We start from the raw sequence: 57,671 nt of genomic DNA, 5'->3' as shown, positions 1-57,671 counted from the left end.
AACAAATGCTATTTAAGTTAGGCGAATGGTTCTTAGCGACCACTGCGAAGCTAACTGATGAACAAGTTCAACAAATGCTGTATTCAGAGCATGGTGGCTTAAATGATGTGTTTGCAGATATGTACTTTATTAGTGACGATGAGCGTTACTTAAAACTAGCGCGTCAGTTCTCTCATAACATCATTATTGAACCCTTATTACACAAAGAAGATAAGTTAACTGGCCTGCATGCCAATACGCAAATTCCAAAAATTATTGGCATGTTGAAAGTGGCTAATGCCAGCGATGATAAAGCATGGCAGCAAGGTGCAGACTTTTTCTGGAAAACAGTCAGCCAAGAGCGCTCAGTATCAATTGGCGGTAACTCGGTACGTGAGCATTTCCATGATAAAAGTGACTTTACGCCTATGGTTGAAGATGTTGAAGGCCCTGAAACCTGCAACACTTACAACATGATGAAACTTAGTAAGTTATTATTCTTAAAAACCGGTGATACGCGCTATTTAGACTATTATGAGCGCGCCACATATAACCATATTTTATCGTCACAACACCCAGAGCATGGCGGTCTTGTTTACTTTACCTCAATGCGCCCGGGGCATTACCGCATGTATTCGTCAGTGCAAGATTCAATGTGGTGTTGCGTAGGCTCAGGTATTGAGAATCACAGCAAATATGGTGAGCTGATTTATAGCAATACCGGTAAAGAGCTATGGGTGAACTTGTTTATTCCTAGCACGTTAAATTGGCAACAGCAGGGTTTACAGATCACGCAAGACAGCCAATTTCCAGATGATAACAAGGTTTCACTGACCGTGAATCGTTTGTCTGAAGGGCAAAGCACTGAGTCGGTAATTCATATTCGTAAACCGTCTTGGCAGCAAGGTGAGCTGAGCTTTACTTTAAATGGACAAGCTGTAAGCGCAACCGAAAAAGACGGTTATTACAGTATCAGCCATGCATGGCAGAGCGGTGATAAGCTTGCCTTTGAGCTTAGTCCTAAGCTTTATACTGAGCAGCTACCTGATGGCCAGCATTATTACTCTGTGATGTATGGGCCTGTTGTAATGGCTACCAAAGTACAAGCATTTGCAAATGAGCAGCTTAACTTTGTTGCCGATAATAGCCGCATGGGCCACATCGCTGCAGGGCCGACCTGTCCGCCAGAGGCTCTACCAATCATGCTGAGTGAGCCAGAAGAATTTATTGCTGATCTTACTCGTAAACCGGGCCAAGAGCTTGCATTTATCGCCGATAAAAATGTGGCGATTGCCAAGCAAGGTATCGATAACACTAAGAGCACAGAGCTAATTCCATTCTTCCGCTTACACGATAGTCGCTATCAAGTGTATTGGCCGCAGCAAAGCGAAGCAGAGTTCACGCAATTTGTTGCCGATGCAAAAGCGGCTGAGCAAGCGAAAGAACAGCTTCGTTTATTAACCGTTGACCAAATTACGCCGGGTGAGCAACAACCTGAAGTCGAACACGACTTTAAAGGTGAGGGAACCCGTGCAGGTGTTAATAATGGTCATCACTGGCGCGATGCGACAGGTTGGTTTGAGTATCAGCTTAGTAACCCAGAACAAAAAGCGGTTGCTTTGCGTGTTCGCTATTTTATTGGCGATGTAGATCGTCATTTCTCAATTAATTTAAATGGTGAGCAATTAGCTGCAGTTAGTTTGCCTGTAGGTAAACCAACGGATGAGTTCTACACCATTGATTACCCATTAACAGAAGCAATGAAAAAGTCGAAAACGCTTACCTTACGTTTTGCTGCCGACAAAGATTCTGTTGCCGGTGGTATCTATGGTATTCGTTTAATCAACGCACAATAAAGAGTTGGCTATGTTAAGCAACAATGTGTTTGCGACGGCTAAAGAGCATGTTTTACCGTCGCTTTTAGATAACAGCGCTGAGCAACACAGTTTTTACCAAACGCCGACAGGGCTCGGTTATAGAGTGATTGAGCAGGGTCAGGGGGATAAACCTAGTTGGGATGCCACAGTGACTGTGCATCAACGCGTTACCCTTACAAATGGTCGGGTGTTATTTGATACTCGCAAGCAAGGTGCTGCTGTAGAGTACGAAATTGCAGAGGCGATAGTAGGCTTGCAAGAAGCATTGCAATTAATGAATAAAGGTAGTCGCTTTGAGGTGCTAATACCTGCGCATCTTGCGCGCGATGTGTACAGCGCATTTATTGAAGAAAAGCATCAGCAAGGCTGCCAAAGCCCCATGCTCGTTGATATTACCTTGGTTGATTTTAGTTAATAACACCTACTTTCAACCTCAAACTAGGTCATTAAAGCAAATAAAAAACCTGCAATTTTGCAGGTTTTTTTGTGTGTTGGATAATTACTTCTTAAGCTTGGTTTTAAGCTTATTCAGGTCGGCTGGGTTAACAACCGGCCAATCGTTTTTCCAACTCATTGGTAAAATACGTAGCTTTTGCACGCCGTTATCGGCTGTTTCGTAGGCGTGTAATACTAAATAGTCTTTGCCATCAAAGGTGTACGCAGCATTATGACCAAGAGCTGCCCAGTCTTTATTACCTTCAATAACTAAACTGCCACCGCCATCAACCATAGAGCGACCTTGTTGATCTAAGTATGGGCCTTCGATGTTTTTACTGCGACCTACGCGTACGTTGTAAGTACTCTCTACGCCACGGCAGCATTTATCAAACGAAACAAATAGGTAGTAATAGCCGTTCTTTTTAAAGATATAAGGTGCTTCAATTGGGCCATGCTCCGTGTTTGGGCGACTCGCAATGTGATGCCACTTTTCAGGTTTTGCTAAGCGCACCATGTCATCATCAAGTTTTACTAGTTTAAGACCACCCCAGAACGAACCAAAGCTCATCCATGGTGTGCCATTGTCATCTTCGATTATTGCAGGGTCGATAGCGTTCCAATCGTCACGTTCAGGCACTGATTCAACCACTATGCCATAGTCAATCCACTTGTAGTCAGGTGATGATGGGTCAAGTGTTTCATTAACCGTCACACCAATTGCCGAAGTGTTTTTGCCAAATGCAGAGACTGAGTAATAAAGGTAAAACTTACCATTTTTCTCATACACATCAGGTGCCCATAAGTGGCCATCAAAGCTTGGTGAAATACGCTTTGCCCAACTCGGCTCATCTTTAAAAACGCGGCCTGTGAGTTTCCAGTTGGTTAAATCTTTCGATTCATAATAGGTAATGCCTGGGCCTGTGCTAAATACATAGTACGTGTCGCCTTCTTTGGTCATTACCGGATCGTGTACTTCAACTTGCTTTGCAGATACGGCTGCGGCAGAAAAAAGTAGCCCTGTTGAAAGCCATTTCATTGCGTGTGTCACCTTACTTACGGGTCTCATGCTTGAATACCTTTTGTTGTTTTAACTCTTGTGTTCATTCAGCTACTATATAATATGTAATACAATATTAACAATAAAATCGAGACGAAATACAGGACACATTATGCTCAAAAAATTATCTCGGCTAACGCTTCTTAGTGCGTTAAGCGCCTCGTCAGTGTCAGCCCTTGCTGATGCTAATAGTAGCAAGACTTTAGCGCCAATTGATAACCCCATTGTACTCAAACGTGCTGATCCTTGGTTAGTTCGTGATGATAAAAGTGGCTGTTACACGTTTATAGGTAGTTCGCCGAAATTTGATGAAATTGAGCTGCGCCAAGCTTGTCGTTTAAACGATTTAAAATTAGCTGAGCCGAAGGCTATTTGGCGAAAGCGCGATAAAGGCCCAATGAGTGTCAATATTTGGGCCCCTGAGCTGCATCAGATTGATGGCAGTTGGTATATCTACTTCGCCGCAGGTGATATCGAAAAGCCGTTCAGTATTCGCATGTATGCACTTAAAAACGACAGTGCTAATCCGATGCAAGGTGAGTGGCAAGAAATGGGGCAAGTAACTAGCCACCTTGATAGTTTTTCGCTTGATGCCACAAGCTTTACGCACAAGGGTAAGCGTTACATGATTTGGGCGCAGCAGAACCAGCCTGCAACTTATAACTCAGCTTTATGGTTAGCTGAAATGGACTCACCAACATCAATTAAAGAACCCATTATCGCGATTACAGAGCCAACCCTTGATTGGGAAGTGCAAGGCTACAAGGTGAACGAAGGTGCTGCAGTCATCACTCATGGCGATAAAATATTTGTCACTTATTCAGCCAGTGCCACCGATCATCGATATGCGATGGGCTTGCTATGGGCAGATGTGAATGCTGATTTGCTTGATCCTGCTAGTTGGCATAAAAAGGCTGAGCCGGTGTTCACCACCAATGCTGAGCTAGGTCGTTTTGGCCCTGGGCACAACAGTTTTGTAAAAGCTGAAGATGGTGTAACCGATTTAATGATTTATCACAGTCGTGACTATAAAGAGCTGAAAGGCACACCGCTTACAGACCCAAATCGCCATGCGCGTGCACGCATTATTACGTGGGATAAAAACGGTTTTCCTGTGTTTTCACCAGAACTCGCTGATTAAAAAAGGGCGCCAATTGGCGCCCTACAACTTTGGGAACGAACGATTACCAGAAGCGGTAGTAAATAAAGGCAGTAATACCAATAATACCCGCGGTATGAATGTAATCCCACTTATCTAAGCCGGCAGCCACTTCTTTCATAGTTGCTTTATCTAGGCTTGAGAAAGTAAGACCTTTCAATTGTTCTTCGTCTGCTTGTTTGGTGAAAATACTCACCACAATCATAATCGCAACGACCACGACAAATAGCAGAATACAGTAATATAACCAGTTCATTGTGGTGATCCACGCAAATGATGAACCTGTTAAATCATCTTTAAATGGCAGTAACACTAAGCGGATCATACCAAGCACAAAACCTGATACTAAGCCCACAAAACCCGCTGTTGGAGTGATGCGTTTACTACATAAACCTAGTAAAAATACCGCAGCAATACCTGGTGCAATAAGAGACTGCACACTTTGCAGATATTCATAAAGCACATCGGCAATTAAGCTCATGACGGGTATCCACAGAAGACCTAATACAACAATCACGATAGTGGCAATACGGCCTACTTTCAGAAGGTGCTTCTCAGATGATTCTGGTTTAAATTTCTTATAGAAATCAATGGTAAATAAGGTTGCTGATGAGTTAAATAATGATGCTAAAGAGCTCATAAGAGCCGCTACTAAACCACCGATTACAATCCCCTTTACGCCGGCTGGTAATAGCTCAGCAACTAAAGTTGGGAAAGCTTGGTCAGCACTTTCATAGCTAATAATACCTTTAACATTCAATGCGTATGCAATCATGCCTGGTACTAAGAAGATAAATACAGGAAGTAATTTTAAGTAACCAGCAAACATGGTACCGCGACGGGCTTCTTTAATGCCTTTTGCAGATAAAACACGTTGTACGATGTATTGGTCGGTACACCAATACCAAAAACCAATAATGAATGAACCAAATACAATGCCAGGCCAAGGGAATTCAGCATCTGAAGCACTACGAATAAGGTGCATATTAGCATCGTTGATACGCTCAACTTCTGCCCAGCCACCTACTTTATCTAGTCCAACAACTAATATGACTAAGGAGCCAATAATGAGTACAGGGGTCTGCAACACCGAGGTCCACATAATGGCTTTCATACCGCCAAGCACCGTATAAATACCGGTGATAACCACTAGACCAATAGCTGAAATCCAGAAGAAATCGATGCCCCAAATGCTCTCAATACCTAATATTGTTTTAAATGCGATGCCGCCAGCATAAACCGTTACCGCAACCTTGGTTAATACATAACTAATCAATGAGATAACAGATAAGAAGGTACGTGATTTAGAGTTAAAGCGGCGCTCTAAGAATTCAGGCATGGTGTAGACTTTACTACTCCAATAGAAAGGCACGAAAATCCAACCGAGCAGTAGAATGATCCACGATTGCATCTCCCAGTGAGCCAGTGCCATACCCGATTGTGCACCTGAACCTGAAAGGCCCACTAAATGTTCCGAGCCAATGTTCGATGCGAAAATAGAGGCACCAATCACTAACCAACTTGCATTACGACCCGCTAAAAAGTAATCAGCGGTGTCTTCTTCTTTTTGTCGCATAGACATCACGACAACGCCTAGTAACAGGACGAAAAATCCTGCTAGCACTGCCCAGTCTAAGGTACTTAGTTCGACCATCGTGTGTTCCACCTAATTTTGAAAGAAAATTTTGCTTTTTTAGTTGTGAATAAAAATATTATATTATAAATAAGCTAAGTGAAAGAGATTTGTTAAAATAAGGTGACAGTCTGTAGGTGAAATGGTGACTGTATTGTTCAAAATACAGACACTTGTATTAGGCCGTTTTTTACTTGTTATTGATTTTAATCAATTATTTCCAGGATGACGGAATTGCTTTATAGATGTATCATATTACTCAGATCTTTTGAGGAACACACATGGCGCGCTTAGAAAATTTAAACCTATCACAACAAGTTACCAATGAGCTTGGTAAAGCAATTATTGTTGGAGATTATAACTCTGAAACGGGGCTACCAACCGAAGCACAACTTTGCGAAGTGTATGGTATTAGCCGCACAGCTGTTCGTGAAGCAGTGAAAATGCTTGCTGCAAAAGGACTGATTTCTTCTCGTCCACGACAAGGTATTCGTGTTGAGTCGGCGGAGAACTGGAACTTATACGACACAAGCGTATTAAAATGGTTGTTAGAAAGCAGCCCATCACTTTACGTACTTAAAGAATTTCTACAAGTGCGTTTGGCAATTGAGCCACAAGCAGCAGCACTTGCAGCAAGAAAAGGCGACCAAGCAGCCATTGCAGAAATTAAAATGGCACTTGATAAAATGCAAGCGGCAGCAGAAGAGCCAGAAGGCGTAATGCATGAGCCAGACCTTGCTTTCCATACGGCCATTTTGCATGCCAGTGGTAACCGTTTTTTCTATCAGTTACGTGATTTTATTAGCACGGCTCTGCATGTAAGTATTCAGCATACTACACCTGCTAAGGGTAATAAAAAGGCTATCGCGGAAGAGCACTTTAAAGTGTATAACGCGATTGCGAGCGGCGACCCTGAGCGTGCTAAAAACATGATGACGTACATGATTGATGAAGCAATGGCGTTTATTGAAAAAGAAATCGCCGAAAAAGAAGCGGCTCAATAACTTCGCTTTTTGACGTTGTAATTACTTTAAAACAAAAGGTTATCATGCCAAATTCAAACGAGCTAAAAACTGTTTACCCAAGCCTTGCTGGTAAGAGTGTGTTTATAACTGGCGGCGCATCGGGAATTGGTGAAGTAATGGTAATGCGGTTCTGCGAGCAGGGCGCAAAAGTCACCTTTGTTGATATTGCAACTGAGCAAAGCGATGCGTTATGCGCGAAATTAGCTGGCAAATATGAGTTTGACCCACAATTTATCCGTTGCGATATACGTGATGTAGAAGCCTTAAAAGCGGCCATTGAGCAAACTCGTCAGCAACAGGGTGACATTGGTGTGTTAATTAATAACGCAGCCGATGACACCCGCCATGCCGCTGAAAATATGGATGTGAAATATTGGGAAGATAAGTTTGCAGTTAACTTGCGCCCGTGTTTCTTTTCATCGCAAGCTGTGGTTGAACAGATGCAGCGTTTAGGCGGTGGTAGCATTATCAATATGGGGTCGGTAAGCTGGCGCATTAAGCAAACAGGCATGCCAGCCTATACAACCGCAAAAGCAGGGATTGAAGGTTTAACCCGCTCATTGGCTGCTTCATATGGTAAAGACAATATTCGTGTGAATTCACTGGTTCCGGGTTGGGTTATGACAGAGCGCCAAATTACTCATTGGCTGACCCCAGAAATGATTGAAAATGTTCGTTTAAGTCAGTGTATTAACGAAACAATTCAACCAGACCATGTGGTAAACGCGGCATTGTTTTTGGCTGCTGATGACAGCCGAATGATGACAGCACAATCATTGATAGTGGATGCAGGTTGGACATAATTTTGCGAAACAATCGTAAGATAACTAGCTTGCAATAAAAATTTTTACATAATTCAAATGATACTATAATAATAAAATATGGGTTATAGAATCAACAGAGCTCATACTTAGGAAGGTGGTAAGAAAGTTTGACCGACTTTGTACTTGTTTATTTAATTCTGATTATTGGCGCTTGCCTGCAAAGTGTTATTGGCTTTGGTTTAGGCATGCTATGTGTGCCTGTGCTTTACTGGCTGATGCCAGAGCTGGTGCCTGGGCCAATGATTCTGAATGCGCTGTTTTTAACGTCGGTGTTAATGATTAAACACCGCGGCGCGATAGACATGAAACAAACAGGCATTTCCATTATTGGTGGTGCAGTAGGAGTTATTCTTGCTGCTGTGGTGATGTGGTATGTCAATGCGAAGCAGTATCAACTCTTGCTAGGAGTGAGTATTTTGGTAGTGGTGGCATTGTCTATCATAGGTATGAAACCGAAAATTTCCACCATTACAAGCTTACTTGCGTCAATGTCGTCGGGCTTTTTAGGTACCACAACGTCAGCCGGTGGCGCGCCAATGGGGCTACTCTATCAAGCTGAAGATAAAGATAAAATTAAAGCAAACCTGAGTGCCTTTTTTGTATTTATAAACTTGTTTGGCATTATTGTATTGATGCTGACAGGCTCTGCCGATATGGCTGATGTAAAGCTGTTCTTTTTCTGCTTACCCGCTATTTTAATTGGCTGGGGCTTGTCGTTTGTGATCAACAATAACCTCAATGAAAAGGCCATTCGCGGCATCATCTTGCTGGTTGCGGGCTTATCTGGTCTAGCACTTATTTTCATACACAGATAGAATGAGAATAGTTCAGCTGTTTGTGTAATGAAGCCTATGCTCGATGACACCATTAAAGTAATCATTTCTAGCCAATGCCAATTGGGCGAAGGTGCCTATTTTGCTAAGGCACATAACTGTTTATTTTGGGTCGATATTTTAGGGCAGCGTTTGTTTCGTTTGCAGTGTCAATCGATGCGAGTTAGCCAGTTTACTATGCCAGAACCGATTTGCTGGGTGATGGAAACCGAGCAAGCAGAGCTAGTTGCAGGCTTTGCGAAAGGCGTTTATAAACTAAATAGTGAAGACTTTAGCCGCGAGCTTCTTTACTCAATCGATCACGAACCCTCACAAAACCGCTTAAACGATGGTAAAACGTCTCGCCAAGGCTTTGGCTTTTTTGGCTCAATGGACTCTCAAGAGCAAACCAATAGTGGCAAGTTATACCGTTTTGGTCATGGTCAGGCTCCGAAAGCAGTTGATCATGATTACACCATTAGCAATGGCCCTGCGGTAAGTAAAAATGGCCAGTTTCTATATTCTACAGACTCAGATAAACAAACAATCTACCGCTTTACTCTGAATGAGCATGGCGAGCTTGCTGATAAACAAGAGTTTATTCGCTTTACTGACAATATGGGTTTTCCTGATGGCATGACAGTTGATAGCGAAGATCATCTGTGGGTTGCTGCATGGAATGGTTATGGCGTGTATCGTTTTGCTCCAAACGGTGAGCAAGTGCAGTTTATTCGCTTACCCGCACCGCGTGTTACGAGTGTCGCATTTGTAGGTGAAGAGCTCACGCACCTGGCGGTGACAACTGCGTCAGTAGGGCTAGAAGACTCAGTACTCGCTGATTACCCTCACAGTGGTGGCGTGTTTATTCTTGAGCCGGGCGTTAAAGGTATTGCTGAAACGCCCTTGAAGCTATAGGTTTTCCATTACTTGATAACGCAACTCGCCAATAAACGAGCGTGCTGCAGGACCCAGTTTGTCACCATCTTTAAAGAGTAAATGTAACTTAGCGCTGCGACTGCTGTTATGGGTTAAATTAAGTGCTTTCATTTGCCCTGCCGCAAGTTGTTTTTCTATCGCGACTTTTGGTAACCACGCAAAGCCCAGTCCATTACTGATCATATCAATTGAAGTGCGTAAATGAGTAACAGTCCAGCGTTGATCGGCACCTAACCAGCCACCATCTTGTTTGTGCTTATTCGCTGAATCGCGAACTACAATTTGGCGGTGTGATTTTAAATCTTCGAGGGTGATTTCACGCTCTATCTCATGCAAGGGGTGATCTGGGTGTGCTACAGCAATAAACTCGATATCACATAACTCTTCGTGAAAGTTTGCTGCAATTGGAAAGCCGGTAATGGCAATATCAACCTGATCGTTTTCGAGCAGCTCATTGCCCCCCATTAGCACAGATTCATGCAGCTCAATACGCAGTTGCGGGTATTGCGATGACGTGTCGTTAAGTACTTTATAAAGCAGTTGTTGTGGGAAAATAGCATCAACAGCAATGCGTAACTTACTTTCGATACCTTCACCCAAGGTTTGCCCAATGGCCTCAACTTTAGCTGCTTCATCAAGTAAGTAATTAGCACGGCGCAGCATCATTTCGCCGGCTTCAGTGAGCACGGTTTTACGGCCTTGAATGCTGAATAACTTTACATCGAGTGCAGATTCAATTTTGCCAACTGCATTATGAATACTCGATTGGCTTTTATGAATACCTTGTGAGGCTTGGTTAAAGCCTCCAAATTCAACAACAGCACGAAACATGCGCCACTGTTCTAGCGTAATTCTTAGCATGATGTTCCTTTGCTTACTTAACTACCTAATAGTACCTGTAAATGCTGAAAAAGTTTACTTTTTAGGTGAGGGCAACTCAATATACTCAAGCTCATCACCGGGAATTTTAGCAAACCGCTGTGCTTGCCAATCTTGTTTTGCTTGCTCGATGCGCTCTTTGCTGTAAGCAACAAAATTCCAGTGTAAATACGGGACTTTATTGAATTTACTGCCACCGAGTAAAATAAAGCGGCTGTGCACCAGAGTCGTTATTTCGTGTTCACTGTCATCAAGTAGTACAAAGTCGCCTTGGGTATAGCGAGTATCACCCACACTAATTTCACCGTAAATAACATACACAGCGGTTTCATGGTGAGGATACGGCTTAGTTATATGGCTACCTTGCTCTGCTACCGTATCTACATAAAACATCGGTGAGTAGCTTTTCACAGGGGAGCTTAAGCCATAGGCATCACCGACAATGAGTCGCATCAGCACGCCTTTTTCGATTTTCTCAGGCAATTGCTGTTTTTTGATATGTTCAAAACGCGGTGCTATTTCGGTCATACTTTCAGGTAAAGCAACCCAGCATTGCAGACCATTAATGTCGTGCTCGCCCGCCCGCACTTCAAGGCTTTCTCTTTCTGAGTGAACTATACCGCGACCTGCGGTCATCCAGTTAACATCGCCGGGTTCTATTTGTAGGCTATTACCTAGCGAATCGCGATGGTAAATACTGCCAGTAAATAAATAAGTGAGCGTTGATAAGCCAATATGAGGGTGAGGCCTCACATTTATGCCTTCACCGCGAGGAAAGTGATTTGGCCCCATGTGGTCAAAAAAGATAAATGGGCCAACCATTTTTTTGTCAAAATGAGGCAAGATGCGTTTTACATCGAGCCCACCAATATCATGGCTGGTTGCTGTTAATAACGTTGCCATATTCGCGCCCTCTTAAAAACAAATTCAGCCAATAACCTAGGTTATTGGCTGGGATAAATATTATGCCTGACTACGTTTTAACACTAGTTGATCTAGGCTGATTTTGCCTGCACCAACACTGGCTAATGCTAAAAAGCCGCCTGCCATTGCAATGTTTTTGTAGAACATTAAAAATTGCATTTGATCATCAAGCTGAAAGTGGAATAACAAAGCACTAACTAGGCTGAAACCAGCAAAAGCGACAGCGGTTAGTTGTGTTAAAAAGCCTAGTAAAATAAATAATCCGCCAACAATTTCAAAGGCAATCACAAACGGCAGTAAGAACTCTGGTAAACCTACTGATGCCATGTACTGTGCTGTTGCATCAAAAAATTCTATTTTGCTAAATCCGGTCAGTAAAAAGATGGCCGATAAACCAATACGTGCCAATAAAGTGCTAATATTTTGTAAGTGTGGTTGAGCTGAGATTAAAGTAAAAAGTTTCATAGTAGGTATCCTGTTTAGTTAAGCAGTGTGTCTGCGATGGAGTAACTATAAGTTCACTTTAAAAGAATTAAAAATTGTAAAATTAGTGTTTATCATTCTTTAAAAAAGAACATAAAAGGAGGTTGAATATGAAGTTGTTGTTATTAATAGGGTTTTGTTTTTCGGTGGCTACAAGTAGCTTGGTGTTTGCCGAACAAAATTTACCAAATAGTCGTCATTATGAGTTGCTAGCTTCAGATATTGCGGTGCAGCAAAGCTGGCAAGTTAAAGACACAATTAAAGGTTATGAGATGCTGGAATATCAAATTAACCTTAATAAAGGCACTACTTTAAAGGTTGATTTTGCTCCATCAAATTCAAGCAACTACTTTAATATTTTACCAAAAGGCAACCCAACTGCTTTGTTTGTTGGCCCGGCAAAAGGTGATCATGCCGAGATTAAAATTCCTGATAATGGCGATTATGTGATTCGGGTGTTTCTCATGCGCAATGCTGCGCGCCGTGATGAGCAAAGTGAATTTACAGCAGATATTAGCGTCGTAAAAAGTACATTAAAAGGCATGCACCCAAGCTGGGATGTCGATGGTGATGGGGTAAATGATTGCGAGAAAGACGGTAGCTGCGATCACACGGTTGACTACAGCCTTCCTCGAAAGTCGAATTAGGCCTTTGCTAAGGCCTAATCAGCATATTATTCAGGCGCTACTTCAAGCGTTGTGAACAATGAATAGCGTACGTTATCGATATCAGCCTCTGTTGGCTTTTGATTTACAGATGCTTCAATCAAATACATATCAGCGTGAGCGAATGTCACAGTAAAGAAACCTTTCTTGTCGGTTGTTACTTTAACTTCGTCACGCTCATTACGGTAGCGAGTACTACCACGAACAATAGCAAGCTCAACGTCAGCTGCTGGTTTGCCATCCATTAGTAATTGGAACTTAGCTTCTTCACCAGCAAATAGATCGTTCGGGTGAGTAGGGCCTGAAATTTCTAAGCCCTGACCAAGCAATGTTGGCTTAGAAGTACCATTACGGCTAACAAAAGTATCAACAGTTGCAATTGATTTTACAGTGCGCACGTCGGTTGCGCCTGCTGGTAGGTCTGCTTCTTTTTTACCTGCGAAAACACGGCCGCGATTGCCGTCTTTATCTTTATAGAAAGTCATTAGCATTGGCTTTTGCTGCATAGCAATATGGTAAGTACCATCTTGCGTTAAGCTCACTGCCGCTGAGTTTTTGCGTTTTAAATAGTATGCACGAATCGTTTCTTCAACCGGCTTACCATTTGGAGCAAGGGCAATTAATAAGTTGTCATCATACTCTGCGCCTTTTTGTTTTGGGCGGTATGCTTTATCTGGGCTAAACAACTCATTAGAAATACTGGCATCGATCATCACATAGTGAGTTTTCTCACCAGATAAAGAAGTGTGAGATGGCATTAACCAACGGGCATGTGCTTGTGCATAGCCAGATGCAATTGCTGTGAAGGTCACGGCGCCGATCAGCGCCGTTTTTAATAATTTTAATTTCATTGTTTGTCCTTAATTACTGGTAATGGTAACAAAGCTAGTCGCGAACTCTTTTTCGCCTTTAATTGTGACTTTGCCGTCTTTCGTTAAGTCGATTTCAACGCGGGTGTAATCTCGGCCACCTTCTTCACGTACAACTTCAACATTTAGTAGGTAGCTACCAGGTTTAACTGGATTACCTTTTAAATCTTTACCTTGCCACTCAATGGTGTAAGTGCCTGGGCGTTTTGTTGCACCTGTTACACCATCAAAGCTGTCGTTGCTACGACCTGCTTTTCGCCACCACTGACGTAAGTCTTTAAACCATTCAGCTTTTTCGACCCAAAGTGCAATAGTGGTAACGTGTTTACGTTCAGGTGTTTCTAGCCATAACGCCACGTAAGGGCGATGATATGGGGAAACATCTAGCTCAGGTAAGGTAAATTCAACGGTTAGGTTGGGATCTTTTGCAAAGCTCAGTGGGCTGAACAAACAGCCAATTAGTAGAGCAACGAGTAAGTGGGCTTTTTTCATTAAGATACTCCTTTAAGTTGAGGCACCCAAACTAGATAAATAACCAAAGGCGTGGCAACACCAAGCAGCGTTAACCAAAGGCCTGCGGCACGTTTTTTACGGTTTTGAAAGAGAATAAATAATCCGGTAATAGCAAACAGAATCATCAAAACAGCTGAGATATCAATCACCCAGCTCCATGCTTCGCCTGTATGGCGGCCTTTGTGTAAGTCACCAATCAGACTCATAAAGCCACCAGTTTGATAATCAATATTAAGTTCACCGGTTTGAAAATCGATTTCGGCATAGGCAAAGCCAGCCGGAAGCGGGTAGTCGAGCATTACCAAGGCATCTTCTTTTTCCCACTCAATACTTTTTACATTGCTGAGTGAAAACTGCTGTTGCATGTATTGCTCTATTTCAGGGTAAAGGCTTGGTAATGTGTCGAGGTTTGCTTGTGCTTTTTCGAATAGCTCTGCAGAAACAAGTAGTTGGTTCTGACCATTATGTTTATCATTTTCGAGCCAACTAACGTGGTTAAGAATGATGCCACTGACACAAAATAAAATAAGCAAAAAGAATAAGGCCGTTGAAAGGTATATGTGTAAGGCGCGGCTAACGCTATAAAAGCTGCGTTTGTTAAATGAGAACATAATGCGGTTTATTCGTTAAAGATACAAATATGATAATGATTTGTATTACTGATAACAAGCAGGTTTACGTTCTTTACATTTCTTTGTGCTAGAAATGAATAGCGAGGTAAGCCATAACAGCTAGTTGCGAACTGAGAAAACAAGCAAGCAACATCAAGCGCATCTGTGTGGTTATATTAACTTGAATTAGGGTTGGTTTATTTGGCTCAGATGGGCGGTTAATTAAATAGGCTAATACGCTCAATTCAATCACTGCTACTAAATACATCACCCAAATTGGCGCGGCACTTTGTAGTAAAAAAGCATATCCGATAGCCATACCAAAACCTGCTAATAACTTAGCACGGGTAGGGACAACCTTATGCTCTTGCCAAAACCTTAACGGTTGGCCGTATCTGGGGTGGTTTAGCAGCCAGGCAGAAAGCTTGGGTGATGAGCGGGTAAAGCACGCCAATGCTAGTATAAAAAAGATAGTCGTCGGCATCACAGGTAATGCAATACCTATGATACCTAAACCCACCATCAATAACCCGAGTAATTGATAGCAGCCATTTTTATAGGCGGTAAACGCCGCTCTCACATTCATCAATAAAGTTGAGCCTGATAAAACTTAAATCGTTGTAGTGCTTGCTCGGCACCCTCTATCAAGGTGGCTTGTTGCTGTTCACAGAGCTCAAGGTTATCAATAAGATGACTTAGTTGACAGCCTTTAGAGTATTCACTGGCTTTAGCAAGGTAGCGTGCACCACGTTGATTATTTAACTTTAGCTCAGCTTCTACCTGTTTGCCTAATGTAGCTGCAGAAAATTGCGCTCCTTCAATTACATACAGCCAACCAAGTACATAGGCAAAGTCGGCATTTTGAAAGCGGCAGGGGTGCTGTTGATGATTTGGTAATGGGTGCTTTAAATCATCTAAGTCCTGCTCAATTAAAGATAATCGGGTACGATCATGTAAGTTATCTATATATTGATGTAAACCAGCATGCTCGTAGAGGCCTTTTAATTCTAACTGGTAGACATACTGTAAGGTTAAAAACTTTTTATAGTTATCTAAATCAGCACTAGGCGCTAACTCTAATAAATGATGATCAATATCATCGGTTATGATGCTTATCGCTTGTTTTAGCTTTTCAGCTCGAGAAAGTAGCTCGAGTATTGGCATGAATATGTTCCTCAGCAACGTCTATAGAGTAAATGCACGGGGTATTTGATGTTGTCATAGGGTTATACCCATAATTTCTAAGTGATAATCAGACAAAGCTTCTGTACAGCTTTTAACAATAAATCGGGCTTAGAATAGCGCTATATAATAATGATTTTCATTTGTATAGCCAGAAAATGTTTTTACTAAAGGTACAGATCGGACCTTAGCCTTAAGCATAGTGGACTACTTGGGAGTGAAGTAAGAAGTTTGCTAGTAATGAATGAACGTTAAGAGTAGCGTGAGGTTGTTGTGTGGTTTCGAGTAAATAAAAAAGCAAGGAGGCCAGCTCCTTGCTTTCACTTAATTAAGCGTATCTTAGAAGTAATAACCTATATTGATATTGAAGCGGGTTTCAGTCTCGTCGCTGTCGCCAGCAATTGAACCACCAACAAATGGTTGGTTTTTCGCTTGTACAAAATCAAAGTAAGTGAATAAGCCACCTGCGGCAACAGATACACCGGTTACATTCATCCATGTATCTTCGCTGTTATCTGACTTGTCATAAATGATGCCGTAGTCATTATAAAACTGCAGGTTTGTTACCGGACCCCACTCTACAGGCAGGCTGTAAGCGATATTAGCATTAGTCATGGTCGCTTCTGCGGCAATACTATCGTAAAACGCATAAGCACCCACAGCCATACGGTCGACGTTGTCGATATCGTAGTTATATTCACCGTGCTGGAGCTGGAAATTCCATGGGCCAATTGTGCTATTTAAGTGCACCGCCCAGGCGTAGTAATCGCCGGCTTTATCTTCACCATCATGCAAGCCACCCGATAATGCAGAAACACCTAGCTCGGTGGTGCCGCCGTCATGCTCAAAGTGATAACCATAACGACCAGAGAAGGTGTTGTATTCTCCAATCGCATTGGTTGGTTCGGCATAAACACCTTCATCAGCAGAGCGGAAACCCACAACATCATATGAATAGCGGTCGCTTCTGTCGCTTACATAACCGTCAACGCCACCTAGCTCATCATTTTTGAAAAAGCCCAGATCAATTTGCCAGTTATCAGCAATTTTGCGTTTAAATAGCACACCTAGATCATGATCATCTTCAAGACCAATATAGTAGGTAGTACCAAAGAAGTAGTTGTGTGAATTATAAGGCCAGTTACCAAAAGGCACTTTGGTAATACCTGCCTGGACTTGCCAGTCTTCGGCAAAATCATAGGCGGCATAAGCATACTTAACTGCAGTCATATAATCGAAAAAGCGAATCTCGGCGTTAAGTTGTACATCACCGACATCACCAGCAAAGTTTAATCTAAAGATGTCAAAATCGAAGTCGCCGCCACGGTTTTTATTACCATCGTTATATGATGTATGGCTGAAGTTGGTACGTACTGCACCGCCGACTTTAATGCCAGATTCTTTTTTAGGTGCTTCAACAGCCGCCGTTTGCTGCTCAAGTTGCTTTTGTTGTTTTGCTACTTGTGCGTCAATCTGTGCTTGTTTCTCGGCTTGTTGCTGCGATTGCTCTTCCGCAGCATCCAGCTTACTTTGCAGTTGCTGCATTTGCTGTTTCAGTAATTGCAGTTGCTTTTGAAGGTCATCAATTTCAGATGCCTGACTCAGACTTGAAGTTGTACCCAAGGCTATTGCAAGGGCTAACTTTGATAGTTTAAGCATGTATTTTCACTAGTGTTGGAATGGGTACTATCAAGCATAGTTGATATTTAAGCTGAACCCAAGACTAGCCACAGAAAATTAATATTAATCAACCAGTTTTAATTTCTACTGTGGTTCTAATGTCTTGGTGATTGCGCCAACCTCAAGCAGTGGTGAAGCATCGAGTTGATCAGCATCCATCATTGCGGCAATACGTTGCATTGATGACAGCAGCAAACTTTGCTCCCACTCATCGAGTGCTGAGAACTTTTCAATGAAGTGTTCTTGCAAGGGTTGAGGTGCTTGATCTAATAGCTGTTTACCCGCTTCTGTTAGGTGCAAACTAACTCGGCGTTTATCTAATTGGCTACGCACGCGGGTGATCAGGTTACGGTTTTCTATACGGTCTAAGATATTGGTAACCGTAGCCGGGCTTAGATTTACATTTTGTGCAATTCGACTAGCGGTGATGCCATCGGTTTGTGCAACCTCATTCATAATAAGTAATTGTGGGCTCGTTAAGCCTGAGGTTTTGTTGAGCTGTTTTGAATGAAGGTCGATGGCTCTGATCACTTTGCGCAGCGACACTAATAGCTCGTCATACTTTTGCATGTTTCTGTCTCTTAAATAAGGCGGTGTGGAGCAACCGCAATCAAAAAATTTTACACATCTAATAAATTGAGTTCAAATAAATAATGACTATATTGCTTATAATTTATGGCCATAAAGGTTGTTTTTGTGCTTTTAAAATAATTAGAGCAGAAATTAAAAAGCAAAAGTTAAAATTTAGATGGAGTAATTGTTGTTAACACTTAAAATGCAATTACGAGGTGACACCATCACTTTGTAGTAAAACAATTTATACAAATAACTAAATATTATTTACTAAAAGCCACTGCATTGGGTAAGGTGGATTTTTCTTTCATTAAATGGGACGAATTATGAAGTTATCGCCATCAGTAACGATTGAGCAAAGTGAAACCGGGCTTGAATTTATTAAAGTTGCTAGTGAGTTTTGTAGCGCAACTATTTTTCTGCAAGGTTCGCAGATCACTGAGTTCACGCCAACCGATAAAAAGCCACTATTATGGGTCTCAGAATTAGAAGATTACCAAGAAGGCAAAGGTGTGCGAGGCGGTATTCCGATTTGTTGGCCATGGTTCGGAGTAAGCCAACATGAAGGCTGGCCAGCTCATGGTGTTGCTCGCACAAGTTTATGGCGCGCAGAAGAAGTGAAAGAACAAGACGATTCTATTTATATCAGCTTGTCATTGCCGATGACGCAAGTTGATGAAAAGTATTGGCCTTATAAAACTAAGTTATTGGCTGAGTTTATTTTAACCTCTAGCTTAGAGATGCGTTTAACAACCACGAACTTAGATAACCAAACTGTACAGTTTACTCAAGCACTGCACACGTACTTCCCAACACCAGCAATTGAAGAAACAAAAGTAGATGGTCTGCAAGGTGCGAAATACATTGAATTTGCTGAAGGTCCATTTGAGCAAAATGAGTTAGTGTCGTTTGCACGTGAAACAGACATGGTTTACACCGAAGCAAAAGACACTCAGCGTATCATTACACCTGATGGCATTATTGAAGTAGGTCGCGAAAATTCAACATCGTGTGTTCTTTGGAATCCATGGATTGATAAATCAAAACGCCTTTCTAATTTTGCTGATGACGAATACCACGTTATGCTGTGCTTAGAAGCGGCTAATGTCCTTGATGATAGTGTTGAACTTGCACCAGGAGCAAGCCACACACTTGCAACAAAACTACGCTGGGTATAATTTATAACATATAAAAACTCAGTGTTAGCACGTAAGGCCGGCACAGCTGGCCTTTACAAGGAATTACCGTGTTTAGTAATCAACAAATAGAAACCCTTCCAAAGCATCAAACGATTCAATTCCAACCACTTGCTGATAATGCGATATGGCATGTACAACTAAATTGGTTGTTGTTTTATGTGCCTCTGATGGCCGTGATCATTGCGGTACGGCACTTTAATCCTGCCGTTAGCGAAGTTATTGCTACACCTTGGCTTTTGGTTTTGCCATTGTTGGTAATACTGTCGATGGTTTACAACCTTTACAGCGTTCGCGCTAAAGGGGTGGCAGTAAGAGAGCATGATATTGCCTTTAAGCGAGGTTTAATTTGGCAACAAATCACTTTATTGCCTATTTCTCGCGTGCAACACACCGAAATTCATCGCGGCCCGATTGAGCGAAAGTTAGGACTCGCAACACTCAGGCTTTACAGTGCGGGTGGCATGAGTGCTGATTTACATATCAGTGGGTTAACTGACAAGCAATGCAATGATGTTCGCCAGTTCGTGCAAAGTTATGGTGATAATGCAGCAACTCAAGAAAATGAGCTTGCCGATGAGTGATCAACAATGGCAACGCGTGTCGCCATGGGCGCTACTGTATTTTATTGTGCACTTTGCACTGCGCTTCATAAAAGATGGGCTACTTAATTTACTGCCAATTTTGGTGTTATTTGTTACGCAAGTTGAGCAAAAGCTGTTTTGGGGGCAAATAGCTGTTGCCGTAGCCTCTTTAGTTTTAGTGCTGTATGCCTTTGCTTATTATCGTAATTTTAAATACCGCATAACAGATGGTCACGAAATACTGCTCAATAAAGGGGTATTTAAAAAAGAGCGGCTAACCCTAAAATTTGCTCGAGTACAGAACGTAAACATTGCCGAGCCTTTTTATTTTCAGCCAGTTAATTTAGTTAATTGTATTTTCGATGCCGCCGGTAGTAGTGCTCAAGAAGCTGTTATCCCAGGAGTTAAGCTTAGCTATGCCGAGCAAGTTCGTGAACAAGTTATGGAATTTAAAGCTCAGTTACAACAGCAAGAGCAGCTACCTGTTGAGCAGAGCGAAGCAACAGATAAACCGAAAACCTTAACGATCAGCAATGCTGAAATTGCTAAATTTGGTTTGATGTCGAACATGGCAATTTTAGCATTGGCTGCGCTTGCCCCATTTATGAATGTGATTTTTGAGTACCTCGAAAAAACCATCATAAGCCGCCTAGAGACCATACTGAATGAGCAAGCTGCTTTTGTTGGCAGTGCTGCCGCAATCGCTGTGTTAATTATGGTTGTTGTCATTGTGTTATGTGCCATTTTACTTTCTGTTGTCATGGCTTTAGTGCGCTTTTTTAACTTTCAGCTGTATTTTCAGGACGATAAGTTTAAGCGCGTGGCAGGTTTATTTGAGCGCCAGCAACTCTCGATCAGCGTGTCGAAAATTCAAAGTGTACAAATCAAACAAAATATTATTGCCAGGCTCCTTAATCGCTATACCTTAATTTGCCCACAAGTGAGTAGTGGTGGTATGGCAGCTGGGGTCGCGGCACATAAAAATAAACAAACGTTAGTGATGCCAGTAATCACCAAAGAGCAAGTGCAAGCCGTGTGTGGCTGGTTATTTCCATGGTTTGTTGATTTAACAGAGCTTAACTTTATTAAGCCTGAGCGAGCTTTACTTTATAAAAATACGTTTTTATATGTGATCCTGCCAACTGTATTTTCTGCTTTAATTTTCAACGCCTTATTTGATGCTGCTACGATGCTGTGGAGCAGTGTCGTAGGCTTAGTTTTGATGACCGGTGTGTTTTTGAATTATCAAAAAACGGGTTTGGCTATGTATCAACATGACGGCCGTTTTTTTGCCGTATTTAAAACCGGCATGCTGGGTGTGCAGTATCGTGTTTTTGAAATCTATAAAGCGCAAAGCGTCACCACAATAAGCACTTATTTAATGCGCCGATCACAGCTTAAAAGCTTGTATATACAACTAGCTTCTGGTTCAGTATCAATGCCTTACTTAAAAGCAGAGCTGGCTGAGCAGTTTGCTGATTTCGCCCTATATGAAATAGAAGGCGTTGAGCGGAATTGGTTTTAAATGAAAATAATTCTCAATATCATTGACTCATTTTAATATCGAGGTATACTAGCGCAACGTCAATAATCACGGGTGCGCAATGATTTATTTACTACCTATTTTAGCTATTTCAGGTGTTGTTGCCTTACTTTGTTATGCACGTTCTCAGCAGGAGTGTAAGGGCTTATGTGTGAGTGTTGCCGTTACAGCAATTGCTTTACTCGTAACCGCAGCTTTGGTCATCGCGGGGCTCGGTGCACTAAGAAGTAGCCTGATGTTTGCCGTGACTATTTTTATTATTTATCAATTACTCGGTCTAGGGCGTGCTGACCCTTTATGATTAATTTTGCAGCAGTGTGTTTGGTATTTAGGCAAGGCAGAGCCTATGTAGTGTGGTTGTTCCACATAAATAGGCGATAACGCAGCATTAATGCCAAACACGCGCTGCCCTCCGGGTTCTTCCTAGGGGCGATTAACTCTTTGTTGCTCGATTTTTACTTAGCCCACTAGGTTACAAATCTCGCGCCGCGATTAAATCGCCCCTAGAGTGAACAAATTTCAATCAACAAGGGTCAACACGCCCTACAACCGCTAAAAATCGAGTAATTTCTTACACTTTTTAACTTCAGCCTTTTAAAAAAGCATCGCATACTAACCCTTAAATTAAGCAACTTGCTAATCAAGGATTGTGATGAAAAAAGCTCTGTTAACTGTGGCACTACTTGCTGCTAGCCACGCTTCAAGCCAAGAGACTTGGCAAACTATTCATACCGAGCACTTTAATGTGCATTTTAGTACTGAGAACCAGCAATGGGCCCGTTCAGCGGCAACAGAGCTTGAAATTGTTCGCGATAAGGTACTAAAACAGCAAAACCGTGCTCTTGATGAAGTGGTCGATGTTCTGGTTTTTGACCCATTTAACGCCTCCAATGGCTTTGCTTTGCCGGTGACTAACAAGCCTTTAATGGCTTTGTTTACTACGCCTCCACAATCCGATACGGTGATTTCTAACACCGATGGCTGGCAGCAGTTATTGATTTTGCACGAATATATTCATTTGGTGCACCTTGCTCAGCCTACTCGAAGTGACGTGCGCCAAGCTATTCGTAATAGTTGGGATATTTACGACTTAGTTGATGGCCAAATGCCGCGCTGGGCTGCAGAAGGGTATGCAACGCTACTTGAGTCGAAAATGACAGGGCGGGGTCGTTTGTACGATAACCTTTCAGAGGCAATACTGGTTGAATTTGCCCAGCAAGGTGCATTGCCACGATATAGCCAATTAAATAGTACCGAAGGGGGCTATTTAGCTGGCTCAATGGCGTATTTAATGGGTTCTCGTTTTCTTGCTTGGCTTGAAGAGAACTATTCAGCGCAAACTCTCGATGCAGTTTGGACCCGCATGCAAGCGGTTAAAGCGCGTGATTTTAATGAGGCCTTTAGCGGAGTATTTGGCGACTCACCTGAACGCCTCTACCGCCGTTTTATTGCCGAATATACCTATAAGGCAATGGCTAAAGAGGTAAGTGAGCAAACACTTACAAGTAAGCTTTGGTTGGGGCTTGATCTATACGCCTCGAACCCTGTTTTAAGCTTAGATAATACTAAGCTTGCCATTGTTGAGCGCAACAAAGATGACGAAACCCGTTTAGTCATTTATAGCACTGATGACAATCAACAGGCTGCTGATGATTTTGCGAAGCAGCAACAAGCGTTACTCGATGATGACCCTGCTGATATTGCAGATAAAGCCCCCAGTGTTTTTAAGCGTAAGCAAAAACATGTGCTTCACCAAATTAATAGGCAGGGTATAAAAAACCCCCAGTGGTTAGACGAAAATACATTGTTTTTCACCGCCACAACAACTGTTGCTAAAGGCTCAATTCAAGGTATTTCTGATCTATACCGCTATGATATTGATACAGGTAAAGTGAGCGCATTGACCCATCATGCAGGGCTGCGCCGCTTTAGTATCAGTGATAACGGGCAAACGGTTTATGCTGAGCAAACCAAGCATGGTTTCTCTGAGCTAGTGCGCCTTGACCTCAATACGGGTGTCGCTACGCCTTTATTTGAGAAAAGCCTAGAAACGGTTTATGACTATCCATTACTAAGCCCTAATAAAACACAACTTGCCTATTTAAAAGCGACATTGAATGCTAATTGGCAGTTGTATATACAAGATGTAAACTCTCAGCAATCAATAGCAGTGCCTATGCCTGATGGTTATCAGTATGTGTCACAACCTAATTGGCAAGCCGATGGCAAAGGGCTTTATTTTGTCGCCGGTAAAAATGCCGCTCTCGATTTATATCATTATGATCTACAAAGCAATTCACTACGACAATTAACGCAAGGCCAAGAAGCTGTTGCACACCCAATAGCAATGAATAACGGTGAACTTTTGTATTTATCGATCACTGCTGAAGGGCCGAATATCAAGCATTTTGCTGAGCAACCACAAGGATTAGAGGTTGTTGAATTTGCTAAAAGTGCAGCGCCACCACGAGGGCAAGTAACGAGCGAAGTATTACCTGAGGCTAAAATCTACCCGCAAAGCCCAACTGAGCCAGCCGATTATGATATTTGGCAGCAAAAACCCACCTTTTCATTGGCATCTCAGTATTATTCGGCCTCATCTTCGCTGCTTACCCTTGGGGTCAAAAGTAACGACTTTTTAAAGCAGCTTGATTTACAAGCGGGCTACAGTGCTGATTTACATGACAAAGCATTGGAAGGGGTGTTTGCGGCCGCTAAGTACTCAGCGTTTGATTTAAAATTTAAAGCGCTGTTATTTGATTACGACCTTGAATCGGCAAAACAGTACCATTCACAAATACCGGTGAAGGTAAGTAACACTGGGGCGCATTTAGCCATGAGCTACCCGTTGCAGTTTCAGCAGCTTAGAATTACACCGAGTTTGAGCTATAACTACAGTGATTTTAGTAAGGGGGATGATCAATGGTTAACCCTTGGACTTGAACAAAAATGGCAACATGATAGACAGCGATACGGTTTTGCTCAGTCTGTGAGTGCTCAGTGGTTATCCGGTGATGCTAACTCGAATAATTGGCAGGGCTATAACTTTGCCACCGTATTGAGCGGTTATGCTTTTGATATTCCTGTTTATGTTAATTTTACACAGCAATATCGCGATGACAGTATTCTTGCTCTTGGCGGTTATGAGTCAAACTTAATTAATAATGACACGCAAAGCGGCTTTGTTGTCGCTCCTGAGCTGCCGTTTATTAGTCAATCAGGTAGCCGCTATAAAGGTTATGGCGGGGGCATTAGTTACAAAGATTCATTACCTTGGCTTTATTACCAACAGCATCAAGTTGATAACCGAGTCTATGCACAAAGTTACGGGCTAAAATGGCGAGGAGACTTTAGCTTTGGTATGGGGCCCGCTGGTTTAAACGATGTAAACCTTGATTTTGGCGTCGCCCGGGTAGAAGGCGACGACTTCGAAAATGATTTACGCGCTTGGCTAAGCTTCTATTACTCGTTATAGCCTAGTGTTGGTCTTTTAAGGCGAAAAGCTTTGCGTGATATAGCGCCAGTTTTTCGTCTTTATTTTCTATCTCAATGGCTTTTTCTAACCATTCCTTACTACTTTGTTCATTACCTTGCTGATAACTAATAATCGCTAATTCTATATAGGGTTCAGATAAATAAGGGGCTAATGCAATAGCGTCTTCGAGTTGTTGCTTTGCCTTGAAAAGCTTGCCATTGTTACGGGCGTTAATTGCCGTTGCCAGTAACTCGAATGGATCCTGCTCTAGCATCGCCAACTGTGAATTGAGCTGCTCAGCCAAAACCTGATCATTCAGTTGCTCGGCCAGCACTGCGTAATTATGTAGTAAATTTGTATCGCTAAAGCCATGCTGCATTGCTGTTTGATAAATATGTTTTGCTCCAGCTAAATCACCCGCTTGGCGATGTAATACGGCGGCTAGATTATAAAGTGATGCCGCATTTGGGGTGTATTCATTGGCTTTTAATATATAACTGTAGCTTAAGTCGAATTGTTTCAAGGCCAGTGCTTTAGCAGCCAAGTTACTGTAATAGCGGCTAATTAAGTCTTTTAATTCAGCGCGGCCAGAGTAAAAGCTGCCACGTGCAGGGAAGTAATCAATGACTGTGCCTGGCGGCACCAAGTAATTATCGTCCTCATTTAAAGGGGCGTAGACTTTGGTACGAAAATGGCCCGATACATACACGATGTTATTTTGTTTGCTATAAACAGGCTCACTGGAGACCGCTTGAAAGCCTGTTTGAAGTCCTGCTAGTTGAGCATAAGCATGGGTTAAAATTGCTAAGCTAATACAGTTACCTTGATGACCTTGAAGAGTCTGCTGGGCATTGAGTGTGGCGCTAAAGTAATTAAAATTGGTGAGTTTATTTTCTAAATAGTGATATAGGATTTGGTCATCCCTTAAATCACCACCTTGACGTTCGGTAAAATAATTAAGAAAACGTTTCTGCTCATCTGCAGGAAGCGTAAATAGCTCAGGGTCGCTAAGTTCAACGTGTTTAAAATGTGCTGCATTGAGTAAGCTGGCCACACTCGGTGGTGGCGTTGGTTGTTGTTTTGTACTCTTGCATCCAACTAAAAAAGTACTTAAAACAAGCGCATATAAAATTGACTTCATTGCTTAACCCTCCTGAGCACTATTTAATCAATGTACCCAGATCACATTAATTATTCAAGTTAGTCGTTAGTGTCATCAGCTGTAAACAGCTTGTACGGATATCTTGCCAATAGCCTGTTGTTTATTTTTTATTCTTTATTGCATTCTAAAGCACTCTCATTACAATGCCGCGCTCTTTTAAATTGCTTTAAAAACAGGTGTTTACTGTAATTTTATGGGTGATTTATAAACTGCTAACTTATTAACTAAATTGTAACGAGAGAGGTCTGTTTTGGCGCACTTTTTGCCGATTATTTCATGCTTTATTTTAGCGTTTAGCTTTTATCCGCTTTTAAATAAGATCCGTAAAAATCGCAGTGTGTCGGGCGTTTCGCTGTTAATGATGAGCTTTGGTGTCGCGCAAAGTTTATATTTCATCACCTTTAACCTGTTTTTTCAGCGTTTTTACATGGTTTTGCCATTCGTTGTAACAGGCATGCTAAGTGGCGTGATTCTTTACTATTTTGTTCGTTACAATGCCGCACGAAAGCAACGCATGCAGCTAGCTGGGTTATTAGCCATCTCGGTCGTGCCTTTTGGTTTGTTACTTAACCCTCATTATGAAACAGCAACGGTGCTTAACTGGCTAACCTATGTAGGTTTAGTCATGAGCTCTATTCGTGTTATGCCGCAGACTTATAAAACCATTAAAAGTGGTGATATTAGTAATTTAAGTGCGCGCTACTTTAGCCTACAGTTTGTTGCTGGAAGCTGTGGCCTCGCTGCCGAACTTGCTATGGCGACACCGAGTGTGTCTCACATACTGACCTTTGTAATGATTCTACTGACTAATGCCGCGCAATTGGGGTGTATTCAGTATTATAAATCGCGCCCTGCAATGGCTTAAATGTCTAAGTAATATTCCGTTTATTAACTCGTTGCTTTATGGCACATTATCTTATCGCTATCGAAAGGATAAGATATGAATTGGAATCAATTAGGCTACTTATGTCGATTATTATCGCCAATAAGTGGCCTAAATAAAGCACAGCAAGAAGCGCTTAGTGCCCCGCAACACATAGAAATTTATAATGACGGGCAAAAGAATAGTCCATTAGCCACTAAACTTGCAAAAGACCTTAAAAAAGCTGAAGGTGAGCAGCAGCAAAGGTTAGCGTTAAGTTATGCAGCGTTATCATCAACACTAAAAGAGCACTCTTTCGACTATAAAACCAAGTTGCTCTATCTTGGTGTACTTTTCTCAGTTTTCATCCTCGTTAACTTCATTTATCAGCAATTTGTTATTCCTTCATTCTCAAATGTGTTTAGTCAATTTGATGTGCAATTTACAGAGCACCTGGCTAATTTAGCTAGATTCTGGCTAGTAGCAAGTATTGCGCTCGGCTTGTTCTTGATGGTTATTGTATTGACTGTAAATGCGCTTCGACAGTTTGCAAATCTGACTTTAATGAGCGCTTCATCAGCCCAGTTTGAGTTAATAATCCCTAAAAAAATTAGGCACAATTATGATGCGTTAGTCGCATTAATTGAGTTCCCATTGTATGGAACATTACAGAACGATAATCGTGAGTTATCTCATTTAAAAACATGCCAAAGTAATGGCTTGGATATTGCCCAAGAGCTAGAGCTCCTCGTCGCCAATAAACTTGAAAGCTTACGCGGCGATATCACAGCGCATATCAACAGACTCATCACTGTATTTAGTATTTTATTGGTGATATTAATTGCCCATTTCTTAGTGGGAGCATATGAGCCTCTATTCTTAATGGGAGAGATAGTATGAAAAATAAAGGATTTACGCTGATTGAGTTAATGGTTGTAGTAGCCATCATCGGCATTTTAGCTTCTGTTGCATTACCACAATACAGTCAATATATTCAGCGCAGTGAACTAGCTGATCCCTTAGCAATGGCGTCAACTATTCGAGAAGACGTTACAGCTTTTTACTTGGAGCACGGTCGCTTTCCAAAAAACAATGAGCAAGCAGGTGTCCCTGCAAGTAAATTTTTAATTGGTAATCGAGTTACGGGGATCACTGTTGAAGACGGAGCGATTCATATTAGCTTGGGCAATAAGGTATCTATGCCTTTGCAAAATACAGTATTAAGTTTTCGCCCTGCGGTTGTTGTCGGAAGCCCTACAAGCCCTATCGCTTGGCTTTGCGGGTTTGATAAACCTGTAACGGGTATGCAAGCGGTTGGTGAGAATAAAACGACTGTGCCAAAAGATATATTACCTTCATCGTGCATTGATCGGCGCTAACTTTTAAAAAAGGCTGCCAAGTGGCAGCCTTTTTTGTGTAGTTTTACTTATGCTTCGAGGGCTTTACTAATTAAGCGATCGATATATTGCTTATGGGCTTTAGCTGCGGTGTCTGCACCCCATGGTACGCTCATATCAGCAATTTGATTTAACTGATAAAGCGCGGCAGCTTTGGCTAGGTTATCGTGCTTGCTCGCTTTGCCTAAACCAGCAATCGCGATTAGCTGATTCACATATTCAACTTGTAGATTGTGACTTAGGGTATTTGCTTTTTTGCTGTCTACAAAAATGCTTGCTGTTAAGTCATTCATAAATTGGTTAAGTGAATACTCGTTGCCATACATTGCGCTGTCTGAAATACGCAGCATAACTGCTGGGTGCAACAACTGAGCAAGTACCAGCTTTTGCATACCTAAAATCATGCCATGTGGTTTAGGGTCTTCGTTCTTACCATAATGATTAAAACCACGACGCTGCTGTAGCAGGTAGTTATACAGTGGCTGCATGCTCGAAAGTACATTTGGCGAGAATACTTTGTCGGCTAACACTTGCATTGCATGTTGCTGACGCTCAAGTGGTACTGGCGTAAATGGTGCACCATTTTTGTCATCGCCCACCACATTACGTTCTACATAAACACCACCAATTTGACGAGATACCACGCCTGCTTGTGTTCTGTAGCTTCTAAATAAAATGTTCGCTGAGGTAACTAGCTGCTGGTATGACTCACCATTAACCGTGGCATTGTCTTTAAGTTCAGTAAACAGCTTATTGATAAGTTCCATACGATCATCAGCATATGCGGCAGGGTTAGATGACATATCACCAATCATTACACGTGGGTCGATATGGCGGCCTGGGGCACGCATATCATCAGCATCATTACCAAAAGCTAAAGCATGCTCAGATGAGCGAGAGAGAATTTTTTCAAGGCGCTGCTGCTCAGCGGCTTTATCTGCTAATGCTTGGCTGTAGCCATACTCAATCGCCCAATCATCGTAAGGGCCAGGTTTTGTTTGGAAGATATCACCTTGTTGCATGCCAATAGGGGCAATGTTTGCTGGTGCATAGTCCATAACTGAGCCCGTTACGATACCTTGCGTTTTACTCTTATCGTGAACTTCTTTTTCATCCCACAAAATAGATGATTTCATATTGTGGTTAAGGCCTAGGGTATGGCCCACTTCGTGTAAAACTAGCTGAGTTAAGCCTTGGCGTAAAATCTCTTTGTCTTCAATGCTCGCACCTGTGCCTAAGCCTTTAGCAAGTAGCATGTTTTCTTGAATGCTGTGGCCCAGTGAGCAATGTAAATCTGTGCTGTTTTGGCTAGTTTCAAGCGTGGCTGCACCTTGAGTGTATAAGGTGTCGTACATCCAACGGTTTTTCATGAAAACATACTCTAACATGATGTCAGAGCCTAAGATTTCACCGGTTAATGGGTTCGCAAGGGCAGGACCATAACCGCCAAATGGAGGGCGCGGTGATGCAGTCCAACGCAATACATTGTAGTTAATATCGCCCGCATCCCAATCGGCGTCATCAGGTTGTACTTTTACTTCGATGGCATTTTTAAAGCCCGCTTTTTCAAATGAGCTATTCCATGCTAGTACGGCATCACGAATAGTGTCTCGCCACTCAACTGGCGTAGTATTTTCAATCCACCAAGTAATCGGTTTAACTGGCTCAGACAGTGCCGCTGACGGGTCTTTCTTTTGTAAGTCCCAGCGCTTGATGACATCTTCATAAGGAGCCCAATCCGCTGATGTCATATTGTCGAATTCGTTAGTGAAATAACCAATACGCGCGTCATCTTGGCGAGCTTGATAATCATTTTTCGGTAACGCGACAAATGAATGCTGTACTTTAATTGAAACATTACGAGGGTCGCTTACAGCTTTTGAACCTCGTACTGTTGGGTTAGCATTAGAAAATACATAATCCACCACAACATCTAGGTTATTTGGGTAAGGGCGCTGTTTAACAATACGCGATTTTTTGTCGTTTAACTTACCAAGTTTAAAGCGTTTGCTGGCATTTTTATCTTTTGGGTTTGCCCAAGGTGACACTTTATGCAGTGCTTCACTTAAAAAGAGCTTATCAACTTTAAAAGCAATTTTACCGTCTTCTTCTTTTTCGATTTTAATACTCGCAAGGACAGCTTCGCTGATGTTGGCATCGGCAGAGCGTGCTAGGGCTGAGTTTTCATCAAATTTATAGCGCGGTGTTTTGCTAATAATATCAATGCGGTCAAAGTATTTACGAAACTCAATTAGCTTTGTCTCGCGATATGCCCCTCTGAAGTGGCCTGCGTCAGTAACACCATCAACGGTGTGAGCAAAGTACACAAATGGTGTATCAAGTTGAGATTGGTCGATAACCATTAAGTTATCGCCGGTTTTCGCATCTTGGTAAATGCTGAAAACACCAGCAAACTCGCTTTTATCTTTGATCATTTCAGCCAGTGTTTTTGGCTTCTTTTCTTCTTTTTTCGCTTCGGCGGTGTGGCCATTCATGGCAAACGCTAAGCTTAGTGCCAGCGCAATGTTTGTTATTTTCATTGTTAACTCGTTCCTTTTATTATTTCTCAATCAAGTTTAATGAATTAACCCCTTGATAAAAGACCGTTTGTTAACAAGTGTGAAGGTGGTTTTGTAAGCCTTTGATATTACGTAGCTTTTGTTTGTAACAAATTGTTCTTAGATAAGTTTAGGTTTTTGTGTTGCCAATTTATCTGTTTTTGTAACAGTTCCTTACAAATGTCACATTAATGTTTCTGTCAGCTTTGGTATGATAGGGCCAGTGAAAATATTATAGGTGTAAGTTATGCGCACAAGTTTATTAAAATGGATATTACCGTTTGTTGCATTAATCGTTGGTGTTGCTGGTTTTAAAGCAATCAACGCGATTGCTCAAGAGCCTAAAGACAAGGATGTAGTTGATGTGCGTCCTTTAGTACAGGTTGAGCCAGTAGCAAGTGATGATCATCAAGTGATTATTAATAGTTACGGCGAAGTGAAACCGCTTGAAAGTACTTTGCTTGCCTCACAAGTGGCTGGTGAAGTTACAAGCTGGCATCCAAATTTTGTTGCTGGTGGCATCGTAGCTCGTGGTGAAGTGTTATTTACCATCGAAAAAGATAACTACGAAGCAGCTGTACTACAAGCTGAGGCGTCACTTGCCAGTGCTCAAGCTGCACTGATCGAAGAGCAAGCACAAGCTAAAGTGGCAGAGGATGAAGCAAGACGTTACCCAGAACGTGAGCGCACAGACTTATTCCTACGTAAACCTCAAGTTTTAAGCGCGCAAGCCGCTGTTAAATCAGCGCAAGCTGCATTAAAACGTGCCGAGCGTGACCTTGCTCGCTGTGAGGTAAAAGCACCTTACGATGCATTGGTGATCAGCCGTGAAATTGGTGTCGGTCAATACATCAATGTGGGCAGCCAAGTTGCTGAAATTAATAATATTGAAAGTGCAGAAATCATTGTACCAATTGCTGGTTTCGATAGTGTATTTTTGCCAAAACGCTTAAAAGGCGTAAAAGCGACCATCATCAATAAAGGCTTAAATAGCTTTACTCGTGAAGCCGAAATTGACCGTGACCTAGGCGTAGTTGATAACGCGACGCGTATGAGCAACTTAGTTGTTCGTGTTGATGACCCATACGGCTTAAAGCACGACGTACAACCTATTAAATTTGGTGCTTACGTACAAGTGAGCTTTGCCGGTGCAACATTACAAAATATCTACCGTTTACCGCAGTCTTTAGTGAATAACCAGACGGTGTGGATTGTGAACGACGAGAATAAACTTGAACCACGCAAAGTAACGGTAGTACGCGAAGAAGGTGAGTATTTCTACATTAGTGATGGCCTTGAAGTGAATGACCAGTTGGTTCTTACGCTACCTGAGTACCCGCAAGAGGGTATGGAAGTGAAGGTTGCAGGTATGAAAGAAATGACAAGCGATGCAGAAACTGCAGCGGTTGAAAAGCTTTAAGGTAGCACTATGACTGATACAAACACAGAAAAACAGTCTGGCCTTATTGCCTATTTTGCCAATAACTCGGTCGCTGCTAACTTAATGATGGTGTTTATCATCATTATGGGGATCATTAGTTATTTCACTATTCAGCGCCAGATGTTCCCGAATGTTGAAATTAACTATATTGAAGTACAAGCCAATTATCCGGGGGCCTCACCACAGGAAATTGAAGAAAGTATTCTGATCAAAATTGAAGAGTCACTAAAAGATGTCACCGAAATTAAACGTGGTGTATATCGCTCATTTCGAAATAGTGGCCGTGCAAGTTTAGAGATCAACACTGATGCAGAACTTACTGATGTACTCGATAAAGTGAAGCTAAGAGTAGACAGTATTGCGACTTTCCCTGCGGGAATGGAGCCGGTGACGATTAGTCAGGTTGAGTTTCGCCAAGACGTGATTGGTATGACGCTAGTAGGTGATATTCCACTTACTGAGTTAAAACCAGTTGCAAATAAAATTGAAGATGAGTTACTGCAATTATCCAATGTGTCACTGGTGCAAAACGATGTACCACTTGATGAAATTGCGATTGAAATTGACCCAGATTCACTGCGTCAATACAACCTTACTTTAAGTGAGGTGGCCAGTGCTGTACGTCGTTACTCTGCAAATATCTCAGCAGGTCAATTACGTACTGACGCAGGTATTATCTCGGTACGTGTTGAAAATCAATACTACAGCGGTGATGAGTTCCGCCAGATCCCAGTAAAAATTGGTGCTAATGGCGCGAAAGTGCTGCTAAACGACATTGCTGTGATTAAAGACCAATTCACAGAAGGTGAGCGCTACTTTAAATTTAATGGTGAAAATGCCGTTTATTTATCAGTAAAAGCAACCAAAGAACAAAATATGATCCCGGTTGCTGATTCAGTTAAAGCGTTTATTGAGCAAAAGAATAAAGAGCTACCGGCGGGCCTGCGTCTTGAGCCATTAATGGACATGACTTATTACCTAAATGCCCGTTTAGACATGATGAAAAGCAATCTCTTCCAAGGGGCTATCTTGGTTGCCATTATGTTGTCTATCTTCTTACGCTTTAAGTTGGCACTTTGGGTAATGATTGGTTTACCTGTGTGTTTCTTAGGTGCAATGATGATGATGCCATTATTTGGTATCAGTATTAATATCGTGTCGTTATTTGCCTTTATTATGGTGCTGGGGATCGTGGTCGATGATGCCATCGTCATAGGGGAAAGTGCCTACACCGAAATTGAGAAAAAAGGCGGTGGTGTTGTAAATGTGGTAAATGGCGCAAAACGCGTTGCTACCCCAGCAACATTTGGTGTTTTAACAACAATTGCTGTATTTGCACCATTTACACTATCAAGTGGCCCAGAGAGTGCATTTTTCTTTGGTATTGCGGTGGTGGTAATTCTGTGTCTGATATTTAGTTTGATTGAATCGAAACTTATTTTACCGGCGCACATTGCCCACACTAAATTCCCGCCAATTAACCCAAATAGCTGGCGAGCGCGTTTTAACAAACGTTTCTTTAACTTTGTAAATGGCCCGTATAAGCGTTTTATTGAGCTTTGTGTAGAGTGGCGTTGGTTTGTGCTATTTGCGTTTATCGGTTTATTGATTTTGACGTTTGGCTTAATTTCATCAAACCAAGTGCGTGTGGTACCAACACCAAAAGTACCTCATGACTTTCCGCAAATTCGTTTAGAAATGAATGAAAATGCCTCGGATATGCAAACAATTAATGCTATTCGTGAAATTGAGACCATGGTTAATAAGGTAGACCAAGAGACTGAGCGTGAGTTTGGCCAAAAGCTTATTCGCGATATCTTAGTGTTCAACCAAGGTCGTACTGAAGCACAATTACTTGCTCCGCTGGTAGATGAAGAGCTTCGCCCGTATAACGCATTCGAATTATCTCGTCGTTGGCGTGAACAAATGCCAAGTATCCCAGGTGTGAAATCGCTGCAAATTTACGATGATGTAAATGGCGGTGGTATGGATGGTGAGTTTGGTTACTTACTTTATGGCCCAGATATCGATACCTTAAATGAGGCAGGTCGTCGTTTCATCCAACTATTACAACAGCAAAAAGGCTTATTTGATATTAGTTCGACCATCGATCCGGCGAGCAAAGAAGTGCAGTTAAGCTTAAAACCTGTGGCATATGATCTAGGTTTAGACCTTGCCAATATTGCTAATCAAGTGGGCGCAAGCTTTTACGGTGGTGAAGCACAGCGTGTTATTCGTCGCGGTGAAGAAGTACGTGTTATGGTTCGTTACCCGAAACTAACACGTGAAGCGTTTGCATCATTAAAGCATGCTGTTATCACAACGCCTGCAGGCCAAGAGGTGATGTTGGGCGATGTTGTTGAACTGAACGAAAAACCTGGTATTAGCTATATTCGCCGTGAAGGTGGCTATCGTACAGTGTATATCTACGGCAGTATCGATGAAGAAGCGATTGAACCGGGTGAAGTGGTTAAGCAAGTTGATGAGAACTTATTACCGCAGTTAAAAGAGGAATACCCATCAGTTAAAACTGAGCTAGGTGGTTCTATTGAAGAACAACAAGCGCAAGCTAATGAGCAAATCATGTTCTTTATCGGCGGTATGATTTTAGTGTATATCTTGCTTGCTGTACCGCTTAAGAGCTATTCGCAGCCTCTAATTGTTATGTCGGTTATTCCATTTAGCTTAACCGGTGCAATTTGGGGTCACTTCTGGTTTGGTTTAGATATTAGCTTGATGTCGGGCTTTGGCTTGATTGCCGCAGCCGGTGTTGTAATTAATGATTCGTTAGTTATGACCGACTTTGTAAACCAAGCACGCCGCGAAGGTATTTCAACTCGCCAAGCAGTTATTGAAGCAGGTTGTGCGCGCTTTAGAGCAATCACCCTGACATCAATTACAACCTTTGCCGGTGTACTACCGATTATGTTCGAAACCAGCTTGCAAGCTAAGTTTGTAATTCCAATGGCTGTAGCACTTGGTTTTGCGGTTATGTTTGCAACTCTAATCACTTTAGTACTAGTACCTTGTTTATATATTGTAATGAGTGATGTGGGTAATGGCTTCTTGAATGTATTCCGTGCAGGGCACCGAGTCGCGACCAGAAGAAAGCTAGCAAGGGATTAACAGCCCATATGCGAAAAAGCCAACCAAGCGGTTGGCTTTTTTGTACCTGACGCATTTGCTAGTAACTATTTGCTATATAAGACGTTTGGTTACATTCTTTTGTTTGATTTGTGATTCGGTCACGATTATACTCAGTCTTGTTTTTGGCAAACTAACTGAAAGGTTAGGACGCAAAGTTTCCGGTCTAAGGTTTTAAACTATGATAGCGGGACCGCTGATAAGCACATAATCTAGTGCTTTGGTTCACTTGCCTCAAACTAAAAGTATTTATTTTGTTCGGTTGTTAGATAATGCCTATTAGTTGTTCTTAGGGTGATATTTTGTTTATGCATACGTCAATGGCCTCCGGGAAGTGGTTGCCGATTGGTTGCTTAAATCATCATACCCAACTGTTTGTTGGAGATAGGGTGATTGTGACCTTTTATGACATGCAAGGAGAGCTAGTCGATTTATCATTCGAATACCCGATCAGTAGTTCCGATCAGGGTGAGCCTCATAATTGGCCACGTTCTGTTGCCGAGCATATAAACGTGCATGTTCCGCTGGTAAAAGCGGGCAAAATGACTGAACAAGGTTTAGTGGTTGCGTACCGTTCAAACCAAATTTATGCCCTAGAAGGTTCGGGCATTACGCATGTAAAAGTGGCATTTAATTGCATCGCAAAATGTAAAGAGCGAGTGCAAGATAGTCTGCAAGATTATGACTATGTATACCCACAAGCATGCAGCGATTACAGTGCGGGTGTTAAAGTACTACAGCCAAAAACGGGTCATATTTATATGTGTAAACCATGGCCATTTAGCGAGTTTTGTCGTGTTAAAGATTCACACAACCCGCTTTTTGAGCCAGGTGTAGGAAAAAGCTGGGCTATGGCTTGGCAGCAAGTATCGCATTAACAGTTTCCCCCTAAATGCTATTTTAGCATTGCTTAGCCCACTCAATTTGAGTGGGCTTTTTTAATACCAACCCGCAATAATACTTAATCATTTTGAGGGATTAAACCTGTCGCTAACTGCGTTAAAAATTTCTCATTTAGAACAACTAAATAACGAAATTTTTGCCTTGTTATCAACGAGGTTTTATTGCCTCAAAATAGACTACTTAATTAAGCTGATTGGTATAATTCTGTGATAAACTGCCAGCAATTCGTTTTTTATTTTGGTTTTTTCTTGTGTCGTCAAATTCGTATTCTTTGTCTTTATTAGCGCATCCTCCTGTTGCAAAAAAACAGCCTCAGCAATTAACTACACATCAACTGACGCGCACCGATAATTATTATTGGATGCGTAATGATGAGCGCGAAAATGAAGATGTATTAGCGCATTTAAATGCCGAAAACGGTTATTGCGATAAACAACTTACCGACATAAAACCACTGCGCGAACAGCTATTTAATGAGTTAAAAGACCGTATTGTAAAAGACGACAACACGGTACCCGTGAAAGATGGCCAATATTGGTATCACTCAGAAGTACGTGGCGACGATGAATATGCACGCCATTATCGTAGCAGCTCAATAGAAGCGCGCGACAAGCACCTGTTGTTAGATGTAAATCAATTAGCTGGCGATTACGAATTTTATGAGTTAGGTGAAGTTGCAATTAGCCCTGATGAGCAGCTGCTTGCTTACTCTGAAGACACCGAAAGTCGCCGTATTTATACCGTGCGTTTTAAAAATATTGCCAGCGGTGAGATGTTTAGTGATGTGCTGGAAAACACCGAAGGCCAAGTGGTGTGGGCTAATGATAACAAAACGGTGTTTTATGTGAAAAAAGACCTGCAAACCTTATTGGGCTTTCAGGTTTACCGCCATGTTTTAGGCACCCCGCAAGCTGATGACGTACTTGTTTATGAAGAGCAAGATAAAAGCTTCTTTATGGGGCTTGGCAAAAGCCGCGATGAAAGCCTTATTATTATTGACCTTGCGACCACAGAAACAAACGATACTTGGGTACTTGATGCCAATAACCCAGAGGGTGAATTTAGCGCCTTAATGCCACGCGAAGAAGGCCATGAGTTCGATGTCGATAAGCTAGGTGATACCTTTTACATTGTTACCAACTGGCAAGCGAAAAACTTTCGCTTAATGACCGCGACGCAAAGCACCATTGCCGATAAAAATCGTTGGCAGGAGCATACACCGCATCGCGAGAATGTATTGTTAGAAGGGGTCGAAATTTTCAATGACTACCTTATCCTCACCGAGCGAGAGCTTGGCCAAACACGTTTTGTGGTGGTGGATCAGCAAGCCGAGCGTCTTACTTTAGAGTTTGATGACCCTTGTTATTATGCTGCAATTGCAATGAATCCAGAGCCGAATGTGAGCTCTGCGCGTATTTACTATTCAAGCTTAACGACGCCAGGTTCTTTGTATGATGTTGATTTAAAAACAGGTAACAAAACCTTATTAAAACAACAGCAAGTGCTCGGGGATTTTAACCCAGAGCATTATCGCTCAGAACGTGTAATGGTGACTGCAAGGGATGGCGAGCAAGTGCCGGTTTCTTTGGTTTATCGTATCGACCAATTTAATAAAGACGGTACTAACCCGCTGTTGCAATATGGCTATGGCGCGTACGGTATTACCATCGATCCAAGCTTTTCAAGCAGCTCACTAAGCTTGCTTGACCGCGGCTTTGTTTATGGGATTGCACATATCCGTGGCGGTGAAATGCTAGGTCGTCATTGGTATGAGCAAGGTAAAAAGCAATATAAGCAAAATAGCTTTAGCGATTTTATTGATGTTACTCATGCGCTTACTGAGCAAGGCTATGCACACCCAGAAAAAGTTTTCGCGTCTGGTGGCAGTGCTGGTGGTTTATTAATGGGCGCTGTGGTTAACCAAGCACCTGAGCTTTATTTAGGTATCGGCTGTCATGTGCCATTTTTAGATGTGCTTACCACCATGCTGGATGAGAGTATTCCACTGACGACCAATGAATACGACGAGTGGGGTAACCCAAATGATCCTGCGTTTTATGATGTGATTCAGGCTTACTCGCCGTACGATAATATTAAGTCGCAGGCTTACCCTAATATTCTTGTTACCACCGGGTTCCATGACTCTCAAGTGCAATACTGGGAGCCAATGAAGTGGGTTGCTAAGCTGCGTGAACTTAAAACCGATGACAACATTTTGGTATTTAAAACCGACATGGATGCAGGCCATGGTGGCGCATCGGGTCGCTTTAAAAGCCTTGAGGAAAAGGCATTAGAAATGGCATTTTTTATTGCTTTATTACCGAATTAAGGCTTAGATAAATAAGTAAATAAATTTTATAAGCGTAAACTTAAGTTGTATTTCAAAGGGGTGAGCATGTTTAAAGCCCATGGTGATTGGCGTTATTTTGTTGAGCCGCCAGTGATTTATGTGGAAGTTAGTGGCAGCTTTAATAAAGAAGCCGTTGCTTCATTTAGTATTGAAGTCGGTCAAGAAATCATGAAGTACCCTGAAAATTCAATTCAGTATGCAGTGGTTAATTTGGAACAATTTGAATTAGCAACTGCAGATAGTATTGAGATTGCAAAGGCTTACTTTCAGGCTGTAAAAGCGCGGGGTTACAAACGCGTTGATTATATTAAAGCGAATATCATTGCTCGCAATTTATTAGAGACAGTTTGGTCTGGTGTAGAAATGGATATTAACTTTCACCCAGATGCTGAAAGCTTTTTTCAAGCAAGACCCGAGTACGATAATTTAAGAAAGTGGTTAAAGTAATGCTTTCTAAATATAAAAAAGCCCTCATTTGAGGGCTTTTTCGTGTCAATTCTAAATATTAACCAAGGTAGGCTTTTAACATCCAAACAAGTTTCTCTTGTTCTTTAATGTAGTCGCCCATTAGCGATGCTGTACCTTCGTCATCTGCATCACCTGCTTGTGCAAGGATTTCACGCTGCATTTGAATAAGCGTGCTGTAACCTGCTAAAAGGTTTTCTACTGCAGCAGTACCTTCAGTGATATTTTTAGCTTCACTGATCTTGCTATCTTCGATGTACTCAGAGAATGCATGTACCGGTGTACCGCCTAACGTTAAAATACGCTCTGCAATCTCGTCTACTTTCTCAAGTAGTAAGTTATAAATTTCTTCAAACTTAAGGTGTAATTCAAAAAAGTTACGACCTTTAATATTCCAATGAAAGCCGCGTGCGTTCATGTATTGGATTTGGTAGCAGCTTAGTAAAGAGTTTAGTGAATTTACGATATCTTCACTTTTTGCGCTGTTTAAACCAATTGCATTTACCTGTGACATAGATTGCTCCTTAAAAAAACCGTTAAGTGTTTACTTGCTAGTGCTTGGTGTTAAGTATTAGCCATCTTGGTTAATCTGTAAAATGGTTTAATTCGAACACAGTGATAGGTTTTAGCTATCAAAGGTTGATTTTGTCCATTTGTTCACTATCAACATAACTTTGAATTACTTTTATATAGACTTGGGGCAACTGAGCAAAAAATCTACCTTATTTTTCAAGTATTCAAAAATTAGGCAGAAAGTATGATCTAAAACAAGGTTTGTACTCGCTGATAAATAGGCTGATTTAGAACTTGATTTAGGTCAAAAAAACAACGAACCAGAAGCGCATAATGACTTTACCGCATTTAACCAGGAGAAGAAAAATGGACGGTAAAACAGTTAAAGAAAGCAAAGCTGAAATAGTTGTTGTAGTGATTGCATTACTTGCATTTGTTATCGGTTTGGTAGGTCATCTAGCAGGTGCTAGCTTCGCAAACTTTGATACCTTTGGCTATATTGCTGCACCTGTACCATTGATCTTAGGGATCATTGTTTTAATCTCATATAAAGTGGCTGCAAGTGCTGAAGATTAAAGTATCACTCACTTTGATTTATAAGCTTAATAATGTAATCCATCACTTGGCGTGAGTAGATCATACTGGTGTGACTCAAATGAAACACCTTATGTTCTGCCATGCCATTGAGCTTGGTTTCATCTATCAAAACTGTACCATCAGAGACACTGCCTTTAGCAATCAGTGGCATTAGCCCTATTGGTAAGTCACCAGCAATACTATAAAGCTTGGCATTAAACGGCCAATCGCCATTCTCAGGTAATAAAAACTCCACACTATTTTTTAACAGCATTTCAAAGCCCTTTTGCTGCATTTGCTTAGCAATATGACTGCCTTTATGCGGGGTGCCTAAGGTGATCACCTTTTCGACATGGCGGCTTTGAAGAGAGTTGGCCTCTAAGTAAGCGCGAGCAACTAAGCCGCCCATAGAATGGCAAACTAAGGCGGTAGGTTTACCACCGATAAAGCGATCAATCTTGTCGAAAATCGCCGCTCTATCGGGAGAGAGCGTGTTATAGGTCAAATTGAGTATTTTTAGACCTGACTTTTCAAGACGCGCGCACAGTGGGCGCATCACAAAGCCTGACATATAAAGTCCGTGTAATACTACAACTTGCCTAATTGCCATCGCGTTCCTTACATTAACTGTTGTGGTTTAATTTCGATATTTGCTGTATCTGAGCTAATCCATACTTCACCATCTTGAATGGTAATAGTGAGCTTAATATTACGATCAGCTAAGTCGGCTAATGCCTGAGTCGCGGCATAATCGAGACTAAAAATACTTAAGTTTTTAAAATCATACAACTTAGGTTGATGTTTTTGCCACCAAATCGCTTGGTTATTTTCGCCGTAGGTATATAAAACAACTTGCTTCGACTTATTGCAGGCTTTTTTCAGGCGTTTTTCGTCTGGTAGCCCAAGCTCAACCCATAATTCAATTTCTTCGCTATAGTTAATGTGCCAAAGCTCAGGCTCATCATCGGCGCATAAGCCTTTAGTAAACTCTAAGCCTTCACGGGCATTTAGCGCAAAAGCCAACAAGCGGATCATCAAGCGTTGTTCGGTTTCTGATGGGTGTTGTGCCAGAGTTAAATTGAAATCTTGATAAATGTGGCGGTCCATATCGCTTAACGATAATTGCGCTTTAATAATGGTTGATTTAAGAGCCATAACTGCTTACTTGAAAAAATTTGCGTCATTATAGCGCAATTCGTTGCCGAGCCAGTTAAAATACCGTGAAATTATCTTGTAGGAGTTAAAAATGGCCATCCAGTGGTTCCCGGGTCACATGAACAAAGCCCGAAACGAAATTAAAGAAATCATGCCACAGATGGATGTGATCATTGAGGTACTTGATGCCCGTATTCCTTACAGTAGTGAAAACCCAATGGTTACTGCGCTGCGTGGCGACAAGCCGGTGATCAAAATCATGAACAAGGCGGACTTGGCAGATCCTAAGTTAACGCAAGCTTGGAAAGACTACTTTGAGCAGCAAAGTGGTGTAAAAGCGATTGATTTTGGTAATGATAAAGCGGGTGAAGTACATCGTATTAATGAGCTTTGTAAAAAATTAGTGCCGCATAAAGTAGGCGCTGATAAACAAATTAAAGCCATGATCATGGGTATTCCAAACGTTGGTAAATCAACGCTTATTAATACCTTAGCTGGCCGTATCGTGGCAAAAACAGGTAATGAACCTGCGGTAACCAAAGCGCAGCAACGTATTAAGCTTGACGATGGCATTATGCTTTACGACACGCCGGGTATGTTATGGCCTAAAGTAGAGAACGAAAACTCAGGTTATCGTTTAGGGGCAACTGGGGCTATTCGTGATACCGCTATCGACTACGAAGAAGTGGCAAGTTACACCGCTGAATATTTATTGCAAGCATACCCAGAACTTTTAAAAAGCCGCTATAAAATTGATGAGCTACCAGAGTCTGACTGGGAGTTTGTTGAAATGGCAGGTAAAAAGCGTGGTTGTATCCGCGGTGGTAATCAAATCGATACTTACAAAATGTCTGAAATTCTTATTAACGAATTACGCGATGGCATTATTGGTCGTATTACCATGGAAACACCAGCTATGCGTGAAGAAGAAGAGCAAATGGTTGCTGAGCTTCGCGCTGCTGCAGAGGCGAAAAAAGCCGCTAAAGAAGAAGAGAAAAAACAACGCCGAGCTCGTGCGCGTAAGAATCGTCGATAAAATTAACACATTAATTTTGAGACATAAAAAAAGCCCTGCAAGGGCTTTTTTAGTTTCATATCTACCGTCACCGATATGAGCAATGTAGCAAGTAAAATAAGTAGGGTCGCTTATATGTTGCCAACATCAAGGGGCGTTGTGATTAGCAACATATAAGCTAAAGCTTTAACGTGGCGACACGTGTTTCAGGGTAGAGAAACAAATTTAATCTGAACAAGTCATCATACTTCGATTGGCTTGTTGAGATTAATTATCAATTAGGTTTGCAATACTGTCAACACCTCTTTGAAAATAATTCTCATTTAGTTTGGCTTGCAGGTTTGGTACGAATTTTAGACATAAAAAAAGCCCTGTAAGGGCTTTTTGAGTTTCATATCTACCGTCACCGATATGAGCAATGTAGCAAGTAAAATAGTAGGGCGATCACCTGTTGCCAATATCAAGGGGCGTTGCGATTAGCAACAGGCGATCTTAGCTTTATCGTGGGCCACACGTGTTTCAGGGTCGAGAAACAAATCAGTTTATTCCGAACAAGTACTTTATCGTCTTGTTGATAGTGATTATCAATTAGATTTACGTGTCTGTCAACACTCAATTGAAAATAATTCTCATTTCTTTGTGTCTGTTTTTTAAACTTCAGTTATACAATGCATTAGCACTAAAGTTAGGCTGTAAATTACGTGCAATAAAAACTATGCTGGGGCTATAACAATTAAAATAATCACATGCGATGTTCTCAATTTGGTCAATAAGCCTTCTTGCAATTGTATACTTGGCAATTTTATTTGCGGTTGCAGGCTGGGCTGATAAAAGAAAAGTATTGCCTTTTAAAGGCTTAACTTATGGTTTATCACTTGGGGTGTATTGCACCTCTTGGGCATTTTTTGGTACCACAGCACAAGCTGCTTACAACGGTTGGTGGTTGGCTCCGACCTATGCCGGTACTATTTTGCTATTTATTTTTGGCTGGCAAGTCTATTGCCGCATAGCGCATATTTGTCGGCAGCAAAAAATAACCTCAATGGCAGATTTCATAGCGACTCGGTATGGTCAATCGTCGAGCTTGTCTGGGCTCATTTCATTGATTTCAGTGATTGCCATTGTGCCCTATATCTCTTTACAGCTAAGTGCAACTGCACAAAGTATCAACTTACTTACCGATCGCGCTGCCACACAAAGCCATGAGGTATGGGCCGATAGTACTTTTTACATCACGATTGTATTGGCACTGTTTGCTATTTTATTCGGCGCGAGGCGGTTAAAACCCAGTGAGCACAACCCAGGTTTGATTGCCAGTATTGCCTTTGAATCTGTGGTTAAGTTGTTGGCGTTTTTAGCGGTGGGTTTGTATGTGTGCTTTGCTCTATTCGACAGCCCAGTGGCACTGTTTGAAAAAGCGCATGACCTAAATATTGATCAGCAAGTGGCTGCAACGCAAAGTCCTACATATGTGTATGTTGCTCATACTTTGCTTGGTATTTTGGCGACCTTATGTTTGCCAAGACAATTCCATATGAGCTTTATCGAAAAAAATAACGATAAAGAGCTGGCCTCGGCACGGTGGCTATTTCCGATTTACCTATTACTTATTAACCTGTTTATTCTACCGATTGCATACGCTGGATTAATTTACTTTCAAGGTCAAGAAGTCGGCTACGACACCTTTGTATTGGCTTTACCTATGGCAGCTGATGATGCCTTTGTGGCGTTATTAGCCTTTTTAGGTGGCTTTTCAGCGGCAACCAGTATGGTGATAGTGTCATCAATTGTGCTTTCAGTGATGATCACTAATGACTTTATTAACCAGTTTATTTTACGCCGCTCGCAACTTACATCGAGTAGTCGCGGGCTCGATAAAAACAACCTACTACATGCGCGTAAAATCGTTATCGTATTGATTTTATTGCTAAGCTACTTCACTCACCGAGTGCTAGGCGAAAGTACAACCCTTGCCAATGTGGGTTTGATGTCGTTCACCTTAGTCGCGCAATTTTCGCCGGCCATGATCATTGGCTTATGGTGGCGACAAGCATCGTGTCGCGGTGCGCAATTAGGGATTTTAAGCGGTTTTATTATTTGGGGTTATACACTTTTACTGCCGAATATCGCCGGAGGTTTAGGAAGCGATAGCTTATGGCTTGTGGATGGACCGTGGGGAATAAGCTGGTTAGCACCAACTGATTTATTCTCATTAGGCATGGAAAGCATTAGCCAAGCTTTATTGCTATCGCTAGGTGCGAACTGTTTAGTGTATTTCTTAGTGCCGCTATTTAGTCGTGCAACCTTAGCTGAACGCTTGCAAAGCAATAAGTTTGTTTCGCAGCTGAATGATTCGAAGGTAAGCAATCATCTACAGCCTTTGAGCTACCATGACCTAGGTGCGCTATTGCAACGATTTGCCGAAAAAGAAGCGGCACAGTCTTTGGTAAATCATTACTTTCCGGATGATAAAAGTAAGTGGAAGCGCCCTGCCAATGTTGAGTTAGAGCTATTAGTTGAGCGCGAGATGTCTGCGGTGATCGGCGGCGCATCGGCACGGCTTATTTTAGATGTAGCGAAAAATGAGCAGCGCCAGCCTCTAGAGCAGGTTGCCGAGTTTGTTGATGAAGCAAGCCAAGTACTTAAATTTAATCGTGACTTACTGCAATCAACAATCGAAAACATTCAACAAGGGATCAGTGTAGTTGATAGTGAGCTGCGCTTGGTAGCTTGGAACCAAGGCTACAAAAACATGTTCGCCTACCCAGATGATGCGCTTTACATAGGCCGCCCGGTTGCCGACATTATTCGTTTTAATGCCGAGCGTGGCTTATTTAGCGGCGAGAGTATGACCAGCGAAGTTGAAAAACGCTTAGCCTATTTACGCCAAGGCAGCGCTTATAAATACCAGCGCTCGCACAATGATGGTCGCGTGTTTGAAATGCAAGGTAACCCACTGCCAGGTGGCGGCTTTGTAACAACCTATACCGACATTACCGAGTTCGTAAAGCAACAAAAAGCGTTAACAGAAGCCAATGTTAGCCTTGAAGAAAAAGTCGCAGCCCGCACCTTGGCATTGACTCAAGCAAACCAAGAGTTGTCGATGGCAAAGCAAGTGGCGGAGCAAGCAACGGTCAGTAAAACGCGCTTTTTTGCCGCTGCCAGCCATGATTTACTGCAACCTTTCAATGCTGCGAGCTTGTTTTGTTCTTTAATGAATGAAAAAGCCCAAGATACCGAACTTAAAGAGCTGGCGATGAATATTAAGAATTCATTGGGCAGCGCCGAAGAGTTGTTATCGAGTATTTTAGAGTTAACCAAGCTCGATTCGGGCTCGTTTAAAGTACAAATGAGCGAGTTTGCTGCCAGCTCCTTGGTTGAACCATTGCGTAATGACTACGAAGCCCTTGCCCGCGAAAAAGGCTTAAAGTTTATTATTGAAACCTGCGATGTTCGCTTGCATACCGACAAAGCGCTGCTGCGACGAGTGCTGCGTAACCTTTTGAGTAATGCGATTCGTTATACCGAGCAAGGTGAAGTGCGCTTAAAAATGCAGTACGACGACGACCATGTATCCTTTATTGTTGAAGACACAGGGATTGGTATTGCATCGAGCGATCAACAAACTATTTTCCAAGAGTTTAAACAGCTTGGTGCAAAACCAAGCGCCGAGGGGTTAGGCTTAGGGTTGGCAATCACTAAACGTATATGTGACTTACTTAAAATACCGCTAGTGATGGGGTCTGAACTTGGTAAAGGCACGCAATTTACCCTCACTCTGCCTTGTAAAGTGAGTGTTGCGCCAGCGCAAGCGAAAGGTGCTGAGGCATCACAAGAAACCGAGCTGGGGCAATTGCGTATTTGGTTGCTTGATAACGACCGCAACGTGTTAGAGGCATTAAAGCAGCTACTCGAAAATTGGGGCTGTGAAATTTCAACAGCCACTAACTTAGCGGAGCTTGAGCAGCTAAAGGCAAACCAAGCCCTACCGCAATTGTTGATCATTGATTATCAGCTTGATGATGGGGTAACTGGCCTTGAAGTGATTGAACAAGCGGCACTAACACGCTTACCTGCCATAGTGAATACCGCGAATCATGATGAGGGGATACGCGAGTTAGTGCTCGATGCGGGCTATCCATTGCTTTATAAGCCTCTGAAAGCGCCCGCCTTAAAACGCATGATTAAGCGACTGACTTAATCTGCGTTTTGCTCAGTTGCTGGGGTATTGGCTTTAATTAAGCGCTCTACCTCAGCGACAAACTTCTTATCTAAGTCATCTTCATGGCTCAAAAATAACAGCATTTCATCACCATTGTGGTCGATTACTGTTACTGTGGTGGTTAGTAGGGCGCTTTTAGCATAATCAACGTTGATCTCTTTAATGTCACTAAAGCGGCGCTGATCTTTTTCGAGCACACCTTGCTCATTTTCCCAGTAACTAAAAATAGTGTTTTCTGTGATGCCGTTTCCATCAGTTTTAAAATCGAAAAATGCGTCACTATAAAAATAGTGCACATTCTCGCTGGCAGGAATAATTTCTTTTCTTTTTAGAAAGTTAACTTGATAGGACCAAAGCTTATCGCCGGTTACTATGGTTGAGCTTGGCAACAAATATAGCTCATAAATTAAGCCATAAAATAACCAAGGCAGCATGAATATCGAAATGATAACCTGCCTCGCTCGCCACTGAGAGTGGTACTCAAGAGCCTGTTCTGGTTGCTTGAGGTTTTGAATGTAATTAACCAGTGGCAACCATAGAATAGGTATAACTAAAAACAGCCAACTACCATATTCCCAGTTATAGCTTACGACTTCAGAAATGATAATCGCCAGCCATAACACGAACCCAACCGCGACGGGCATGATCTTATTTTTGCCAAAGGTTTGTTCGCTGTGCTTGCAAAGTTCAAGTAACAACGGAATAAAAAACAGTGGTGCGAATATCCCTCGAGCAATCGGCATAATATGGCTTTGTTGCTGCTCTTTTATCGCTTTCCAGTTGCGATAGCTCCAGTAGTGAATGAATATTCCTAAGCTCAATAAGCTGTAAATAACAAACTTACTGTTACTGACAGGGTAGAACTGTTGCTCAGCAAAAACTGGGCGGTTACTTGCTTCTATACGCCAAGCCGCGATGAAAAAGATGATTGCCGCCAAGTAACTTAAAATAAAAACGCTATACCAGTTGGTTTCATCATCCGCGGGTGTGGTTGTTGAGCTATTTGTGCCGTATTTAATGATGCCGAAATGGGTCGCGTTATTGAGTTTTTTGCGCTCGCTTAGGTAAAGGTCTATTTGATCGGCTGGAATATGATCCTGCTTAGCACTGTAATCAAAGTATAAGGTCAATACAGAATCTTTAAATGTCACGCGTTTTTCAAAATGAAAAAATGGGTTGTCGATCGTGACCTGCTCATCATCAAACTGCCAATTAGTATCCGTAAACGTAACCTTTATGGTTGTTTCGATATTATTTGGGTAACGAAACCACATTGGTGCATTGTTACGCTCCCGCTGTTCTGGCTTATAAACTGAGTTTTGAATTTCACTGGCGTAAAAGTCGTTTTGAAAATCATTACCCTCAGGTCGCCAAAAGTCATCAATAGTATAGTACTCATTGGTAATTAGCTGACCGGTGTCCTTTGGAGATTCAACCAGCATAGGTTTGGCTGTTTGTAAGCCTTTGTAGGTATCTTGATAATATTCGCGGTAATCATCTTCTATGCTTTTTAAGCTGTTTTTAGCGATTGAACTGCGGCGGTTAATTGCTTCAAAGTCGCCGTATTTATATTGAGTTGAAAAACTAACTGGCTCATTAATACCTTCTGGGATTTGATAATTATCAAAAACCTGAACGCGTTTTAGGGCAGGCTCTGTGAACATATCTGTAAAGCCTGTTTCACCTTGCTTTATTATTAACGCGACATCGTAGTTCGGTTGAGCTAAATGTGCTAAATCGCCGCGCTGATACGAAATGGTCGGATCAAGCCAATAGCGTTTACCTTGGTGCTCTAAGGTGACAATGACATGGTCAAATAAGCTAGGAGAGACCGGTAAGCTAGCAGTACGTTTTCTGTCTTCAGTGTTAACTAAAGCAGGGTGAGCCTCTACGCCGAGTGCTTTAAGTAAAGAAATGAGCAAGACGGTTTTGTCTTTACAGTCGCCATAGCGCAGTGCCAAAGTTTCTGATGCAGGAGTAGGCTGGTGCGAGTTAGTGCCCATTTCTAGGCCCAAATAACGTACTTCGTCTTGGCTAAAGCGCAGGGCAGCCACAATTTGAGACTCTAAATCGGCATGTTGAAACTTAATTTGACGAGCAATTGTTTCAATAGCAGGGCTCACTTCTATGGCAGATTGGTACAAAGGTAACGACCAATTGACTACCTCTTGCCAATTATTTACTTCAGAAAAATACACCTCTTTATAAGGCGAATACCAATGCGGTACTTCGCTTGCAGAGCTAAGGGTCGGCTCATTGTGTTGGCTAATCTGGTAGTCAAAACCCGTATCTAACTTGGTTTTAGTAACTGGCGACTCGCCATTCATAAAGTTGATATATAAGGGCGTAGGCTTTTGCCACTTTACCCGCATAAATTGCTGCACTATCGGCACAGACCAGTTCAGTGTACGCATGGTGCTGAAGTGTTGATAAACCGGGTTACTGCCCGAAACCGTATAGCTGTAATCTAAAATATCCATGACCCGCATATCATCAATAATGATATTTAGGCTTAAGGTGCCATTGTATATACGACTTGCTAAGTCGGTCTCGCGCTGTAACACCTGAAGCTCGGCACTATTTAGTTTATCTATATATTGGCCGTCACGAATAATGCCTAAACTATTGAGCGTAAGAGATTGATAATTTGGGTCAAAATCAATATTCAGCTGGCTTATATAATCAACCCCAGACTGATTGACCGCTTGCATTACGGTGCGATTAAAGCGTTGCTGTGGGGCTTGCTCAGATACCTGAAGCTGAGTGTCGAGCATTAGGTAGAAAGTCCCGTCTCGTATTTGGTCTCGAGGTATCTCAGGGGTAAGTAACTCATGGTGTTTTACCCAGTTAGCTGCGGGTGCAACCTGATACTCTTCTGCGGCAGCAAAGCAGCTCACAAAGAATAAAAAAACAGCCAGTACCTTAAGTTGTAAGTGCATCCATTTCATTGTTATTTTCTAATTACGTTTAGTTTTATATGACAAATTACTGAATTTCACGGCATGAGCCAAATAAAATTCAATATAAATGCTTCTTTTTAGGTCCAATGCTTAATAAGCGCTAGTTTTCAGTGCTTTCTTTATTAGGTAAGTCAGTGATTGTTACTCTGCCTTTTTCTTCAAAATATCGTTGGGCAATTTTTTTCAAAATCTCAAGTCGAAGCCTACTTACGTGACCTATTTGCTTAACGTAATTAGCCCCGCTTCTTTCAAAACTATCACTGAAGCCATCGGCCACAATACTCGGGTCATTAACTGTAGAGGTACCGCCCCCATATTGTGGGTCGCTACCTATAATGTCGGTGATATTGTAATTACTTATACTCAAAGACAATCTACTAATAACCTGTTGATCAGCAGGTTGATTAACTAACAACGAAAGGAGGTGGTCAGTCAGATCTTCTTCAAAGTTTGGAAAGTAGTTTTGTTTTTCGAGGTAAAGTGATGAGACATATGTTGCGTGACCCCTAATGACAACACCTCGGTTAGAGTTTACAAATTGCAGGGCATTTGCTTTGAGTGTTGGGTAAACGTTTTTTGCGGTAAAAGGATATGTAACTAGGCTTGGGCCACCAATGTAGCCGCGATAAAAACCGTACATAATAAGTGGATCATTGTTAAATAGTGGTGCGACTATGTTGTATTCAATATCATTAAGAGAGTATTGATTGCCATTAAAGGTAAAGCGAGACTTATCAAAAAAGTTATCTTTGCCCTTTAGTAATCTTAATATGTTTTGTACCGGATACTGCTGAACTAATGCATTAATTACAGTGACACTATATAAATTAAGCCAGTAGGCGAGCTGCTCAGCTTTTGAAAGTGTTGCTAAATTAATAGTGTTAGGAATATTAGCCATTTTTTCTTGTACTTGCTGCAAAACCTGCTTCATGTGAGGGTTGTCTTGGTAAGAAGTATAGAAAAAACGATTAGACTCAGTAGCAGTGGAAGGTTTTGGGTTTCTCGCTATTCGCGTACCAATTTGCCCTGTGTTACTAGAGATATTGTAGCGGTCAGACATGCCTAAATTGATGGCCGATGCATCAAGTATTTTAGCATAATCGCTGTAATCAAGAGTGATTGTGGAGCTTTCATCATATTGATGAAATAGACTGAACTTCTCTTGGTTATTGTCTGTAATGGTTGTTTTATTTACAGGCTCTGTTGCTTTACAGCCCGCTAATATAAGAATAGAAACAGCTAATAGAGCTGAGGTGAAAACACTATTCATCTATCACTTTCCTTAGTACAAAAACGATTATTTTTCTTCAGACTCTTTAGCTGGTAAGTCTTTTATTTCAACGCGACTATTTACTTCATAGTATTTTTGCGTGATTTTTTTCAAAGTCTCGCGGCGCAATGTGCTTACAGTGCCAGCTTTAGTTAAGTGGTTACCATAGGTCGTAAATGTTTTATCCCAGCCCAGTGCCACAATACTAGGATCGACAACAACTGCATTACCTCCACCATAAGCAACATCGGTACCTAAAATATCGGTAATATCGTAATTATCGATACTAAAAGAGAGGTTTTGCACAACTTGGTCTTTATCTGGTTCTTGAATAACTAATGATTGAAGATGGTCAGTTAAGTCTTCTTCAAAGTTAGGGAAATAGTTTTTCTTTTCAAGGTATAACGAAGAAACACGTGTGCTATGAGTATCAATAACACTGCCTCGATTTGAATTTACAAATTGCACTGCATTGTTAGTCAGGGCGGTAAATACATTTTTTGCTGTATATGGGTAGTTAAGTAAATTTGGGCTACCAATATAACCACGGTAATAGCCATATATTAATAGCGGGTCATTGTTAAATAGCGGTGCAACAATGTTGTACTCTATATCGTTCAATGAATATTGATTACCGTTAAAATTAAAGCGTGGCTTATCAAAAAAACTTGGCTCTTCGTTTATTAGCTTAGATAAGTTTTTTACTGGGTACTGCTGGACTAACTCATTGAGTACCGTCACGTTATAAAGATTGAACCAGTAAGCAAGCAGTTCAGACTTTGGCAAGTTACTCAAGTTAATCTTATTTGGCAGGTCGGCCATATTTTTTTGTATGACCTGCAAGGCTTGCCTCATTTTAGGATTGTCTTTATATGAATCATAATAAAAGCGGTTTGCTTCTGTTGCTGTTGAAGGTTTAGGGTTGGATGATAAATGTGTACCAATCGTCGTGGTGTGTGAGGTGATGCGGTAGCGGTCAGACATGCCTAAATCAATGACCGAAGCACTTAATATTTGCCCATAGCCAGCGTAATCAAGAGTAATGTTTGAGTTTGCATCATACTGATGAAATTGGCTAAATTTTTCTTGGTTAATTGCTGTTATGGCTGTTTTATTACTAGGTGCCGTTGAATTACAGGCCGTTATCAAAATAAGTGATGTTGTTAATGTGGTGGTCTTTATAGCGCTTTTCATTTTTATCACCTTCCTTAGTACAAAAAATAAACATATTACTTTTGCTTTAAATTGGCAATATCCAGGTAATTAACACAGAAATAATAAGACTTAAAGTTGGCTATTGCGGTTTTGCTAAGTGTTTTAGTTGGGTATTTAAGGGGGTATTAAAGCGGCTCATAGCGAGCCGCTTTAGGTTTATATTATTTATCTTCAGACTCTTTAGCTGGTAAGTCTTTTATTTCAACGCGAGTATTTGCTTCATAGTATTTTTGCGTGATTTTTTGCAAAATCTCGCGGCGTAACGGGCTTACATGGCCGACTTCTTTAGTTAAGTTTGCACCATAAGTAACAAAGTTATTATCAAAGCCCTCTGCTACAATACTCGGATCGACAACAACTGCATTACCTCCACCATATTCAACATCGGTACCTAGAATGTCGGTAATATCGTAGTTATCGATACTAAAAGAGAGGTTTTTTACAACTTGGTCTTTATCTGGCTCTTGAATTACTAACGATTGAAGGTGATCAGCTAAATCTTCTTCAAAGTTAGGAAAGTAGTTTTTCTTTTCAAGGTATAACGAAGAAACACGAGTGCTATGGTTACCTATCACACTACCGCGGTTTGAATTAACAAACTGCACCGCATTGGTGGTCAGGGCTGCAAACACATTTTTTGCTGTATATGGGTGGTCAAGCAAATTTGGGCTGCCAATGTAGCCACGGTAGTAGCCATATATTAATAGCGGGTCATTGTTAAATAGCGGTGCAACAATGTTGTACTCAATGTCGTTTAATGAATACTGGTTACCGTTAAAGTTAAAGCGTGGCTTATCAAAAAAACTTGGTTCTTCATTTAATAACTTGGTCAGGTTCTTAACAGGGTACTGCTGCACTAACTCATTGAGCACCGTCACGTTATAAAGATTGAGCCAGTAAGCGAGCAACTCTGATTTTGGTAAGTTACTTAAATTAATTTTGTTTGGCAGGTCGGCCATATTTTCTTGCACTATTTGCAAGTCTTGCTTCATCTGAGGGTTCTTTTTGTACGAATCATAATAAAAGCGGTTTGCTTCTGTTGCGGTCGACGGTTTTGGATTCGACGACAACCGGGTGCCAATTTTGGTTGTGTTTTGTGAAATGCGATAGCGGTCAGACATACCTAAATCAATCACCGAGGCATTTAATATTTGCCCGTAGTCAGTGTACTCAAGGGTGATATTTGATTTTTCATCGTACTGATGAAATTGGCTAAATTTTTCTTGGTTTATGGCTGTCGCTGCTGTTTTATTAATAGGAGCCGTTGAATTACAGGCTGAAACTAGAATAAGTGATGTTGCTAATACGATGGGTTTTATAGCGTTTTTCATTTTTATAACCTTCCGTAGTTTAAAAAATAAACATAGCGTGGTTTTTCTGAAAGCGCAACAATCTGTTGTTTTTGTGAATTTTATTAAAAAATAAGCGTATAGTAGAAGAAATAAAAATAAAAAGGACAACTCATGGAAGAAGCAAAACAACAAAACCAAATCGAAACACCAGAAGCTAAAAGCTCCGTAAATGATGACTTAGTTGGCATAAAAGGTTGGCTCATTCTTGTGGCGATAGGTGTAGTGATCAGCCCTTTTAGAGTATTTATCGAATCAATTAATACCTTTAAACCCATTTTCACGACCGAGATGTGGCAACGTTTAACGTCGCAATTTGGTGATATGTATCATCCGCTTTGGGAGCCTTTACTAATCATTGAAATGGCTTTTAATGCAGCATTATTTTTAGCTTCGCTCTATTTAATCGTGTTGTTTTTTAAGCATAAGAAAGCGTTTGTAAGTTGGTACTTAGCAATATTATTTGGTGGATTAGCGTTTATTGCTCTCGATGCCTATGCGGTTAGTTTAATTGTGCCCGATGTCGATGTGTTCGACGATGAAGTTAGAGCTATGATTATCAGAGGCCTTATTCAAGCTGTGATCTGGGGACCTTACATGCTGTTATCTAAGCGTGTGAAAGCGACATTTGTAAAATAAGTTAGCTGGGCACTGTAATTGTAGCTTGTGTGCCTTGCTGGGGTTTTGAATTTATCGATAACTCAAAACCTTGGTTGCGCACAAGTTCTCGGGTGATCACAAGTCCTATTCCTGTGCCATTTGCTTTGGTTGAGTAAAATGGTACGAACAAGTTATCGGGGTTTTGAATACCACAACCTTGGTCGCTAATTGCAATATTTAAGTTATCACCCTGCCTTGACCAAGTGAGGGTAGGGGCAGAATTGCTGCCTGCTTCAAAGGCATTTTTTATCAGGTTGATCAATGCTTGTTCTAGCTGGCCGAAGTCGGCATTAATATGTAACTCTTCGCTGCTATTTATCACTAGTTCAGGAAAGATAGCACTTAAACGAGTGTTTAATTGCTCGCTACTGATTGCCTGCTTTTGTGCAGGTGGTAGCTTGGCAAACGCACTATAACTGGCTACAAAATCAAGCAAGTGTTGAGCGCGCTTTTCTATAACTTGCAGCATATCTAGGGCGAGATCATCGTGACTGCTAATTTGTCCTTGGCGCTTAAGGGTTTGCAATGACTGACTCATTGAATAAATCGGCGTGAGTGAGTTACGCACTTCATGATTTAACACGCGAATTAACCGTTGCCAAACAAGTTGTTCGTTATCGCGAAGCTGTTGCTCAATTGAAAAGAAGGTTAGTAATTCAAAGTTTCTGCCGGTCCGCCAAAAAGTCTGCGATGAGATTTGAAAGCGTTGTTTAAACAGTGAGTCGCTGTTTTGTTGCCATTCGCCATCATGCAGAGCAATACCTAAGTCGCTGGCCGATTTACCTTCAATCTGGCGATGGCTAATACTATTTTTAAACGCCTTATTACTAAAGTAAATTAAGCCATGGGGGTCTAGTATAACGATGGGTAAGTCCAGCATGCTGGCAAACTCAAAAACAAACTCTTCTGTTTGCATATAATGGCGTTTGTTCTTGGCTATTTTATTGCTGAGCTTGGCAAAATCTTGCTTAAGCGCTGCGACTCGTCCACTTTGATAAGACGCTAAATGCCAACTATTACTTTCGTCATTTGCCAATGCATCTAGTTGCAGGCCAAAGCGTTCAACCACATCGGTGATCGCACGGTAGCTTTTAATTAAAGCAAAAGCGCTTATCCCGATAAATGGCAATAATAGGCTGATACTAGCAAACCAATCTAGTTTTAAGCTGAGCGAAAGGGCAATACCAAGCGTTAATAGCACCGCTATAAGCATATAAAAATAGCGTCGAACACGCTGCTCTAACGACAACTTGTTACTCATTTAGCGTTCGACTTCTTTTAAATCGAGCTGATGTTTATCAATGCGACGATAAATCGCCGATTTGCTTAACCCTAAAAATTCTCCTGCGGCGATAACATTGCCATTAAATTGCAGCAGTGCTTTTTGAATCATCTGTTTTTCAAGCTCTTCAAGGGGCAATAGTGGCAAAGCCTGTTCGGCATTGCTATTTGTTTGCTCGCAACTTGGTTGATCTAAAATGAGGTCATTGGCTTGAATATTGTTGTTATCGCTCATGATCACCGCGCGTTCAATACAATGGCTTAGCTCACGAATATTACCAGGCCAACTGTAATTTTTTAGCGCCTTTAGGGCGTCATCACTGAGCGCCATATTCGCGCGTTGATATTTTTTACCATGCACCAACAATAAGTGTTCTGCCAAGGGAGCGATGTCGTCTTTTCTGTCACGAAGCGGTGGAATGTGCAGTTCAATGGTATTGAGTCTAAATAATAAATCACGGCGGAACTCACCCTGCTCAATAGCCGTAGCTAATTCGCTATTGGTGGCAGAAATAATGCGAACATTGGCGGTTTTGGTTTGGCTTGAGCCTAGTACTTCAAATTCTTTGCTTTCTAGTACACGAAGCATTTTACTTTGTAGCTCAAGGCTTAAAGTCGCAATTTCATCTAAAAATAGGGTGCCGCCTTCGGCAATTTCAAAACGCCCTAGGCGGTCTTCTTTGGCATCAGTAAAAGAGCCTTTCTTATGGCCAAATAATTCACTTTCGAATAGCGTCGGGGCAATGGCGCCAACATTCACGCTTACATAGCGTTTATCAGCTCTGAGCGAGTGCTGGTGGATATAATGTGCCAATAAGCTTTTGCCAGTGCCATTTTCGCCGGTAATTAAAATGCTGGCATCGGTTTTAGCTGCGCGCTCAGCTTTGGCAAGCAACAGCTGCATGATTTCTGATTGAGCTATGTAATGTGCTTGTGTGTCACTGGTAAGCGCCTTTAAGCACGCGTTATCGTGATTACTTTGCTTGAGCTTGAGTTGTTGTTGTACAACGGCGGTTAAGCGTAAGTTATTCCATGGCTTTTCAACAAAGTCGACTGCCCCTAATTGCATGGCTTTAACAGCGACGTCAATGCTGGCCCATGCGGTCATCACAATGACAGGTATGGTCGAACCTAATTGATTTAGTTGCTTTAAAAAGCGTAACCCTTCTTCACCTGAGGTCGTGTCGAGCTTGTAGTTCATATCAAGCAAAATCAGGCTAATGTGCTCCGATTTTAATAATTCAAGGGCATGTTCAGGGCCTTCGGCCTCAAGGCAGTGTAAGCCTAATTGTTGTAATGCAACAGTAGCAGCCAGACGTACATCAGCTTGATCGTCTATGACTAAGATTTTGTCCATGATGTTTTCTTATTATCCTGTTGAGGTGGCTTAAATTTAAGCCACCATTTTGTGCTGTTAATCGTTACGTAGTGCGGCCATAGGTTTTGCTTTAAGCAGTAAAACCAAAGGTCTAAAGCAAGCGAATAGCGCAATACATAAGGTAATACTCCAAGCGAGTAATTGCAGTCTTACATCAAGTATCAGCCAAGACATTAGCTGTCCTTGTAACATGTAAAAACCCACCATTACCGCGGCGAGAGCAACCGCAAAACCAATGAGCACAGGGATAATAGCTTCAACACTCATCAGCTTGAATAAGCGTGCTTTTTTCGCACCTAATGCCATACGAATACCAAACTCATAACGGCGCAGACCCAGATTGTAGCTCAGTACCCCAAAAATACCGATTGCTGCTAATAATAGAGTAAATAGCGCTAAGGTACTACACAGAACCACGGTCAGTCGGCTCATATACAGTAAATTATCGTACTCTTGTTGCAGGTCATTAAATTGCCACATGGTTAAGTCGCTGTTCTTTTCTTTTAGCGTATTAAGTATTTGTTTGTTAGTCAGCTTAACGCCTTCAGAAGCTTTGATAGTAAACATGTAGCTATACGGTGTCGCAGGCCACCAAATGTGACGACCAAACGACTCATCGTAGTATTTAGGGTGATTAAAGTCTTCGGTTACACCCACCACTTCATACATCTTTTCTTCTAAGCCTTGGTAGCTCTTGCCGATGATATTTCGATAGTCTTGGCCTGGTAATAAGTTCTCTGCCACGCTGACTGATACCAGTATCTCGTTGGTTTCACCGCGTATAGCTTGTTCACTAAAAGTGTGGCCAGCGAGAATTTTGGTGTTAACTAAAGCAAAGTAATCAGGCCCTACCCACTGACTAGGGAAGAAAACGGAGC

At 41.7% G+C, this 57,671-nt stretch carries 48 protein-coding genes, 1 pseudogene and 1 riboswitch (2 of these 50 only partly in view); of the genes and pseudogenes, 25 read left to right on the top strand and 24 right to left on the bottom strand.

Annotation, left to right across the window (positions count from 1 at the left end):
• Together MTF66_RS22180 and MTF66_RS22175 are read left to right on the top strand one after the other, a co-directional pair.
• Positions 1-1,835: the 3' portion of a glycoside hydrolase family 127 protein gene (locus MTF66_RS22180; RefSeq protein WP_248528785.1), read on the top strand. The gene continues 607 nt to the left of window position 1, outside the view; 1,835 of the gene's 2,442 nt are visible here — the last part of the coding sequence; its start codon lies beyond the left edge, outside the window; it ends in the stop codon at positions 1,833-1,835.
• Between the two features lie 10 nt (positions 1,836-1,845).
• A complete protein-coding gene (locus tag MTF66_RS22175) occupies positions 1,846-2,271 on the top strand; it encodes an FKBP-type peptidyl-prolyl cis-trans isomerase (RefSeq protein ID WP_054562982.1) in 426 nt (141 codons plus the stop codon).
• An 84-nt stretch (positions 2,272-2,355) separates the two neighbouring features.
• On the opposite strand, the gene MTF66_RS22170 is transcribed toward MTF66_RS22175, so the two are convergent.
• Positions 2,356-3,330 carry an arabinan endo-1,5-alpha-L-arabinosidase gene (locus MTF66_RS22170; protein ID WP_239962190.1) on the bottom strand — a complete coding sequence of 325 codons (975 nt, stop codon included), beginning with the start codon at positions 3,328-3,330 and terminating at the stop codon, positions 2,356-2,358.
• Positions 3,331-3,463: 133 nt separating this feature from the next.
• Between MTF66_RS22170 and MTF66_RS22165 the strand changes: the two genes are divergently transcribed.
• Entirely contained in the window at positions 3,464-4,492 is a 1,029-nt protein-coding gene (locus MTF66_RS22165; RefSeq protein ID WP_248528783.1) for a family 43 glycosylhydrolase, read from the top strand.
• Between the two features lie 43 nt (positions 4,493-4,535).
• Here MTF66_RS22165 and MTF66_RS22160 read toward each other — a convergent pair whose 3' ends face one another.
• Positions 4,536-6,164, bottom strand: a complete 1,629-nt coding sequence (locus tag MTF66_RS22160) for a sodium:solute symporter (RefSeq protein WP_055020596.1) — start codon at positions 6,162-6,164, stop codon at positions 4,536-4,538.
• A 260-nt stretch (positions 6,165-6,424) separates the two neighbouring features.
• Here MTF66_RS22160 and MTF66_RS22155 point away from each other — a divergent pair, with 260 nt between their 5' ends.
• The 4 genes from MTF66_RS22155 (at position 6,425) to MTF66_RS22140 (ending at position 9,719) form a co-directional block, all read left to right on the top strand.
• Positions 6,425-7,147: a FadR/GntR family transcriptional regulator gene (locus MTF66_RS22155; protein WP_058586038.1), complete on the top strand. Its 723-nt coding sequence runs from the start codon at positions 6,425-6,427 to the stop codon at positions 7,145-7,147.
• A gap of 44 nt (positions 7,148-7,191) precedes the next feature.
• Positions 7,192-7,971: an SDR family NAD(P)-dependent oxidoreductase gene (locus tag MTF66_RS22150; protein WP_248528781.1), complete on the top strand. Its 780-nt coding sequence runs from the start codon at positions 7,192-7,194 to the stop codon at positions 7,969-7,971.
• Between the two features lie 128 nt (positions 7,972-8,099).
• A complete protein-coding gene (locus MTF66_RS22145) occupies positions 8,100-8,807 on the top strand; it encodes a sulfite exporter TauE/SafE family protein (RefSeq protein ID WP_055020595.1) in 708 nt (235 codons plus the stop codon).
• Between the two features lie 27 nt (positions 8,808-8,834).
• Complete coding sequence (locus MTF66_RS22140) at positions 8,835-9,719, top strand: SMP-30/gluconolactonase/LRE family protein (protein WP_248528779.1); 885 nt, start codon at positions 8,835-8,837, stop codon at positions 9,717-9,719.
• On the opposite strand, the gene MTF66_RS22135 is transcribed toward MTF66_RS22140, so the two are convergent.
• Genes MTF66_RS22135 through MTF66_RS22125 form a run of 3 tightly spaced genes read right to left on the bottom strand, consistent with a single transcriptional unit; the run spans position 9,714 to position 12,008 of the window.
• On the bottom strand, positions 9,714-10,601 hold the full coding sequence (locus MTF66_RS22135; protein ID WP_054562975.1) for a LysR family transcriptional regulator: 888 nt from the start codon (positions 10,599-10,601) through the stop codon (positions 9,714-9,716). The two genes, MTF66_RS22140 and MTF66_RS22135, sit on opposite strands and share 6 nt — an antisense overlap.
• A 54-nt stretch (positions 10,602-10,655) precedes the next feature.
• A complete protein-coding gene (locus MTF66_RS22130; RefSeq protein WP_248528777.1) occupies positions 10,656-11,522 on the bottom strand; it encodes a pirin family protein in 867 nt (288 codons plus the stop codon).
• Positions 11,523-11,582: 60 nt separating this feature from the next.
• Positions 11,583-12,008, bottom strand: coding sequence for a DoxX family protein (locus tag MTF66_RS22125; protein ID WP_054562973.1), 426 nt, complete (start codon positions 12,006-12,008; stop codon positions 11,583-11,585).
• A gap of 128 nt (positions 12,009-12,136) precedes the next feature.
• On the opposite strand from MTF66_RS22125, the gene MTF66_RS22120 reads away from it, so the two are divergent.
• On the top strand, positions 12,137-12,673 hold the full coding sequence (locus tag MTF66_RS22120; protein WP_248528775.1) for a hypothetical protein: 537 nt from the start codon (positions 12,137-12,139) through the stop codon (positions 12,671-12,673).
• A gap of 26 nt (positions 12,674-12,699) precedes the next feature.
• Here the strand turns inward: MTF66_RS22120 and MTF66_RS22115 are convergent, their stop codons facing one another.
• From MTF66_RS22115 to MTF66_RS22085, 7 genes and pseudogenes are all read right to left on the bottom strand, one after another.
• Positions 12,700-13,542: a DUF4198 domain-containing protein gene (locus MTF66_RS22115; RefSeq protein ID WP_248528773.1), complete on the bottom strand. Its 843-nt coding sequence runs from the start codon at positions 13,540-13,542 to the stop codon at positions 12,700-12,702.
• A 9-nt stretch (positions 13,543-13,551) separates the two neighbouring features.
• Complete coding sequence (locus MTF66_RS22110) at positions 13,552-14,052, bottom strand: DUF2271 domain-containing protein (RefSeq protein WP_055198551.1); 501 nt, start codon at positions 14,050-14,052, stop codon at positions 13,552-13,554.
• Entirely contained in the window at positions 14,052-14,684 is a 633-nt protein-coding gene (locus MTF66_RS22105) for a PepSY-associated TM helix domain-containing protein (RefSeq protein WP_058586042.1), read from the bottom strand. Before MTF66_RS22105 ends, MTF66_RS22110 begins: the two co-directional genes overlap by 1 nt.
• A 196-nt stretch (positions 14,685-14,880) precedes the next feature.
• Positions 14,881-15,270, bottom strand: a pseudogene (locus MTF66_RS22100) (YbaN family protein); the annotation flags it as partial.
• Entirely contained in the window at positions 15,270-15,848 is a 579-nt protein-coding gene (locus MTF66_RS22095) for a biliverdin-producing heme oxygenase (RefSeq protein WP_248528771.1), read from the bottom strand. The gene MTF66_RS22095 and the pseudogene MTF66_RS22100, both read right to left, overlap by 1 nt.
• Positions 15,849-16,205: 357 nt before the next feature.
• Entirely contained in the window at positions 16,206-17,525 is a 1,320-nt protein-coding gene (locus MTF66_RS22090; RefSeq protein WP_248528769.1) for a porin, read from the bottom strand.
• Positions 17,526-17,630: 105 nt separating this feature from the next.
• Positions 17,631-18,116: a MarR family winged helix-turn-helix transcriptional regulator gene (locus MTF66_RS22085; protein ID WP_248528767.1), complete on the bottom strand. Its 486-nt coding sequence runs from the start codon at positions 18,114-18,116 to the stop codon at positions 17,631-17,633.
• A 329-nt stretch (positions 18,117-18,445) separates the two neighbouring features.
• Here MTF66_RS22085 and MTF66_RS22080 point away from each other — a divergent pair, with 329 nt between their 5' ends.
• From MTF66_RS22080 to MTF66_RS22060, 5 genes are all read left to right on the top strand, one after another.
• The gene (locus MTF66_RS22080) at positions 18,446-19,297 is read left to right on the top strand and encodes a D-hexose-6-phosphate mutarotase (protein ID WP_248528765.1); all 852 of its coding nucleotides are present in this window, start codon (positions 18,446-18,448) and stop codon (positions 19,295-19,297) included.
• Positions 19,298-19,365: 68 nt separating this feature from the next.
• Positions 19,366-19,899, top strand: coding sequence for a PH domain-containing protein (locus MTF66_RS22075; RefSeq protein ID WP_248528763.1), 534 nt, complete (start codon positions 19,366-19,368; stop codon positions 19,897-19,899).
• Positions 19,892-21,424, top strand: a complete 1,533-nt coding sequence (locus MTF66_RS22070; RefSeq protein ID WP_248528762.1) for a PH domain-containing protein — start codon at positions 19,892-19,894, stop codon at positions 21,422-21,424. The genes MTF66_RS22075 and MTF66_RS22070 overlap by 8 nt, the downstream gene beginning before the upstream one ends.
• A 79-nt stretch (positions 21,425-21,503) precedes the next feature.
• Positions 21,504-21,743 (top strand): hypothetical protein, encoded by a 240-nt coding sequence (locus MTF66_RS22065; RefSeq protein WP_158685563.1) that lies wholly within the window; start codon positions 21,504-21,506, stop codon positions 21,741-21,743.
• 351 nt (positions 21,744-22,094) lie between these two features.
• Positions 22,095-24,917 carry a hypothetical protein gene (locus MTF66_RS22060; RefSeq protein WP_248528760.1) on the top strand — a complete coding sequence of 941 codons (2,823 nt, stop codon included), beginning with the start codon at positions 22,095-22,097 and terminating at the stop codon, positions 24,915-24,917.
• Between the two features lies 1 nt (position 24,918).
• On the opposite strand, the gene MTF66_RS22055 is transcribed toward MTF66_RS22060, so the two are convergent.
• Positions 24,919-26,058, bottom strand: a complete 1,140-nt coding sequence (locus MTF66_RS22055; protein WP_248528758.1) for a lipopolysaccharide assembly protein LapB — start codon at positions 26,056-26,058, stop codon at positions 24,919-24,921.
• 271 nt (positions 26,059-26,329) lie between these two features.
• On the opposite strand from MTF66_RS22055, the gene MTF66_RS22050 reads away from it, so the two are divergent.
• The 3 genes from MTF66_RS22050 to MTF66_RS22040 all read left to right on the top strand — a co-directional run bounded on the left by MTF66_RS22050 (position 26,330) and on the right by MTF66_RS22040 (position 28,320).
• The gene (locus tag MTF66_RS22050) at positions 26,330-26,944 is read left to right on the top strand and encodes a PQ-loop domain-containing transporter (RefSeq protein WP_248528756.1); all 615 of its coding nucleotides are present in this window, start codon (positions 26,330-26,332) and stop codon (positions 26,942-26,944) included.
• A 75-nt stretch (positions 26,945-27,019) separates the two neighbouring features.
• The gene (locus tag MTF66_RS22045; RefSeq protein ID WP_248528754.1) at positions 27,020-27,841 is read left to right on the top strand and encodes a hypothetical protein; all 822 of its coding nucleotides are present in this window, start codon (positions 27,020-27,022) and stop codon (positions 27,839-27,841) included.
• Positions 27,838-28,320, top strand: coding sequence for a pilin (locus MTF66_RS22040; RefSeq protein ID WP_058586059.1), 483 nt, complete (start codon positions 27,838-27,840; stop codon positions 28,318-28,320). Before MTF66_RS22045 ends, MTF66_RS22040 begins: the two co-directional genes overlap by 4 nt.
• 47 nt (positions 28,321-28,367) lie before the next feature.
• Here the strand turns inward: MTF66_RS22040 and MTF66_RS22035 are convergent, their stop codons facing one another.
• Entirely contained in the window at positions 28,368-30,878 is a 2,511-nt protein-coding gene (locus MTF66_RS22035) for a zinc-dependent metalloprotease (protein WP_248528752.1), read from the bottom strand.
• Between the two features lie 265 nt (positions 30,879-31,143).
• Between MTF66_RS22035 and MTF66_RS22030 the strand changes: the two genes are divergently transcribed.
• The 5 genes from MTF66_RS22030 (at position 31,144) to MTF66_RS22010 (ending at position 39,181) form a co-directional block, all read left to right on the top strand.
• Positions 31,144-32,316 (top strand): efflux RND transporter periplasmic adaptor subunit, encoded by a 1,173-nt coding sequence (locus MTF66_RS22030; protein ID WP_054562957.1) that lies wholly within the window; start codon positions 31,144-31,146, stop codon positions 32,314-32,316.
• Between the two features lie 9 nt (positions 32,317-32,325).
• Complete coding sequence (locus MTF66_RS22025; RefSeq protein WP_248528750.1) at positions 32,326-35,463, top strand: efflux RND transporter permease subunit; 3,138 nt, start codon at positions 32,326-32,328, stop codon at positions 35,461-35,463.
• A gap of 135 nt (positions 35,464-35,598) precedes the next feature.
• Positions 35,599-35,682: riboswitch (cyclic di-GMP riboswitch) on the top strand.
• Positions 35,683-35,789: 107 nt separating this feature from the next.
• Complete coding sequence (locus MTF66_RS22020; protein ID WP_055020585.1) at positions 35,790-36,359, top strand: hypothetical protein; 570 nt, start codon at positions 35,790-35,792, stop codon at positions 36,357-36,359.
• Positions 36,360-36,634: 275 nt separating this feature from the next.
• Positions 36,635-38,713, top strand: a complete 2,079-nt coding sequence (locus MTF66_RS22015; RefSeq protein ID WP_248528747.1) for a S9 family peptidase — start codon at positions 36,635-36,637, stop codon at positions 38,711-38,713.
• A 66-nt stretch (positions 38,714-38,779) separates the two neighbouring features.
• On the top strand, positions 38,780-39,181 hold the full coding sequence (locus tag MTF66_RS22010; protein WP_095209738.1) for a hypothetical protein: 402 nt from the start codon (positions 38,780-38,782) through the stop codon (positions 39,179-39,181).
• Between the two features lie 58 nt (positions 39,182-39,239).
• Here MTF66_RS22010 and MTF66_RS22005 read toward each other — a convergent pair whose 3' ends face one another.
• Positions 39,240-39,713 carry a Dps family protein gene (locus tag MTF66_RS22005; RefSeq protein ID WP_054562953.1) on the bottom strand — a complete coding sequence of 158 codons (474 nt, stop codon included), beginning with the start codon at positions 39,711-39,713 and terminating at the stop codon, positions 39,240-39,242.
• 365 nt (positions 39,714-40,078) lie between these two features.
• Here MTF66_RS22005 and MTF66_RS22000 point away from each other — a divergent pair, with 365 nt between their 5' ends.
• Entirely contained in the window at positions 40,079-40,288 is a 210-nt protein-coding gene (locus MTF66_RS22000) for a hypothetical protein (RefSeq protein ID WP_054562952.1), read from the top strand.
• Between the two features lie 4 nt (positions 40,289-40,292).
• Here the strand turns inward: MTF66_RS22000 and MTF66_RS21995 are convergent, their stop codons facing one another.
• Positions 40,293-40,898, bottom strand: a complete 606-nt coding sequence (locus tag MTF66_RS21995) for an alpha/beta hydrolase (protein ID WP_058586062.1) — start codon at positions 40,896-40,898, stop codon at positions 40,293-40,295.
• 8 nt (positions 40,899-40,906) lie between these two features.
• Entirely contained in the window at positions 40,907-41,443 is a 537-nt protein-coding gene (locus tag MTF66_RS21990) for a YaeQ family protein (protein WP_248528744.1), read from the bottom strand.
• A gap of 91 nt (positions 41,444-41,534) precedes the next feature.
• Here MTF66_RS21990 and ylqF point away from each other — a divergent pair, with 91 nt between their 5' ends.
• Both ylqF and MTF66_RS21980 read left to right on the top strand, forming a co-directional pair.
• The gene (gene ylqF, locus MTF66_RS21985) at positions 41,535-42,479 is read left to right on the top strand and encodes a ribosome biogenesis GTPase YlqF (RefSeq protein WP_054562949.1); all 945 of its coding nucleotides are present in this window, start codon (positions 41,535-41,537) and stop codon (positions 42,477-42,479) included.
• A 730-nt stretch (positions 42,480-43,209) separates the two neighbouring features.
• Positions 43,210-46,659 carry a PAS-domain containing protein gene (locus tag MTF66_RS21980; protein WP_248528741.1) on the top strand — a complete coding sequence of 1,150 codons (3,450 nt, stop codon included), beginning with the start codon at positions 43,210-43,212 and terminating at the stop codon, positions 46,657-46,659.
• On the opposite strand, the gene MTF66_RS21975 is transcribed toward MTF66_RS21980, so the two are convergent.
• From MTF66_RS21975 to MTF66_RS21960, 4 genes are all read right to left on the bottom strand, one after another.
• Positions 46,656-49,628 (bottom strand): DUF3857 domain-containing transglutaminase family protein, encoded by a 2,973-nt coding sequence (locus MTF66_RS21975; protein ID WP_248528738.1) that lies wholly within the window; start codon positions 49,626-49,628, stop codon positions 46,656-46,658. The genes MTF66_RS21980 and MTF66_RS21975 overlap by 4 nt on opposite strands.
• A 112-nt stretch (positions 49,629-49,740) precedes the next feature.
• A complete protein-coding gene (locus MTF66_RS21970) occupies positions 49,741-50,910 on the bottom strand; it encodes a DUF547 domain-containing protein (protein ID WP_058586083.1) in 1,170 nt (389 codons plus the stop codon).
• A 27-nt stretch (positions 50,911-50,937) separates the two neighbouring features.
• Positions 50,938-52,104, bottom strand: a complete 1,167-nt coding sequence (locus MTF66_RS21965; RefSeq protein WP_248528736.1) for a DUF547 domain-containing protein — start codon at positions 52,102-52,104, stop codon at positions 50,938-50,940.
• Between the two features lie 182 nt (positions 52,105-52,286).
• Positions 52,287-53,456 carry a DUF547 domain-containing protein gene (locus tag MTF66_RS21960; protein ID WP_248528733.1) on the bottom strand — a complete coding sequence of 390 codons (1,170 nt, stop codon included), beginning with the start codon at positions 53,454-53,456 and terminating at the stop codon, positions 52,287-52,289.
• A gap of 132 nt (positions 53,457-53,588) precedes the next feature.
• On the opposite strand from MTF66_RS21960, the gene MTF66_RS21955 reads away from it, so the two are divergent.
• Positions 53,589-54,113 carry a DUF2569 domain-containing protein gene (locus tag MTF66_RS21955; RefSeq protein ID WP_248528731.1) on the top strand — a complete coding sequence of 175 codons (525 nt, stop codon included), beginning with the start codon at positions 53,589-53,591 and terminating at the stop codon, positions 54,111-54,113.
• A gap of 1 nt (position 54,114) precedes the next feature.
• Here the strand turns inward: MTF66_RS21955 and MTF66_RS21950 are convergent, their stop codons facing one another.
• The 3 genes in view from MTF66_RS21950 to MTF66_RS21940 are tightly spaced (at most 57 nt apart) and all read right to left on the bottom strand, a layout consistent with a single transcriptional unit that may run on beyond the window.
• Entirely contained in the window at positions 54,115-55,395 is a 1,281-nt protein-coding gene (locus MTF66_RS21950) for a PAS domain-containing sensor histidine kinase (RefSeq protein WP_248528728.1), read from the bottom strand.
• Complete coding sequence (locus MTF66_RS21945; protein WP_248528725.1) at positions 55,396-56,772, bottom strand: sigma-54 dependent transcriptional regulator; 1,377 nt, start codon at positions 56,770-56,772, stop codon at positions 55,396-55,398.
• Between the two features lie 57 nt (positions 56,773-56,829).
• Positions 56,830-57,671, bottom strand: the 3' end of a protein-coding gene (locus tag MTF66_RS21940; protein WP_248528722.1) for an ABC transporter permease. It continues 1,609 nt past the right edge of the window; only the last 842 of its 2,451 coding nucleotides appear in the window; its start codon lies off the right edge, out of view; it ends in the stop codon at positions 56,830-56,832.

It is taken from the genome of Pseudoalteromonas sp. 2CM39R, assembly GCF_023161845.1.
This window is presented reverse-complemented; position numbering and strand designations above follow the sequence as displayed.

Bases quoted from the DNA above. Each gene is read 5' to 3' on its own strand.
- MTF66_RS22175 (WP_054562982.1), top strand. From the start codon at position 1,846: ATGTTAAGCAACAATGTGTTTGCGACGGCTAAAGAGCATGTTTTACCG.
- MTF66_RS22170 (WP_239962190.1), bottom strand. From the start codon at position 3,330: ATGAAATGGCTTTCAACAGGGCTACTTTTTTCTGCCGCAGCCGTATCT.
- MTF66_RS22165 (WP_248528783.1), top strand. From the start codon at position 3,464: ATGCTCAAAAAATTATCTCGGCTAACGCTTCTTAGTGCGTTAAGCGCC.
- MTF66_RS22160 (WP_055020596.1), bottom strand. From the start codon at position 6,164: ATGGTCGAACTAAGTACCTTAGACTGGGCAGTGCTAGCAGGATTTTTC.
- MTF66_RS22155 (WP_058586038.1), top strand. From the start codon at position 6,425: ATGGCGCGCTTAGAAAATTTAAACCTATCACAACAAGTTACCAATGAG.
- MTF66_RS22150 (WP_248528781.1), top strand. From the start codon at position 7,192: ATGCCAAATTCAAACGAGCTAAAAACTGTTTACCCAAGCCTTGCTGGT.
- MTF66_RS22140 (WP_248528779.1), top strand. From the start codon at position 8,835: ATGAAGCCTATGCTCGATGACACCATTAAAGTAATCATTTCTAGCCAA.
- MTF66_RS22135 (WP_054562975.1), bottom strand. From the start codon at position 10,601: ATGCTAAGAATTACGCTAGAACAGTGGCGCATGTTTCGTGCTGTTGTT.
- MTF66_RS22130 (WP_248528777.1), bottom strand. From the start codon at position 11,522: ATGGCAACGTTATTAACAGCAACCAGCCATGATATTGGTGGGCTCGAT.
- MTF66_RS22125 (WP_054562973.1), bottom strand. From the start codon at position 12,008: ATGAAACTTTTTACTTTAATCTCAGCTCAACCACACTTACAAAATATT.
- MTF66_RS22120 (WP_248528775.1), top strand. From the start codon at position 12,137: ATGAAGTTGTTGTTATTAATAGGGTTTTGTTTTTCGGTGGCTACAAGT.
- MTF66_RS22115 (WP_248528773.1), bottom strand. From the start codon at position 13,542: ATGAAATTAAAATTATTAAAAACGGCGCTGATCGGCGCCGTGACCTTC.
- MTF66_RS22110 (WP_055198551.1), bottom strand. From the start codon at position 14,052: ATGAAAAAAGCCCACTTACTCGTTGCTCTACTAATTGGCTGTTTGTTC.
- MTF66_RS22105 (WP_058586042.1), bottom strand. From the start codon at position 14,684: ATGTTCTCATTTAACAAACGCAGCTTTTATAGCGTTAGCCGCGCCTTA.
- MTF66_RS22095 (WP_248528771.1), bottom strand. From the start codon at position 15,848: ATGCCAATACTCGAGCTACTTTCTCGAGCTGAAAAGCTAAAACAAGCG.
- MTF66_RS22090 (WP_248528769.1), bottom strand. From the start codon at position 17,525: ATGCTTAAACTATCAAAGTTAGCCCTTGCAATAGCCTTGGGTACAACT.
- MTF66_RS22085 (WP_248528767.1), bottom strand. From the start codon at position 18,116: ATGCAAAAGTATGACGAGCTATTAGTGTCGCTGCGCAAAGTGATCAGA.
- MTF66_RS22080 (WP_248528765.1), top strand. From the start codon at position 18,446: ATGAAGTTATCGCCATCAGTAACGATTGAGCAAAGTGAAACCGGGCTT.
- MTF66_RS22070 (WP_248528762.1), top strand. From the start codon at position 19,892: ATGAGTGATCAACAATGGCAACGCGTGTCGCCATGGGCGCTACTGTAT.
- MTF66_RS22065 (WP_158685563.1), top strand. From the start codon at position 21,504: ATGATTTATTTACTACCTATTTTAGCTATTTCAGGTGTTGTTGCCTTA.
- MTF66_RS22060 (WP_248528760.1), top strand. From the start codon at position 22,095: ATGAAAAAAGCTCTGTTAACTGTGGCACTACTTGCTGCTAGCCACGCT.
- MTF66_RS22055 (WP_248528758.1), bottom strand. From the start codon at position 26,058: ATGAAGTCAATTTTATATGCGCTTGTTTTAAGTACTTTTTTAGTTGGA.
- MTF66_RS22045 (WP_248528754.1), top strand. From the start codon at position 27,020: ATGAATTGGAATCAATTAGGCTACTTATGTCGATTATTATCGCCAATA.
- MTF66_RS22040 (WP_058586059.1), top strand. From the start codon at position 27,838: ATGAAAAATAAAGGATTTACGCTGATTGAGTTAATGGTTGTAGTAGCC.
- MTF66_RS22035 (WP_248528752.1), bottom strand. From the start codon at position 30,878: ATGAAAATAACAAACATTGCGCTGGCACTAAGCTTAGCGTTTGCCATG.
- MTF66_RS22030 (WP_054562957.1), top strand. From the start codon at position 31,144: ATGCGCACAAGTTTATTAAAATGGATATTACCGTTTGTTGCATTAATC.
- MTF66_RS22025 (WP_248528750.1), top strand. From the start codon at position 32,326: ATGACTGATACAAACACAGAAAAACAGTCTGGCCTTATTGCCTATTTT.
- MTF66_RS22020 (WP_055020585.1), top strand. From the start codon at position 35,790: ATGCATACGTCAATGGCCTCCGGGAAGTGGTTGCCGATTGGTTGCTTA.
- MTF66_RS22010 (WP_095209738.1), top strand. From the start codon at position 38,780: ATGTTTAAAGCCCATGGTGATTGGCGTTATTTTGTTGAGCCGCCAGTG.
- MTF66_RS22005 (WP_054562953.1), bottom strand. From the start codon at position 39,713: ATGTCACAGGTAAATGCAATTGGTTTAAACAGCGCAAAAAGTGAAGAT.
- MTF66_RS22000 (WP_054562952.1), top strand. From the start codon at position 40,079: ATGGACGGTAAAACAGTTAAAGAAAGCAAAGCTGAAATAGTTGTTGTA.
- MTF66_RS21995 (WP_058586062.1), bottom strand. From the start codon at position 40,898: ATGGCAATTAGGCAAGTTGTAGTATTACACGGACTTTATATGTCAGGC.
- MTF66_RS21990 (WP_248528744.1), bottom strand. From the start codon at position 41,443: ATGGCTCTTAAATCAACCATTATTAAAGCGCAATTATCGTTAAGCGAT.
- ylqF (WP_054562949.1), top strand. From the start codon at position 41,535: ATGGCCATCCAGTGGTTCCCGGGTCACATGAACAAAGCCCGAAACGAA.
- MTF66_RS21980 (WP_248528741.1), top strand. From the start codon at position 43,210: ATGTTCTCAATTTGGTCAATAAGCCTTCTTGCAATTGTATACTTGGCA.
- MTF66_RS21975 (WP_248528738.1), bottom strand. From the start codon at position 49,628: ATGAAATGGATGCACTTACAACTTAAGGTACTGGCTGTTTTTTTATTC.
- MTF66_RS21970 (WP_058586083.1), bottom strand. From the start codon at position 50,910: ATGAATAGTGTTTTCACCTCAGCTCTATTAGCTGTTTCTATTCTTATA.
- MTF66_RS21965 (WP_248528736.1), bottom strand. From the start codon at position 52,104: ATGAAAAGCGCTATAAAGACCACCACATTAACAACATCACTTATTTTG.
- MTF66_RS21960 (WP_248528733.1), bottom strand. From the start codon at position 53,456: ATGAAAAACGCTATAAAACCCATCGTATTAGCAACATCACTTATTCTA.
- MTF66_RS21955 (WP_248528731.1), top strand. From the start codon at position 53,589: ATGGAAGAAGCAAAACAACAAAACCAAATCGAAACACCAGAAGCTAAA.
- MTF66_RS21950 (WP_248528728.1), bottom strand. From the start codon at position 55,395: ATGAGTAACAAGTTGTCGTTAGAGCAGCGTGTTCGACGCTATTTTTAT.
- MTF66_RS21945 (WP_248528725.1), bottom strand. From the start codon at position 56,772: ATGGACAAAATCTTAGTCATAGACGATCAAGCTGATGTACGTCTGGCT.